58 protein-coding genes (2 of these 58 running past the window's edge) are annotated in these 57,671 nt (G+C 39.7%); 32 read left to right on the forward strand and 26 right to left on the reverse strand.

Annotated elements, in window-relative coordinates; all coding sequences use genetic code 11:
• The 30 genes from LK416_04900 to LK416_05045 form a co-directional block, all read left to right on the forward strand.
• A protein-coding gene (locus LK416_04900; protein UEA75522.1) for a DUF3048 domain-containing protein crosses the window boundary here: on the forward strand, positions 1 to 1,050 show its 3' portion. Its footprint begins 36 nt before the window's first position; the window shows 1,050 of its 1,086 coding nt (coding positions 37-1,086); the start codon falls outside the window, past its left edge; its stop codon occupies positions 1,048 to 1,050.
• Between the two features lie 109 nt (positions 1,051 to 1,159).
• Positions 1,160 to 1,600 carry a hypothetical protein gene (locus tag LK416_04905; GenBank protein UEA75523.1) on the forward strand — a complete coding sequence of 147 codons (441 nt, stop codon included), beginning with the start codon at positions 1,160 to 1,162 and terminating at the stop codon, positions 1,598 to 1,600.
• 36 nt (positions 1,601 to 1,636) lie between these two features.
• On the forward strand, positions 1,637 to 2,914 hold the full coding sequence (locus LK416_04910; protein UEA75524.1) for an aminoacetone oxidase family FAD-binding enzyme: 1,278 nt from the start codon (positions 1,637 to 1,639) through the stop codon (positions 2,912 to 2,914).
• Positions 2,898 to 4,535 carry an FAD-dependent oxidoreductase gene (locus LK416_04915; protein ID UEA75525.1) on the forward strand — a complete coding sequence of 546 codons (1,638 nt, stop codon included), beginning with the start codon at positions 2,898 to 2,900 and terminating at the stop codon, positions 4,533 to 4,535. The genes LK416_04910 and LK416_04915 overlap by 17 nt, the downstream gene beginning before the upstream one ends.
• Positions 4,536 to 4,550: 15 nt before the next feature.
• Positions 4,551 to 5,408 (forward strand): glutamate 5-kinase, encoded by an 858-nt coding sequence (gene proB, locus LK416_04920; protein ID UEA75526.1) that lies wholly within the window; start codon positions 4,551 to 4,553, stop codon positions 5,406 to 5,408.
• Between the two features lie 104 nt (positions 5,409 to 5,512).
• Positions 5,513 to 5,734 carry a DUF896 domain-containing protein gene (locus LK416_04925; protein UEA75527.1) on the forward strand — a complete coding sequence of 74 codons (222 nt, stop codon included), beginning with the start codon at positions 5,513 to 5,515 and terminating at the stop codon, positions 5,732 to 5,734.
• On the forward strand, positions 5,734 to 6,306 hold the full coding sequence (locus tag LK416_04930; protein ID UEA75867.1) for a 5-formyltetrahydrofolate cyclo-ligase: 573 nt from the start codon (positions 5,734 to 5,736) through the stop codon (positions 6,304 to 6,306). The genes LK416_04925 and LK416_04930 overlap by 1 nt, the downstream gene beginning before the upstream one ends.
• Positions 6,307 to 6,381: 75 nt before the next feature.
• A complete protein-coding gene (gene miaB, locus LK416_04935) occupies positions 6,382 to 7,833 on the forward strand; it encodes a tRNA (N6-isopentenyl adenosine(37)-C2)-methylthiotransferase MiaB (GenBank protein ID UEA75528.1) in 1,452 nt (483 codons plus the stop codon).
• A 48-nt stretch (positions 7,834 to 7,881) separates the two neighbouring features.
• The gene (mutS, locus tag LK416_04940) at positions 7,882 to 10,479 is read left to right on the forward strand and encodes a DNA mismatch repair protein MutS (protein UEA75868.1); all 2,598 of its coding nucleotides are present in this window, start codon (positions 7,882 to 7,884) and stop codon (positions 10,477 to 10,479) included.
• A 9-nt stretch (positions 10,480 to 10,488) separates the two neighbouring features.
• A complete protein-coding gene (gene mutL, locus LK416_04945) occupies positions 10,489 to 12,534 on the forward strand; it encodes a DNA mismatch repair endonuclease MutL (GenBank protein ID UEA75529.1) in 2,046 nt (681 codons plus the stop codon).
• 31 nt (positions 12,535 to 12,565) lie between these two features.
• On the forward strand, positions 12,566 to 13,507 hold the full coding sequence (miaA, locus tag LK416_04950) for a tRNA (adenosine(37)-N6)-dimethylallyltransferase MiaA (protein ID UEA75530.1): 942 nt from the start codon (positions 12,566 to 12,568) through the stop codon (positions 13,505 to 13,507).
• Positions 13,508 to 13,527: 20 nt separating this feature from the next.
• A complete protein-coding gene (locus LK416_04955) occupies positions 13,528 to 14,814 on the forward strand; it encodes a methionine gamma-lyase family protein (protein UEA75531.1) in 1,287 nt (428 codons plus the stop codon).
• Between the two features lie 83 nt (positions 14,815 to 14,897).
• Entirely contained in the window at positions 14,898 to 15,596 is a 699-nt protein-coding gene (radC, locus tag LK416_04960; GenBank protein ID UEA75532.1) for a DNA repair protein RadC, read from the forward strand.
• A complete protein-coding gene (gene mreC, locus LK416_04965) occupies positions 15,593 to 16,450 on the forward strand; it encodes a rod shape-determining protein MreC (GenBank protein UEA75533.1) in 858 nt (285 codons plus the stop codon). The genes radC and mreC overlap by 4 nt, the downstream gene beginning before the upstream one ends.
• Before the next feature lie 17 nt (positions 16,451 to 16,467).
• Positions 16,468 to 16,974 carry a rod shape-determining protein MreD gene (mreD, locus tag LK416_04970; protein UEA75534.1) on the forward strand — a complete coding sequence of 169 codons (507 nt, stop codon included), beginning with the start codon at positions 16,468 to 16,470 and terminating at the stop codon, positions 16,972 to 16,974.
• Positions 16,975 to 17,017: 43 nt separating this feature from the next.
• Positions 17,018 to 19,855, forward strand: a complete 2,838-nt coding sequence (locus LK416_04975; GenBank protein ID UEA75535.1) for a hypothetical protein — start codon at positions 17,018 to 17,020, stop codon at positions 19,853 to 19,855.
• 91 nt (positions 19,856 to 19,946) lie between these two features.
• Entirely contained in the window at positions 19,947 to 20,699 is a 753-nt protein-coding gene (locus tag LK416_04980; protein ID UEA75536.1) for a septum site-determining protein MinC, read from the forward strand.
• A gap of 55 nt (positions 20,700 to 20,754) precedes the next feature.
• Positions 20,755 to 21,546, forward strand: coding sequence for a septum site-determining protein MinD (gene minD, locus LK416_04985; protein ID UEA75537.1), 792 nt, complete (start codon positions 20,755 to 20,757; stop codon positions 21,544 to 21,546).
• Positions 21,547 to 21,565: 19 nt separating this feature from the next.
• A complete protein-coding gene (locus LK416_04990; GenBank protein UEA75538.1) occupies positions 21,566 to 21,889 on the forward strand; it encodes a cell division topological specificity factor MinE in 324 nt (107 codons plus the stop codon).
• Positions 21,837 to 22,973 carry an FtsW/RodA/SpoVE family cell cycle protein gene (locus tag LK416_04995; protein ID UEA75539.1) on the forward strand — a complete coding sequence of 379 codons (1,137 nt, stop codon included), beginning with the start codon at positions 21,837 to 21,839 and terminating at the stop codon, positions 22,971 to 22,973. Before LK416_04990 ends, LK416_04995 begins: the two co-directional genes overlap by 53 nt.
• A 10-nt stretch (positions 22,974 to 22,983) precedes the next feature.
• On the forward strand, positions 22,984 to 23,379 hold the full coding sequence (gene mgsA, locus LK416_05000; protein ID UEA75540.1) for a methylglyoxal synthase: 396 nt from the start codon (positions 22,984 to 22,986) through the stop codon (positions 23,377 to 23,379).
• A gap of 15 nt (positions 23,380 to 23,394) precedes the next feature.
• Complete coding sequence (locus LK416_05005; GenBank protein ID UEA75541.1) at positions 23,395 to 24,366, forward strand: serine hydrolase; 972 nt, start codon at positions 23,395 to 23,397, stop codon at positions 24,364 to 24,366.
• Positions 24,367 to 24,438: 72 nt separating this feature from the next.
• Positions 24,439 to 24,858 carry a twitching motility protein PilT gene (locus LK416_05010; protein UEA75542.1) on the forward strand — a complete coding sequence of 140 codons (420 nt, stop codon included), beginning with the start codon at positions 24,439 to 24,441 and terminating at the stop codon, positions 24,856 to 24,858.
• A 69-nt stretch (positions 24,859 to 24,927) separates the two neighbouring features.
• Positions 24,928 to 26,319, forward strand: a complete 1,392-nt coding sequence (locus LK416_05015; protein UEA75543.1) for a hypothetical protein — start codon at positions 24,928 to 24,930, stop codon at positions 26,317 to 26,319.
• 13 nt (positions 26,320 to 26,332) lie between these two features.
• Complete coding sequence (locus LK416_05020; protein ID UEA75544.1) at positions 26,333 to 27,028, forward strand: YggS family pyridoxal phosphate-dependent enzyme; 696 nt, start codon at positions 26,333 to 26,335, stop codon at positions 27,026 to 27,028.
• A gap of 12 nt (positions 27,029 to 27,040) precedes the next feature.
• On the forward strand, positions 27,041 to 27,637 hold the full coding sequence (locus tag LK416_05025) for a cell division protein SepF (GenBank protein ID UEA75545.1): 597 nt from the start codon (positions 27,041 to 27,043) through the stop codon (positions 27,635 to 27,637).
• Positions 27,638 to 27,699: 62 nt separating this feature from the next.
• Complete coding sequence (locus LK416_05030) at positions 27,700 to 28,443, forward strand: DivIVA domain-containing protein (GenBank protein ID UEA75546.1); 744 nt, start codon at positions 27,700 to 27,702, stop codon at positions 28,441 to 28,443.
• Between the two features lie 98 nt (positions 28,444 to 28,541).
• Complete coding sequence (lspA, locus tag LK416_05035) at positions 28,542 to 29,057, forward strand: signal peptidase II (GenBank protein ID UEA75547.1); 516 nt, start codon at positions 28,542 to 28,544, stop codon at positions 29,055 to 29,057.
• 4 nt (positions 29,058 to 29,061) lie between these two features.
• Entirely contained in the window at positions 29,062 to 29,979 is a 918-nt protein-coding gene (locus tag LK416_05040; GenBank protein UEA75548.1) for an RluA family pseudouridine synthase, read from the forward strand.
• A gap of 242 nt (positions 29,980 to 30,221) precedes the next feature.
• Positions 30,222 to 30,836 carry a cytidylate kinase-like family protein gene (locus LK416_05045; protein ID UEA75549.1) on the forward strand — a complete coding sequence of 205 codons (615 nt, stop codon included), beginning with the start codon at positions 30,222 to 30,224 and terminating at the stop codon, positions 30,834 to 30,836.
• 299 nt (positions 30,837 to 31,135) lie between these two features.
• Here the strand turns inward: LK416_05045 and LK416_05050 are convergent, their stop codons facing one another.
• Positions 31,136 to 32,191: a tyrosine-type recombinase/integrase gene (locus tag LK416_05050; protein ID UEA75550.1), complete on the reverse strand. Its 1,056-nt coding sequence runs from the start codon at positions 32,189 to 32,191 to the stop codon at positions 31,136 to 31,138.
• 319 nt (positions 32,192 to 32,510) lie between these two features.
• Here LK416_05050 and LK416_05055 point away from each other — a divergent pair, with 319 nt between their 5' ends.
• A complete protein-coding gene (locus LK416_05055) occupies positions 32,511 to 33,266 on the forward strand; it encodes a tRNA 2-thiocytidine(32) synthetase TtcA (protein ID UEA75551.1) in 756 nt (251 codons plus the stop codon).
• A gap of 176 nt (positions 33,267 to 33,442) precedes the next feature.
• Here the strand turns inward: LK416_05055 and LK416_05060 are convergent, their stop codons facing one another.
• A complete protein-coding gene (locus LK416_05060; GenBank protein UEA75552.1) occupies positions 33,443 to 33,769 on the reverse strand; it encodes a LysM peptidoglycan-binding domain-containing protein in 327 nt (108 codons plus the stop codon).
• A gap of 282 nt (positions 33,770 to 34,051) precedes the next feature.
• Between LK416_05060 and lexA the strand changes: the two genes are divergently transcribed.
• A complete protein-coding gene (lexA, locus tag LK416_05065; GenBank protein ID UEA75553.1) occupies positions 34,052 to 34,675 on the forward strand; it encodes a transcriptional repressor LexA in 624 nt (207 codons plus the stop codon).
• Between the two features lie 238 nt (positions 34,676 to 34,913).
• On the opposite strand, the gene LK416_05070 is transcribed toward lexA, so the two are convergent.
• The 24 genes from LK416_05070 to plsX form a co-directional block, all read right to left on the reverse strand.
• Entirely contained in the window at positions 34,914 to 35,153 is a 240-nt protein-coding gene (locus tag LK416_05070) for a HEPN domain-containing protein (protein UEA75554.1), read from the reverse strand.
• A gap of 1 nt (position 35,154) precedes the next feature.
• On the reverse strand, positions 35,155 to 35,535 hold the full coding sequence (locus LK416_05075) for a hypothetical protein (GenBank protein UEA75555.1): 381 nt from the start codon (positions 35,533 to 35,535) through the stop codon (positions 35,155 to 35,157).
• A gap of 308 nt (positions 35,536 to 35,843) precedes the next feature.
• A complete protein-coding gene (locus LK416_05080; GenBank protein UEA75556.1) occupies positions 35,844 to 36,602 on the reverse strand; it encodes a hypothetical protein in 759 nt (252 codons plus the stop codon).
• Positions 36,603 to 36,618: 16 nt separating this feature from the next.
• The gene (locus LK416_05085; GenBank protein UEA75557.1) at positions 36,619 to 37,806 is read right to left on the reverse strand and encodes an HD-GYP domain-containing protein; all 1,188 of its coding nucleotides are present in this window, start codon (positions 37,804 to 37,806) and stop codon (positions 36,619 to 36,621) included.
• A 19-nt stretch (positions 37,807 to 37,825) separates the two neighbouring features.
• On the reverse strand, positions 37,826 to 38,179 hold the full coding sequence (gene rsfS / locus LK416_05090) for a ribosome silencing factor (GenBank protein UEA75558.1): 354 nt from the start codon (positions 38,177 to 38,179) through the stop codon (positions 37,826 to 37,828).
• A gap of 71 nt (positions 38,180 to 38,250) precedes the next feature.
• Positions 38,251 to 38,850 (reverse strand): bis(5'-nucleosyl)-tetraphosphatase (symmetrical) YqeK, encoded by a 600-nt coding sequence (gene yqeK, locus LK416_05095; protein ID UEA75559.1) that lies wholly within the window; start codon positions 38,848 to 38,850, stop codon positions 38,251 to 38,253.
• 89 nt (positions 38,851 to 38,939) lie between these two features.
• Positions 38,940 to 39,575: a nicotinate-nucleotide adenylyltransferase gene (nadD, locus tag LK416_05100; GenBank protein ID UEA75560.1), complete on the reverse strand. Its 636-nt coding sequence runs from the start codon at positions 39,573 to 39,575 to the stop codon at positions 38,940 to 38,942.
• A 1-nt stretch (position 39,576) separates the two neighbouring features.
• Positions 39,577 to 39,867 carry a ribosome assembly RNA-binding protein YhbY gene (gene yhbY / locus LK416_05105; GenBank protein UEA75561.1) on the reverse strand — a complete coding sequence of 97 codons (291 nt, stop codon included), beginning with the start codon at positions 39,865 to 39,867 and terminating at the stop codon, positions 39,577 to 39,579.
• 66 nt (positions 39,868 to 39,933) lie between these two features.
• On the reverse strand, positions 39,934 to 41,223 hold the full coding sequence (gene obgE, locus LK416_05110) for a GTPase ObgE (protein ID UEA75562.1): 1,290 nt from the start codon (positions 41,221 to 41,223) through the stop codon (positions 39,934 to 39,936).
• Between the two features lie 94 nt (positions 41,224 to 41,317).
• Positions 41,318 to 41,605, reverse strand: a complete 288-nt coding sequence (gene rpmA, locus LK416_05115) for a 50S ribosomal protein L27 (GenBank protein UEA75563.1) — start codon at positions 41,603 to 41,605, stop codon at positions 41,318 to 41,320.
• 5 nt (positions 41,606 to 41,610) lie between these two features.
• Positions 41,611 to 41,937, reverse strand: coding sequence for a ribosomal-processing cysteine protease Prp (locus tag LK416_05120; GenBank protein UEA75564.1), 327 nt, complete (start codon positions 41,935 to 41,937; stop codon positions 41,611 to 41,613).
• Between the two features lie 6 nt (positions 41,938 to 41,943).
• Positions 41,944 to 42,252, reverse strand: coding sequence for a 50S ribosomal protein L21 (rplU, locus tag LK416_05125; protein ID UEA75565.1), 309 nt, complete (start codon positions 42,250 to 42,252; stop codon positions 41,944 to 41,946).
• A 104-nt stretch (positions 42,253 to 42,356) separates the two neighbouring features.
• Complete coding sequence (locus LK416_05130) at positions 42,357 to 43,523, reverse strand: ribonuclease E/G (protein UEA75566.1); 1,167 nt, start codon at positions 43,521 to 43,523, stop codon at positions 42,357 to 42,359.
• On the reverse strand, positions 43,523 to 44,212 hold the full coding sequence (locus LK416_05135) for a TIGR03936 family radical SAM-associated protein (GenBank protein UEA75567.1): 690 nt from the start codon (positions 44,210 to 44,212) through the stop codon (positions 43,523 to 43,525). Before LK416_05135 ends, LK416_05130 begins: the two co-directional genes overlap by 1 nt.
• Entirely contained in the window at positions 44,196 to 46,064 is a 1,869-nt protein-coding gene (locus tag LK416_05140) for a TIGR03960 family B12-binding radical SAM protein (protein ID UEA75568.1), read from the reverse strand. Before LK416_05140 ends, LK416_05135 begins: the two co-directional genes overlap by 17 nt.
• 20 nt (positions 46,065 to 46,084) lie before the next feature.
• Complete coding sequence (locus LK416_05145; protein ID UEA75569.1) at positions 46,085 to 47,449, reverse strand: PFL family protein; 1,365 nt, start codon at positions 47,447 to 47,449, stop codon at positions 46,085 to 46,087.
• Between the two features lie 36 nt (positions 47,450 to 47,485).
• Positions 47,486 to 47,758 (reverse strand): ACT domain-containing protein, encoded by a 273-nt coding sequence (locus LK416_05150; GenBank protein ID UEA75570.1) that lies wholly within the window; start codon positions 47,756 to 47,758, stop codon positions 47,486 to 47,488.
• 114 nt (positions 47,759 to 47,872) lie between these two features.
• On the reverse strand, positions 47,873 to 48,676 hold the full coding sequence (locus tag LK416_05155; GenBank protein UEA75571.1) for an MBL fold metallo-hydrolase: 804 nt from the start codon (positions 48,674 to 48,676) through the stop codon (positions 47,873 to 47,875).
• An 86-nt stretch (positions 48,677 to 48,762) separates the two neighbouring features.
• Positions 48,763 to 50,163 (reverse strand): ASKHA domain-containing protein, encoded by a 1,401-nt coding sequence (locus tag LK416_05160; GenBank protein UEA75572.1) that lies wholly within the window; start codon positions 50,161 to 50,163, stop codon positions 48,763 to 48,765.
• Positions 50,163 to 51,392, reverse strand: a complete 1,230-nt coding sequence (gene ilvA / locus LK416_05165; protein UEA75573.1) for a threonine ammonia-lyase — start codon at positions 51,390 to 51,392, stop codon at positions 50,163 to 50,165. Before ilvA ends, LK416_05160 begins: the two co-directional genes overlap by 1 nt.
• 108 nt (positions 51,393 to 51,500) lie before the next feature.
• Entirely contained in the window at positions 51,501 to 52,475 is a 975-nt protein-coding gene (gene ftsY, locus LK416_05170) for a signal recognition particle-docking protein FtsY (GenBank protein UEA75574.1), read from the reverse strand.
• 13 nt (positions 52,476 to 52,488) lie between these two features.
• Positions 52,489 to 56,046, reverse strand: a complete 3,558-nt coding sequence (gene smc, locus LK416_05175) for a chromosome segregation protein SMC (GenBank protein ID UEA75575.1) — start codon at positions 56,044 to 56,046, stop codon at positions 52,489 to 52,491.
• A 3-nt stretch (positions 56,047 to 56,049) separates the two neighbouring features.
• A complete protein-coding gene (gene rnc / locus LK416_05180; protein ID UEA75576.1) occupies positions 56,050 to 56,742 on the reverse strand; it encodes a ribonuclease III in 693 nt (230 codons plus the stop codon).
• Positions 56,743 to 56,744: 2 nt separating this feature from the next.
• Positions 56,745 to 57,671: the 3' portion of a phosphate acyltransferase PlsX gene (gene plsX, locus LK416_05185; protein UEA75577.1), read on the reverse strand. Its footprint extends 90 nt past the window's final position; 927 of the gene's 1,017 nt are visible here — the last part of the coding sequence; the start codon falls outside the window, past its right edge; it ends in the stop codon at positions 56,745 to 56,747.

The raw sequence follows: 57,671 nt of genomic DNA on the forward strand, positions 1-57,671 counted from the left end.
TTAGGAGTTTTATCACTTGGTGTTATGGGATGTGGAAAGAAAGAGACATCAACAGAAGGAACCACAGAAACCACAACGACAGAAGCAACAACAGAAGCAACTACAGAGGCAACAACAGAAGCTCAGCATGAGGGCGTGTACAACGACCTGACCGGAGAATGGGTTACAGACCGTACAGAAGAATATGGACGCCCGATCGCGGTTATGTTAAATAACATTTCTGACGCAATGCCGCAGTGTGATATAGGAAAGGCAGATATTGTTTATGAGATGAAGGTAGAAGGTGGAATCACACGTTTGCTTGGAATCTTCAATGATTATTCCAATCTTGAAAAACTGGGTTCAATCAGAAGCTGCCGTCCATATTATGTAACAGTTGCTATGGAATATGATGCTATCTACATGCATTATGGTCAGTCTCCACAGGGAGAAGATAAGCTTGCAAGCTCAGGGATCAATAATCTGAGTGGCTTAAGCTCAGAAGGTGGCGTAACATACTACAGAGCATCTGACCGGGTATCTCCACATAATGTATTCACAGATACCGAGAAGATCAAAGCCGGAATCGAACAGAAGGGCTATGAAACAAAACACAGCGACAGCTTTGAAAGTGTATTTTCATTCAATGATGAGATCACAACACCTGCCGGTGGGGAAACCGCTAACGAGATCAAGACACCAATCAGCAACTATACATCACCTTGGTTTGAATATCATGCTGATGATGGTCTCTATTACAGATTCCAGTATGGCGGAGAACAGACCGATGGAAATACAGGCGAACAGCTTAAGTATGAAAACGTCCTGATCCAGTTTGCTCATTATACAAGCATTGACGATCACGACAGACAGCAGCTTGATCTGGTCGGTGAAGGCACAGGCCTTTACGCATCAAATGGTGTGATCATTCCTGTAACATGGAAAAAATCTTCTGAAAATGCTATAACAAAGTACTACACAGAAGACGGCAATGAATTAAAACTGAATCCGGGAAAAACATGGGTAACTGTTTTTGAAAAAGATAAAGCAGACAGTGTAACCTGGAACTAAAATTTAATCAGACTTTTAAGATGTCTGTCATATCGGTTATGATATGGCAGGCATCTTTTTGTATATTTAGCCGTAAAATGCAGATAATCACTGATAAGAGGTGATTATTATGAAAAAAGTGCTTTTTTTGATCGGTGGAGCGGTGTTACTTTTTTTATTTTCATTTTACTGTTCATATTCGATCTATAAGAATTCTCGTGGATGCAATGATACAACGAAAGGACAGTCTAATATCGAAGAATATATCTGGACGATTGACAGAACAGATTCAGAAGAAACCACGGATGCGGTTGACAGGGTAGAGACGGTTGAAACCATATCAAAAAAAGAAAACTCCGAAACAGAAGAAGCTGCAGAAAAAGACTATCATTTTCTGGTCAGTGATCTGAATGGTTATGTTGCGGTTTTTACAGAAAAGGGAAGCTTATATGAATTTACCGACATTCGGATGGATCAATTGGAAAATAATATGAAAAAACGAATAGAAAATGGAATAAAATTTCAAAAAGCGAAAGAATTATTTACTTTCCTTGAATCATGTTCCAGTTAATGCTAGAATATGGGATGATTTAAAAGGAGAGAACAAATGATATATGATATGATCGTTATCGGTGCGGGAGCATCCGGCATGACAGCGGCTGCCTGTGCAGCAGATCCGAATATGATTTCAGATAAAAAGACTGATCCGGCATCGAAAAAACAACTTAAAATTCTGCTACTTGAAAAAAATAAAAAGATCGGGAAGAAGATTTATGCGACAGGAAACGGAAAGTGTAATATCGCAAATCAGGCATTTGATATAAACTGTTATTTCAGTAACAATGAGTTTTTCCCTTATAAGGTAATCGCTGCGGATGATTATAAAAAAGTAATTTCATTTTTTGAACAGGTGGGTGTATTGGTATCAGATGAAAATGGATATTATTACCCGATGTCCAGACAGGCTTCGACTGTTGTATGGGCATTTAATGATGTTCTGAAAAAGAATGAAATCGAGATCCATACCGGAGAACAGGTTGCAGAGATATCCATAAACAAGGATCATATCTATGAGATAAAAACAGATCATGCCGTGTATCATACAAAAAATGTTGTTCTTTCATGTGGCGGATCAGCAGCCCCGGCTCTTGGAGGAACAGATGCCGGTTTAGATCTGCTGGAACAGTTAGGCGTTCCTGTTTATCAGTTCCATCCGGCATTATGTAAGGTGAAATGCACAGAAGATATATCTGAATTATCAGGTGTTCGATGCAAAGCAGGCGTTTATGTTGAATGTGGAGAAAATTCGACTTCTGATCACGAGAAAGAATTTGGCGAGGTACAGTTTACTGATACCTGTATCTCCGGCATTGTCGTATTCAACCAGAGCCATATCATCGGTGAAGCCTTAGAAGCCGGCGAACATGTCAGGCTCCACATATCACCGATACCGACGATGAATAAAGAAGATGTATTAAAGTATCTGAGAACATTTGTAAAGAACAATCCTGAGCGGAATATTCAGGCCTGTCTGAACGGACTGGTGCATGAAAAGCTCGGAGCCTATATAATAAAAAAATGCGGCACAGAGAAAAAGAGTGTGCAGCAATTATCAGAAAAAGAACTGGTAGAGCTGGCAGGTATACTCTTTGATCTACGGTTTGAGATCACGGACACAGCAGAGATTACAGAGGCACAGGTAGCACGCGGAGGAGCAGACACAAGATTTGTAAATCCTGAAACAATGGGATTAAAGATGGTTCCCGGATGTTATGTTACAGGAGAACTATTAGATGTAGATGGAAAATGCGGCGGATACAATCTTATGTGGGCAGTTATCACAGGAATGAAAGCAGGAAAGAGTATATATGATTCGTATAAATAATATCAAATTGAAAATCGGCTATACGGCAGATGATATAGAGGCTGTAATTAAGAAAAATCTGAAGCTTTCGTATGTGCCTGCATATAAAATTGCCAAATTATCGATTGACAGCCGTAAAAAAGATCAGATCCATTATGTGGCAGCTGTAGATGTAATTTGTGACAATGAAGAAAAGATATTGCGAAAAGTTCACAATAACAATATTATGTTAACAAAAGAAACAATATACCTGATACCGGAGCCGGGAACTACGCCGATGCAGTATCGACCGGTTATTATCGGAAGCGGCCCGGCAGGTTTGTTTGCAGGACTTTTTCTCGCAAGAGAGGGCTATCGACCGATTATTCTGGAACGTGGTATGGCGGTTGATGAACGAACAGCCTGTGTAAATGGATACTGGAAAAAGGAACATCCGTTAAATCCAAACTGCAATGTTCAGTTTGGGGAAGGCGGAGCCGGAACATTTTCTGACGGTAAATTGAATACCGTAATTAAGGATAAATCAGGAAGAAGGACTGCGGTTCTTAAGACATTTGTCGAATTTGGTGCAGATCCGTCAATCCTATATGTGAATAAGCCTCATATCGGTACAGATGTGTTATTGACTGTAGTCAAGAATATCAGAAATGAGATTATAAGGCTGGGTGGAGAGGTGCGATTTGAGCAGCTTGTAACAGATATAGAAGTGATAGATTCTGAGACAACGCTCTTACAGATAAAGAAGCTTTTGAAACCGGAAGACACATATGAATTAAAAAGCAATGCGGTGATACTTGCAATCGGTCACAGTGCAAGAGATACCTTTGAAATGCTCTATAAGCGTGGAATTCCGATGGAACAGAAGCCGTTTGCAATGGGACTCCGGATCGAACATCCAAGAACCTTTATCAATGAAGCACAATATGGATATCATCCCGATTATGAAGATTTACTGCCGACAGCAGATTATAAGCTGGTGCATCAGGCAGCAAACGGACGGGCGGTCTACTCCTTCTGTATGTGTCCCGGTGGTTACGTTGTAAATGCATCCTCAGAATCCGGAAGGATATGTGTCAATGGTATGAGCTACAGTGACCGAAAAGCGGATAATTCAAACAGTGCGATCGTTGTGAATGTTACGCCGGAAGATTATCCGGGAGATCATCCGCTTGCCGGTATGTATTTTCAGAGAGAGCTTGAAGAAAAGGCGTATCAGGCAGGAAAAGGAGCAGTTCCGGTACAACGTTTCGGTGATTTTAGAATGAACAGAATGTCTGAAATAGCCGGCAAGATCAAGCCTTGCATAAAGGGGGCGTATACGTTTTCCAACCTGAATTGTTGTTTGCCAGAGTATATCAGAGATGCTATAATAGATGGTGTTTTGTCATTTGACCGGGTGATATCCGGTTTTGCAGATGATGATGCAATATTAAGCGGCGTGGAAGCAAGAACATCTTCGCCGATAAAGATACTACGCGATGCAGATCTGACATCTGCACATACTTGTATTTATCCCTGTGGAGAAGGTGCAGGTTACGCGGGAGGTATAACATCCGCAGCCGTTGACGGAATAAAAGTTTTTGAGGCGGTTATGTCGAAATTTATGATACCGGAAGCATCAACCGGAAATCAGAGAATGTGAGGTTTCAGATATAAAATGGAAGATCGTTTATACTTAAAAAATAAAAAAAGAATCGTGATCAAGATCGGCTCATCTTCATTGATCCATGAGGAGACGGGTGGGCTTGATTACATAAAACTTGAAAAACTGGTACGGATCATCAGTGATCTGAAAAATCAGGATAAGGATGTTGTATTGGTATCCTCCGGTGCGATCGGTGTTGGTTCGAAGTCGTTAGGGCTTCAGAAAAAACCAAAGACAACATCACTCAGACAGGCATGTGCAGCAGTTGGACAAGGACAGCTCATGATGGTATACCAGCGCCTGTTCTATGAATATCACCAGATTGCAGCACAGGTTCTTCTGACATTTGATGTAATCACATCTCAGGAAAGAAGACATAACGCTGTAAATACTTTTAATGAATTATTACAAATGGATGTTATTCCTGTAGTTAATGAGAATGATACAGTTGCAATTGAAGAAGTGGATATAAACTTTGGAGATAATGATACCCTTTCCGCTATCGTAGCCAACATGATCAATGCCGACCTTTTATTATTATTGACAGATATTGATGGCTTGTACACGGACGATCCGAGAAATAATCCGGATGCAACATTGATCCCTGTCGTAGAACGTATCGACGATAAGATCAAAGCAATGGCAAAGGGTGCAGGCTCCGGATATGGAACCGGTGGTATGACGACAAAAATCTCTGCAGCGAAGATTGCTGCAAATTCAGGAGCAGATATGCTTATTTTGTCAGGAGATGATATAGGGAATCTCGGTCGGGCATTAAATGGCGAATCTGTCGGAACCTTATTTAAAGCATATAAAGAGCCGAATTTTGATGTCGTAAGATACATTACACATAAGGAATATCTGCAGTAGCAATGGATATAGTGTGTACCACACGTATCATATATAAGATGGTATCTGATCAAACAGAAGCAGTATACGATTCAGAAATAACAGTAATGAACAGGTGAATAAGAATGGACGAAAAAAAGATTGCAAGAATCAATGAATTATATAAGAAATCCAAGACTCCGGCAGGACTTACGCCGGCTGAAAAGGAAGAACAGAAAAATCTTAGACAGGAATATATTTTTGCCATGAAGCAGAATCTGAGAAGTGTATTAAATAACATTGATATCAAAGAACCGGATGGTAGTATTACCAGACTGGAAGATATCGATCCAACAAAAAAAGTATGATGGAACAGACAAAAGCAGAACTAAGAAAACAATATAAACAAAAGCGGCGTGCCTTAACACCGGAGCAGGTGACCGCTGCTTCAGCACAGATCAGGAAGCGATTTATGAATTCAGATGGATATAAAGACTGCAATCATCTGCTGATCTATGTCAGTCAGGATAATGAAGTGGATACGATCGAGATTATAGAGCAGGCACTTACAGATGACAAAATCGTTGCTGTGCCAAAGGTATACGGAGATCATATGCATTTTCATCGGATTCATGGAATGAGCGATCTAAAGGTAGGTGCATATGGCATCTTAGAGCCTGTCGGCTGTGATATGCTTCATCCGACGGAAGGAATTCTGATCGTTCCGGGAATTGTATTTGATAAAAACGGACATCGGATCGGATATGGTGGAGGATATTATGACCGTTATATGAAGCTTCATCCGGAACTTACTGCGGTTGCATTTGCCTATGATTATCAGGTGTTGCCGGAGATTTCATGCGAATCATTTGACGAAAGGCCGGATCAGCTTCTGACTCCGTCAGAGATATACAGCTTTATGGAGAAGAATATTGGTTAATAAACTTATCAGAATAACGAAAACGAATTTATACAGAAATTCAACAAGAACATTAAACACATACCGGAGAACAATATGATTAATGAAATTGATAAAAAAATAGATACAATCGATATAACAGAACCTTGTCCTGCCGAAGAACCATTTCGGCAATATTATTTTATAAAAAAAGCAAGGGGGTATTACCGGGAGCTTGCGAAAAAAGCAGGAAGAAACCTGACCTGCTCGATCCAGACCTATGGATGTCAGATGAATGTAAGAGACTCCGAGAAGCTGACCGGTATTCTGGAAGAAATCGGATATACAAGCAGTGATTCTGAGGATGCAGACCTTGTTATATATAATACCTGCACAGTCCGTGAGAATGCGAATCGAAAAGTCTACGGACATCTTGGAATCATGAAACATGACAAAGAGACACATCCAGATAAGATGATCGGGCTTTGCGGATGTATGATGCAGGAACCGGATGTTGTAGCTACAATTCAAAAGAAATATCGATTTGTAGATATGGTATTTGGCACGCATAATGTATTCAAACTGGCTGAAATCTACTGCAACCGTATCGAAGCCGGCGGACAGGTAGTGGACATCTGGAAGGATACCAATCTTGTTGTGGAAGATCTTCCGGTTAAGAAGGAATTCCCATTTAAGTCCGGTGTCAATATTATGTTCGGATGCAATAATTTCTGTACATATTGTATCGTGCCATATGTCAGAGGCAGAGAACGCAGCAGACAACCGGAGGACATCATAAGAGAGGTTAAGCGGCTTTCAGAGGAGGGTGTAAAAGAGATCATGCTCCTTGGTCAGAATGTGAATTCTTATGGAAAGACGTTAGAGAAACCGATGACATTTGCCGAATTATTGCAGAAGGTGACAGAAGTTGATGGAATTGAACGTGTTCGTTTTATGACCTCCCATCCAAAGGATCTGTCCGATGAACTGATCGATGTGATCGCGGCAAATGAAAAGATCTGCCGTCACATCCATCTTCCGATGCAGTCCGGCTCATCCAGGATATTAAATCAGATGAATCGTCGCTATACAAAAGAATCTTATCTGGAATTAGTAGACAAGATCCGCAGACAGATTCCTGAAATATCACTTACAACCGATATTATTGTCGGTTTTCCCGGAGAAACAGAAGAAGATTTCTTAGAGACAATGGATGTAGTGAATCGGGTAAGGTTTGATACAGCATTTACATTTATATATTCCAAGCGCACCGGAACACCGGCGGCAACATTTGAGGATCATGCAACAAAGGAAGAGATCCAGAACCGTTTTGACCGTCTGATCAAGCGAGTATCAGAGATCAGCGGTGAGGAGATCTGCCGTTATAAAGGTCAGGTCATGCCTGTACTGATTGAAAGCGTCAGCGAACAGAATCCGGAACTCTTAACCGGTCGTCTGTCAAATAATATTCTGGTACATTTTAAAGGTGATCCGTCTATGATCGGCGAGATCCGGGATGTTTCGCTGGATGAATGTAAAGGCTTTTATTATATGGGAAATCTTGTATAAACCGAATTTATAGAATAGGGGTAAAAAACAGTGGCAGCTTTAACACCAATGATGCAGCAGTATATGGAAGTGAAGAATCAGTACAAGGACTGTATATTATTTTACAGACTTGGTGATTTCTATGAAATGTTTTTTGATGATGCCCTGACCGCATCCAAGGTTCTTGAGATCACTTTGACCGGAAGGGACTGCGGACAGCCGGAACGTGCACCGATGTGTGGCGTTCCATATCATGCCTGCGATGTCTACCTAAATAAGCTGATCGAGAATGGTTTTAAGGTAGCAATCTGTGAACAGGTTGAAGATCCAAAGCTTGCAAAAGGCATAGTAAAACGTGAGGTTATCCGGGTGGTAACACCGGGTACAAATATGTCAAATGCAATTCTTGATGAAACAAGAAATAATTATCTGATGAGTATTTTTGAAAACGATGGTGCATTCGGAATCTCACTGGTAGATATCACGACCGGTGAGTTTAAGACAGCGAGAGTTCCATCCTTATCAAAGCTTACGGATGAGATCAACAAATATTCTCCTGCCGAGATCATCGGCAATCATTCTTTCATGAATTGTGATCTGGATTTCGTTTATCTGAGGGAGAAAATGAAAATTTCCATTTCTGAAGCGCCGGAGCATTATTTCAATCAAATGCTATGTGAAGATGCAATTATGAGGCAGTTCGGCGTTAATAATATGGACGGGCTTGGACTGAAGGATTTCCCTGACTGTATCTTATCCTCCGGAGTCCTGCTTCAGTATCTGCATGAGACACAGAAGAATTTCCTTGCACATATCAATCATATCGTGCTGTATTCCATCGACGATTTCATGATTCTTGATTCCGCAACCAGAAGAAATCTGGAGCTTTGTGAGACACTTCGTGACAAGCAGAAACGAGGTTCTTTGTTATGGGTATTGGATAAAACCAAGACAGCAATGGGTGCGAGAATGCTTCGAAGCATGATCGAGCAGCCTTTGATATATAAAAAGGATATCGAAGCAAGACTTGATGCAATAGAACAGTTAAATAATGATATGATCAATCGTGATGAGATGCGGGAATATCTGAACCCGATCTATGATCTGGAACGACTGATGACAAGGATTTCCCTACGATCCGCAAATCCACGCGATATGATCGCATTTAAGACATCCCTTTCATATCTGCCGTATATCAGACAGCTTTTACAGATCTATCCGGATGGGCTTCTTGCAGATATTTATGAGAAAATGGATGAATTACAGGATATTTATGACCTGTTAGAGCGTTCGATCAACGACGATCCTCCGATACTGATCCGTGAAGGCGGTATTTTCAAGGATGGTTATCTGGAAGAAATTGATACTTTAAAATCGGCAAAGACAGATGGCAAGACATGGCTTGCAGAATTGGAGGAACGGGAAAAGCAGAAGACAGGAATAAAGAATCTTCGCATCAAGTTCAATAAAGTATTTGGCTATTATTTTGAGGTGACTAATTCCTATAAGGATCTGGTACCTGAATATTTTATAAGAAAACAGACACTTGCAAATTCAGAACGATATACAACAGAAGAACTGGACAATCTTGCAGGTTCGATTCTTGGTTCTGAAGATAAATTATATGCACTGGAATATGAAACCTATATTGCGCTCAGAGATAAGATTGCGGGTGAGATCCTGCGTGTGCAGAATACAGCAAGACAGATTGCTTTATTAGACTGTCTCTGTTCGCTGTCATATGTGGCATCTGCCAATCAGTTTGTTCGTCCGGAGATAAACGAAGATGGTGTAATTGATATCAAAGAAGGTCGCCATCCTGTCGTTGAGAAGATGATGAACAACGGTATGTTCATATCAAATGACACCTATCTGAATAATTTTGAGAGCAGGATATCGATCATAACCGGACCGAATATGGCTGGTAAATCCACCTATATGCGTCAGACGGCACTGATCGTTTTAATGGCGCAGATCGGAAGCTTTGTTCCTGCTGCTTCAGCAAATATCGGTATCTGTGATCGTATCTTCACCAGAGTAGGGGCATCCGATGATCTTGCAAGCGGGCAAAGCACTTTCATGGTAGAGATGAGTGAGGTTGCAAATATTCTTCGAAATGCAACGAAGAACAGTCTGCTGATCTTAGATGAGATCGGACGAGGAACCAGTACATATGACGGACTTAGTATTGCATGGGCAGTTGTGGAATATATCAGTAACAGTGAACTGCTTGGAGCAAAAACGTTATTTGCCACCCACTATCATGAGCTGACAGAATTAGAGGGTAAGTTATCCTCTGTAAATAACTACTGTATTGCAGTAAAAGAAGACGGTGATGATATCGTATTCTTACGAAAGATCGTAAAAGGCGGAGCGGATCGAAGCTATGGTATTCAGGTAGCTAAGCTTGCCGGAGTACCGGATATCGTGATCGATCGTGCAAATGAGATCTGCAACCAGCTTATCGATACGGATATAACGACGAAATTAAAAGATATCAAGATAACAAATGATTTTCATAAAAGTGCTTCCGATACCCAGATGTCATTTCTGGCAAATCCTGAAGAAAGTGCTATTTTAGAGGAGATCAAGAATGCGGATCTATCCAACATGACACCGATGAAAGCATTGTTATACCTGAATGAATTACAGGAGCGAATCCGTTAAGGAGAACCTATGATTAAATTACTGGATCAATATACAATTGATAAGATCGCAGCCGGTGAAGTGATCGAGCGTCCCGGCTCGGTTATAAAAGAATTAGTGGAGAATTCCATCGATGCGGGTGCAACCGCGATCACCATCGAGATCAAGGAAGGCGGAATGAGTTTTATCCGTATCACAGACAATGGATGCGGTATCTCAAAAGAAGAAGTCCCGGTTGCCTTCCTTCGCCATGCAACCAGCAAGCTTCAGACGGCGGATGATCTGTTAAAGATCGCATCCTTAGGCTTCCGTGGCGAGGCGTTATCTAGTATAGCCGCAGTTGCCCAGGTAGAGCTGATCACCAAGCAGGAAGATGCGCTTACCGGAACCAGATATCAGATCCATGGCGGAAAAGAGATCTCAAATGAGGAAATCGGCGCACCGCTTGGTACAACGATCGTTGTAAGAAATCTGTTCTATAATACACCTGCCAGAAAGAAATTCATGAAGACGCCTGCAACAGAGGGCTCGTATATTTACGATCTTGTCTGCCGTATGGCAATGTCACATCCGGATGTTTCATTTAAGTTCATTATGAATGGGACAGATAAGCTATTTACATCCGGCAACGGCAGACTAAAAGAGATCATCTATCATATATATGGTAGAGATATTACGAATAACCTCCTGGAGATCAATGCAGCAAATGATCAGGTAAAGATCACAGGATATCTTGCAAAACCGAGTATATCCAGAGGTAACCGTTCATTCGAGGATTATTATGTGAATCAAAGGTATATAAAGAGCAATATATTAACAAAGGCAATCGAAGATGCATATCGTACCTTTGTTATGGTTCATAAATTTCCATTTACAGTTATCAATTTTGAGATTGATCCATCTCTGATCGATGTGAATATCCATCCTGCAAAACGGGAATTGAAGTTCATAAATGAACCGGATATGTATGATTTTACTTATATCAGCGTTAGAAAGGCCCTGTTATTTAAAGAGCTGATCCCGACTGTTACACCGGGAAAGGATATGCGGCCGGAGACACTGGCAGAACGCAAAGTGGAGAAACGCCCGGAGCCATTCGAAGCTAACAGGAGAGCCGCAGAGCTTCCTCCGCAGCCGGCAAGGCCAGCGCAGCAGAAAAAGCCAAGCATGCCAATGCAACCGGCAAATTCAGGTATATCTGCTCAACCAACGCCGACACCATCTGTTACGATGGAAAACAGAAGTAGCTCGCCGGTTGAAATCCAATATTTGAAAGAAGATAACCAGTCTGGTAAAAATATCACAAATAATATGGTCGCTGAAAATATTGTTCCGTATTTGACACAACCGACAAAGACAGCATTAAATCCTGCTGAAGCGGGTGTACAGACTAACGAAACATCAGAACAGAAGAAACAGGAACCGATCACCCCGGAAGCTAAGGTCAAATACGAGCAGATGGATATGTTTGAAGATAAGTTTCTGACACCGGAAGCTAAGAAAAAGCACAGGATCATCGGACAGTTATTTAAGACATACTGGCTGATCGAGTATGAAGACAAGTTCTTTATCATGGATCAGCATGCCGCACATGAAAAGGTAAAATTTGAGGAATTAATGGCAAACTATAAGAATAAGACAGCCATTCCACAGTACCTGATGCCGCCTGCGATCGTATCCTTGAGCGGAACAGAATCAGAGTTCTTACGGGAAAATCTGGAATTTTTCCAGAATCTGGGATTTCAGATCGAGGGCTTCGGAGGAAAGGAATATAAACTGTCAGCCGTTCCGGCAAATCTGTTCGGATTAGACGGCAGGGAACTGTTTCTGGAATTTATCGGAGAGTTATCCGAAAACGGACAGAAACAGACGATCGACACCTTTATCAGCAAACTTTCCACAATGGCGTGTAAAGCTGCGATAAAAGGGAATACTTCCATTAGCTTTAAGGAGGCAGACACCCTGATCGACCAGTTGATGAAGCTTGAAAATCCATATACCTGTCCGCATGGCAGACCAACCCTGATCTCCATGACAGAGACAGAACTAGAAAAGAAATTCAAACGAATTGTTTAGTAATTAAACTTATATAGAAACGGAGCAGCAAATGAAGCCTCTTGTTATATTAACCGGACCGACAGCCGTAGGTAAAACAAATCTGTCGATCGGTCTTGCAAAAAGAATAAATGGTGAGATCATTTCTGCAGATTCCATGCAGGTCTATCGAAAGATGGATATCGGAACTGCCAAGATCATGCCGGAGGAAATGGATGGAGTTCCCCATCATCTGATCGATGTATTAGATCCGAAGGAGCCGTTTAATGTTGTATTATTTAAAAAACTTGCAACAAAGGCGATGGATGATATCTATGCCAGAGGACGGATACCTGTCATTGTCGGCGGAACCGGCTTTTATATTCAGGCAGTTTTATACGATATTCATTTCGATGAAAATGACGATGATAAAAGCTACCGTACTTATCTGGAACAGCTTGCGGAAAAACATGGAAATCTCTGCCTTCATCAGATGCTTGAAAAAGTGGATCCGGCGTCAGCCGCAACCATTCATTATAACAACCGCAAACGTGTGATCCGGGCATTGGAATTCTATAAAGAGACAGGAATCCCAATCTCCGAACATAACGAGAAAGAATCCAAACGGATTTCTCCATATAATTTTGAATATTTTGTGTTAAATGATGCAAGATCAAAATTATATGATAGAATAGACAGGCGAATTGACATCATGGTAGAACAGGGATTGATCGAAGAGGTAAAGGCATTAAAGGATCAGGGATATACAAAAGATCTAATATCCATGCAGGGACTTGGATATAAAGAGATCCTCGATTATCTGGATGGTGTAACATCTCTGGATGAAGCCCTCTATATCTTAAAACGTGATACCAGACATTTTGCCAAACGTCAGATCACATGGTTTAAGAGGGAAAAAGAAGTCACCTGGGTGGATAAGAGTGAATTCACATCAGAAGATACCATTATGGATTTCATGCTTGAACAGTTGCGGTCAAAGGGAATTATTTCATAAAATAAAATGGAGCAGATAAAATGAACACATTATTAAAAGATTATTATACATCCTTACACATTGATGAACGGGTATTTGATTACTGTCAGAAGATTGAAGACAGCTTAAAGGACCGTTTTGCAGCGATCGATGCCATTTGTGAAATCAACCAGATGAAGGTCATCAAAGCCATGCAGGATAATCGTCTGGCAGAAGCGCATTTTGCAGGTTCCTCCGGATATGGTTATACCGATGACGGACGAGATGCACTCGAACGGATCTATGCAGATGTATTCCATACGGAAGATGCGCTGGTCCGTTCTCAGATCACCTGTGGAACACATGCGATCTGTACGGCGTTATTTGGTAACTTAAGACCGGGAGATGAACTGCTTGCAATTTCAGGAAAACCATATGATACGATGGATGAGATCATCGGACTTCGCCCTTCACCGGGTTCTTTGGCAGAATATGGTGTTACATACGCCCAGGTAGATCTGACACCGGAAGGAGAGTTTGATTTTGACGGAATCCGAAATGCGATCAATGAACACACAAAGCTTGTAGAGATCCAGCGTTCCAAGGGTTATGCCGTACGTCCGACTTTATCCTGTGAGAAGATCGGAGAAGCAATCGCATTTGTAAAGAGTATCCGTCCGGACATCATCTGTATGGTAGATAACTGTTATGGCGAATTTGTGCAAGATAAAGAACCAACAGACTATGGCGCAGATCTGATCGCAGGTTCCCTGATCAAGAATCCGGGTGGCGGACTGGCTCCGATCGGTGGTTATATCTGTGGTAAGAAGGAATATGTGGAAAATGCCGCATATCGTCTTACAACTCCGGGACTTGGCAAAGAGGTTGGTGCATCTTTAAATAATACAAAGGCTTTTGCACAGGGCTTATTCATGGCTCCATCGGTTACGGCAAGTGCTTTAAAGGGTGCGATCTTTGCTGCAAATGTATATGAAAATCTTGGTTTTAAGACAGTTCCGAATAAGACAGAGGATCGTTTTGATATCATACAGGCAGTTGAACTTCAGACACCGGAACGTGTAGTTGCTTTCTGTGAAGGGATTCAGGCGGCTGCACCGGTTGACAGCTATGTAAAGCCTGTACCATGGGATATGCCGGGATATGATTCTCCTGTCATCATGGCGGCCGGTGCATTTGTATCCGGTTCTTCAATTGAACTTAGTGCGGATGCCCCTATGAGAGAACCGTATGCTGTATATTTTCAGGGAGGACTTACCTATCAGCATGCAAAATTTGGAATTGTAATGACATTGCAAAAAATGGTAGAAAATAACCTTATAGTGTGGTAGATTATTTTAGAACAAAAGCCGAAAAGAAAAAACGGTAAATACTCCTTACCGATTCGTGGAGAGACGGAGACGAAGGAGGAAAAATGAGATCAGAATTTACAATGAAAGATATGGCGGAATGTGAACGCCCATATGAGAAATGTCTGTTGGAAGGTGCAGCCGTCTTATCAGATGCGGAACTTCTGGCAGTCATACTTCGATGTGGAAGCAGACATGGGAATGCTTTGTTGACTGCGCAGAAAATATTAGCTGCACACCCGGTTCATAAAGGGATCATCGGATTGAATTATCTGTCGGTTGATGATCTTATGAATGTTGATGGTATCGGAAAAGTAAAAGCAATTCAGATGCAGTGTATCGCTGAGTTGTCCAGAAGAATGGCAAGATCAGAACACCGGTCAGGAGTTACCTTTGGTAATCCGAAAAGTATTGCAGACTATTATATGGAGCGCACCAAATATTTGTGCAAAGAACAGGTATATGTATTAATGTTTGATTCGAGCCATCATTTGTTAAAAGAGTGTCGACTGTCAGAGGGAACGGTCGATCATGCAGTTGTATCGCCGAGGGATATTTTTATTGATGCATTAAAATATCAGGCTGTATATATCGTACTATTGCATAATCATCCCTCAGGGAATCCGGAACCCAGCAACCCGGATATTCTTCTGACCAAGCGTGTGGAGGAAGCGGGAAAAACACTGGGGATACGTTTATCGGATCATATTATATTAGGGAATAATTGTTTTGTCAGCCTGGCAGAAAGAGGAATCATAGAATGAGACGACGTAATCGTAAAAGAATAGAAATTACACCAAAATATTTTTTGCTGGCACTTACAATCTTGTGTGTGGTGCTGATGGTTACTTCTTTATTTTTTGACGGAATGATGTCATCCGTCAGAAATGTAACTAATACTTTTATTGTACCGATGCAAAAGGGAGTTAATACAGTAGGTACATGGGTTGAATCCAAGGTAGAAGCCTTCCACAATTACGAGAGTGTAGTAACTGAAAATGAACAGCTTAAGGAGAAGATATCTTCCTACGAAACAAAGCTTGCACAGTATCAGCAGGATTCCTATGAGCTTGACCGGCTTCAGAAATTATATGAATTAGATGCTCTTTATACAGATTATGAAAAGACCGGAGCCCGCGTAATCTCAAAGGATACCGGCAACTGGTTTGATGTCTTTTATATCGATAAAGGTACAAAGGATGGCTTATCTGTTGGATGTAATGTCCTGTATGGTAACGGACTCTGTGGTATCATAACAGAAATCGGTGAATCCTATGCAAAAGTTCGTACGATTATTGATGATACATCAAATGTTAATGCCATGATCCTTCCAAGCAGATCCATCTGTAATGTGTCAGGAAGTCTGACGAATTACGCAGACGGATATATGATTGCTGAAAATATTGATAAAGATGCCGAAATATCGGAAGGAGATCAGGTTGTAACATCCTATGTCTCAAACAAATATCTTTCAGGTATTAATATTGGTTATGTGTCAAAGGTTGAGAGTGATTCCAACAATCTGACGAAGACTGCCTATATTATACCTGCTGCAGACTTCTCAAACATCGAAGAAGTACTCGTAATTTTACAGACTAAGAAAAATATCACGGATTAACAGAAAGAAGTGTAACATTGAAAAGAGTAATAATACTTGGAATATTAATAACAATATGTTTTGTTTTGCAGACTGCCCTTTTCCCGTTTCTTGAAATAGCAGGTATTGCACCGGATCTTATGCTGATCCTTACTGTTTCCTTCGGACTGATGCGGGGAAGAAAAGAAGGTATGCTGGTTGGGTTTTTCTGTGGTTTTTTATATGATGTATATTTTGGATATGCCATCGGACCATTTATGATCTTATATATGATTCTTGGCTATTGTAACGGTTTTTTCCACAGACTTTATCTGGTAGAAGATGTTCTTCTTCCAATAATTATAATCTTAGTTGATGATCTTATTTTTAATTTTGCAACCTATGTAATTTTCTTCCTTATGCGGAACAGACTGGAGTTCGCAACTTATTTAAAAGATATCATATTACCCGAAATGATCTACACAGCACTTATCACGTTGATCGTATTCAAGTTTTTTGCATTTGTAAATAAGGCATTGAAAAAAATGGAAAAAGCAAGTGAATGATCCGGCAATTGTCTGATTATATGATCGTGAAAGGAACGTAAGAATGTTTAAAGAATTTTTCAGTTTGATAAAAGAATCAATAATTGAACATGTCAAGCATCGTCTGTTTGTTGTAACGGTCTTGTTTCTGGTTCTATTTGGAATACTTATATATCGTTTGTTCGATCTGCAGATCGTAAATGGTGAAAAATATCAGGAGAGTTTTACTTATAAATCCGTAAAGACAGTAGCGGTAAAAGCGACCAGGGGAAATATATACGATTGTAACGGAAAGCTTCTGGCTTATAACGAAGCATCCTATACTTTATCTTATATAAGTGGAACGGACCTGACGGAAGCGGCTGCCGCAAAGGAAACGACTTCGAATGAATTGCGTAATGACATAGTATATAAAACTATTCTGATCCTTGAACAAAACGGAGATAAGATGTCAGTGAGTCTTCCTCTGAAGTTAACCTCGAAGGGCTTTGAATTTACTGTATCCGGAAATACGTTAAATACTTTTTTAATGAATGTATATGGTGCAAGCTCTGTCGACAGTCTGACAGAAGAGCAGGCGTCTTCAACTGCCGATGATATATTTAAATATATGCGTGGAAAAGATTTATTCAATATCTCCGAAACATATTCCGATGAGGCGGCATTAAAGATCCTCGCGGTACGATATGAGATATGGCTGAATCGTTACCAGCAGTATATGTCTGTTCAGCTTGCTGATGGTATCAGTGAAGAAAGCTATGCAGCAATCAAAGAAAATTCGGATGAACTTCTCGGCATGGAGGTAAGTGTTGAATCACATCGTGTATATAATGATTCTGTATATTTTGCTCAGATCATAGGTTACATCGGAAATATCTCCAATGAGGAACTGGAAAAATATAATGAAACTCTGGATGATTCAGAAAAATACAGTGCAAATGATATGGTCGGTAAAATGGGACTTGAAAGTGAGTTTGAATCTTATCTGCGCGGCAAAGATGGATATCAGAAGATGTATGTCGATAATATGGGTAAGGTAATAGAAGTGATCGATTCCAAAGATCCTGTCGCAGGTAATGATATCTATTTGACAATTGATTCCGATCTGCAAAAATATTGTTATAATGCGCTTGAAACAGAAATTGCATCCATTCTTCTTGCCCATATAAAGAATGTAACGACATCCACGGATAAGGATGATATTCCGATCACCGATGTATATTTTGCTTTATTTGATAATAATGTTATAAGCATTGATGACCTTGCGGCAAAAGATGCATCTGAGCTGGAACAGTCCGTTAATTCTTACTTCCAGTCCGCAAAACAAAATACACTTTCAAGACTGGATGATATATTAAACGTCAGTCATACTCCATTACATGATCTGACATTACAGTATCAGGATTATATGGAATTTATCTGTGAACAGTTAAGTGAGATGGGAATTTACAACCCGAGCAAGATTGACAAATCTGATGCTGCTTATGTTTCGTATATAAACAACAGTATTTCGCTGTGCGAATATCTGAAATATGCGATCAGCCAGGGCGCCATCGACATCTCCGGCATATCAACAAAGAGCGATTATTATGATACAGATGAGATTTACAACGTACTGACAGAATATATCTTAAAAGAATTTGAAAATAATACCAGTTTCGACAAACTTGTTTTTAAATATATGATAATATCAGGAGAACTTACAGGAAGTCAGGTAATTAACCTGTTATATGACCAGGGTATCCTTAATATGGCAACAGACGCAGATTATTCCGATTATAAAGCCGGTGTTATGGGAAGCTATGACTTCATATGTAAAAAAATTAAAAATCTTGAGATTACTCCGGCAATGCTGGCACTTGATCCTTGCTCCGGTTCAATTGTCGTTACGAATCCGAATAATGGGACAGTTAAAGCAATGACAAGTTATCCAAGCTATGATAATAATCGTCTTACCAATATGATTGATGCAGATTATTATTCGAAAATTACGACAGACAAAACAACACCAATGTACAGTAGGGCAACTATGCAGCAGACAGCGCCCGGTTCTACATTCAAAATGATCACCGCATTTGCCGGTATGAATGAGGGCGTTATCGGGGTCAACGATGTGATCCAGACCAAAGGATACTTTGATAAAACAGAGACACCTGCTAAATGTTGGATTTATCCGTCTGCACATGGAACAATCGGTATATCTAAGGCAATTGAGGAATCCTGTAACTATTTCTTCTATGAACTTGGATATCGGATGGCAACAAAAGATACAGGAACCTACAGCGATATCACCGGTGTGGAACGGCTTCAGAAATATGCAGGTATGTTTGGATTTGACAGCACATCAGGCATTGAACTGCCTGAAAGTAAACCTCAGATATCAGATGCGGATTCAATCCGTACTGCGATTGGACAGGGTACGAATAACTTCACTGCAACTCAGCTTGCCCGGTATGTTACAACCCTTGCAAACAGCGGCACATGTTATGACTTAAGCCTTGTTTCGGAAATAAAGGATATTGATGGCAATGTTGTATATAAAAATGAGCATAAGGTTCAAAACCAACTTGATTTTCCTGTAGAACAATGGAATGTTGTAAGACAGGGTATGCGACAGGTTGTTTCCGTTCATACAAGCAGCAGTGCACTGATCAATCAGATCAATGTCGCAGTAGCAGGCAAAACAGGTACTGCCCAGCAGAGCGAAGCCAGACCGAACCATGCGTTATTTGTATCATTTGCACCATATGAAAATCCTGAGGTAACGGTTACAAGTGTAATACCATTTGGATATTCTTCCGGTAATGCAGTCGAGCTTTCAGGTCTCGTATATGCATATTTGTATGATCCTGATGTTCTTGAGAATACAACTATTACCGGTAACAATGCACTTTCCGATTAAATTCCTGATTGAATATAACAATTTGGATATCAGATACACCAGATAAAAGAGCCTTGGTTTGCAGGCATTTTATTATGATGAGGGATTGAATATGAATACCGACGTTGTTATGAAGGCAAACAGCCATGGAATACGTATCATTCTGAATGAAGATAATTCAATGGAACAGATTCTTTCTGATATCAGAGAGAAATTATACAGTCAGGAAGTATTTTTGAAAAAAAGCGGAAGAGTACCGGTTACATTTGAAGGGAGACTGTTATCCTCCGGAGAAGAGGAACAGATCCTATATGAATTGAATCATCTTCCAAATACCGAAGTGGATTTCTGTCTGGAAGCTTCCAAACAGGATCTGTGTAGTCAGATCGATATTCCACCTCACAGAGCAAAGAGTCCACCTGAAAAAAAACAGGTCAAAAAAAATGTTCAAAAGAAATTGTCTGACAAACAGTTTTCAACAACAGAAAAAAAAGCATTACCACCGGATATATTTAAGAATGATACGATTCAGTTTTTTTGCGGAAATTTACGAAAAGGTCAGACGTTGGAGGTAAAAAAGAGTATAATCATACTCGGAAATATAGAGAAAAAAGCAACGATTATTTCGAATGGAAATGTCATTGTTCTCGGAAAACTTTCAGGAAACGTGATTGCCGGACAGGATCACCTAAAAAACAGATTTGTTCTGGCTCTTCAGATGGAGCCGGTTCATATAAAGATCGGTTCAGCTGTTTATAATAAAACAAAACAGAACCGAAAACAATTTCATACAGATGATGCGATGATGGCAAGCTGCGAAAATGGACAACTTCTTTTTCAGGCGCTGTCACAGACTTCACTTTAAGATAAAATTTCAAAGCATATTTTAAAACAGGAAAAGATATTGACGGAGGTGTTTTATGAGTGAAGTAATTGTTGTTACATCAGGAAAGGGAGGAGTTGGCAAGACAACTACATCAGCCAACATCGGAACCGGACTGGCAGGGTTGAAAAAGAGAGTCGTTATGATAGATACCGATATCGGTCTCAGAAATCTGGATATTGTCCTTGGACTGGAAAACCGGATTGTATATAACCTTGTTGATGTTGTAGAAGGAAACTGTCGGTATAAACAGGCTTTGATCAAGGATCGGAACAACCCGGATCTTTTTCTGATGCCATGCGCACAGACAAGAGACAAGACTGCAGTTTCACCGGAACAGATTATAAAGCTTGTCGACGAAATGCGGGCTGATTTTGATTATATTATTATCGACTGTCCGGCCGGAATCGAACAGGGATTTAAAAATGCTATTGCCGCAGCAGATCGTGCCATCGTAGTTACTACACCGGAGGTATCTGCAATTCGTGACGCGGATCGTGTTATAGGATTATTAGAAGCAAATGAAATAGACAAGATCGACCTTATCATAAATCGTATCCGTTATGATATGGTGAAAAAAGGTGATATGATGTCTGTAGATGATGTTGTCGATATCCTTGCAGTAAACTTGCTTGGGGTTATCCCGGATGATGAGCAGATTGTTATTTCAACGAATAAAGGAGAACCACTCGCGGGAAGTAATACCATATCAGGAAATGCTTATATCGATATTTGCAGACGGATACTTGGTGACAGCATTCCTCTTACAGATTTTAATGTTTTTAAACGAAAACCTTTTAAGCGTTTATTCAGAAAAAAACATGCATAAAGGGGTGAAGTTTAATATTATGAAAGAAAACAGAGCAGTATCGAATGTGATAAGCTATAATTCCGGGCATTATGCCAGAGAACGATTAAAAAATATATTAATGGCTGATCGAATAGGTTGTACTCCGGATGTCGTAACAAGAATTCGGGATGATATGCGAAAATGCGTTGCGGCCTATGTTAATATCGATTCAGCAAATATGACAGTACAGCTTTCGGATTCATTTATCATTGCACGAATCCCGGTTGTAGGAATACATATGAAAAAGGACAAAGAAAAAGATGAAACACATGAAACAGATGGACATGTCAACGGAAAAAAAATACAGTCTGATCAACTATAATTTTAAGCTTGTATTATTTGTGATCGCAGCTATGATTATGGGAACAATCACAATCTGCAGCGTTCGACCGGATTTTCAGACGAAACAGTTGATCGGTGTAGGCGCATGTGTAATTGGAATGATCATTGTATCATTGATCGATTACAATTTTATATGCAAATATTATATGATCCTTTATGCGGGAAATATACTTTTGCTTCTGCTAGTTCTGTTGGTCGGTTCCGGAGGAGGAGATCAGGGCGTTCGCCGTTGGTTCTATATATCAGACTCTTTCACAATACAGCCATCAGAATTTGCTAAAATTATTTTGATCATTTGTACAGCAGTTTTTCTGGAAAAAAACTACGAAGATTTGAACACGCCAAAGGTACTTGCAAAGCTTGCGGTATTTTTGGCTGTTCCTGTTGGTCTGATCGTGGCAGAACCCGATTTGTCTACCTCGATCTGTATTATGGTCACACTATTTATTGTTATATTTGTAGCAGGACTCAGTTTGAAACTCATAGGTATTATGATCCTGATTCTTGTTCCATGTTTTGGTGGATTTATCTGGTATATCCAACAGGATAATCTGCCTCAGTTTTTGAAAACTTATCAGATTAATCGTATTCTGGGACATATATACGGAAGTGAATATGGTGCATCCTCCGATCAACAGGATAATTCAGTTATGGCGATCGGTTCCGGTCAGTTATCCGGTAAGGGTATTAATAACTCAACCGTAGCAACCGTTAAGGATACGAACCTGATATCTGAGCAGCAGACAGACTTTATCTTCTCGGCAGTAGGTGAAGAATTAGGTTTTATTGGAAGTGTGATTATTATTGCAATTTTATGCCTGATAGTGTTACAATGTATTCGGGTTGCTAGGCACGCAAAGGACAAAAAGGGTATGTATATAGCAGCGGGAATCGGTTCACTGGTTGCTTTTCAGACATTCATTAATATCGGAGTTGCAACTGCGTTATTACCGAATACAGGCCTTCCGCTTCCGTTTATCAGTTACGGACTTAGTTCTCTTGTAAGTATGAGTGCCGGTATTGGATTGGTATTAAATATAAATCTGCAAAAGAAGAAATACTAGGAGGAGAGTTATGAATATAGGGTTAATAGCACACGATGCGAAAAAAAAACTGATGCAGAACTTCTGTATTGCTTACAGAGGAATTTTAAGTAAAAATGATTTATATGCGACAGGAACAACGGGACGATTGATTGAGGAGGTTACCAATCTGAACGTTCATAAATATATTGCGGGACATTTGGGTGGTGAACAGCAGTTAGGTTCACAGATTGAGAACAATGATATTGATATGGTTATTTTTCTCCGGGATCCTTTGCATCCAAAGGCACATGAACCGGATATCAACAATATCTTTTTATTATGTGATATGCATAATATTCCGCTTGCAACAAATCTTGCAACTGCAGAGCTCCTGATCAAAGCTTTAGACCGAGGAGATCTCGACTGGCGGGAATTTTATAAATAATTTGGAGATATAAAGATGAAAAAATTGACAAAATGGATGGCAGTCATGCTGATTCCCATTCTTGTTTTATCCGGATGCACAAAAAGAAGTTATGATACAAGCAATCAACTTGCACTTGGAATATCTGAGAATCTGCCTTTATACAGCTCTGACAGCTTTGGTGACCAGTATACAGTCATACCCGATGGAGAGGCTCTTGCTGATGAGAACTACAGCGCGGTTAAGTCGGCAGTTTTGATAAATGACTCAACAAAAGAGGCTTTAGTTGTACATAACGCACATGATCGTATTTACCCTGCAAGCATGACTAAATTAATGACAGGTCTTCTTGTTATGGAAAGTATCGAAGACGGAACTTTATCTTTAGATGACACGATTACATTATCACATACTGTTACATTTCAGGAAGATAATGTAGGTGTGAGCGATCTTACAAAAGGATGCTCTGTAACAGTAAAGAATCTGTTATATGGCCTTTTGATTCGTTCATACAACGACTGCGGTGTTCTGCTTGCAGAAAAGATTGCAGGAAGTGAGGATGCATTTGTTGAGAAAATGAATGAAAAAGCATTTGAATTAGGTGCTACAAATACGCATTTTGTGAACTGCCATGGATTACATTCAGACGATCATTATACGACTGCATATGATCTCTATCTGATCTTTTCAGAATTCATAAAACATGACATGGCATATCTGATTGATTCACTCGATTCATATGATTTTACATATACAGATGAAACAGGTGCAGAGAAAAGTGTCACATTACAGGCAACAAATGGTTATATATCCGGTGAGTTTAAATTCCCGGAGGGGTATTCGTTAGGTTCCTGGAAATCCGGTACGACCACAGCAGCCGGCAACTGTCTGATCCTTGAATTTGTAAAAGATGATACAGGTGATAAATATGTTGCTGTTATTGCCGGAGCAGAAGACAGGGATACGTTATATAATGATATGACTATGTTAATTAATACTGCAAAATAAACAGCTATCTGAGTGGACATTTTGTCCACTCAAAATATATAACTGTTTTAATATAATTCAGGAGGTTTTATTATGATTCAGATTATTACAGGTGATAAGGGTAAAGGAAAAACAAAGGTTCTGATTGACAAGGTTAACAATGAGGTAAAAGTTGTAACAGGTTCTGTTGTCTTTATTGATAATAATAACAAGCATTTATATGAGCTCAGTAATCGCGTCAGAATGATTAACTGTACAAACTACGAAGTGGATAATCTGGAAATGTTTGCAGGCTTTATTCTTGGTATTATTTCTCAGAATAAAGATATTGAAAAGATTTATATTGACAACTTTACATCTGTAACATATGTAAAGCCGGAGCAGATCAGCTATGCTCTTGATCTCATGAACAAGATCAGTGAAAAATATAACATCGGTATCGTTCTCTGTTTTGCAACAGACAGCTCCGAAGTTCCTGATACATATAAGGACAATATCATTGCCGCATTATAATAAAAATATACCTGCGAAGGGTACTGTGTCTCTGATTCAGGATCAGTACACAGACTAAAGGAGATATATATGACTTCCATAAAAAGAAAAGTCAGGAAACGACAGCCTGTCAAGATCAGTTTCGGGTTTATCATTTTTGCGATCATGTTTATATATATGCTGATCCGTATCATTATATCAATGAATGATCACGACCTGAGTGTATTTCAGGTAGAAGAAAGCAGCTATGATACTAACTTTACTGTTCCGGGGCTTGCTGTTCGAAAAGAGACATTGAACTACAGTTCAACCTCCGGCTATATCTGTTATTATATCCGGGATGGCGAAAAAGTAGCAAAAGGATCCAGTGTATATTCTGTTGATGAGACAGGTTCTATGTATGATGCACTTTATGAAGTACAGAACAGTAACAATACTTCGTTATCAGCAAACGATTATAATGATCTGAGTAAACAGATACAGATTTTCAAAACTGGATTTTCGACTTCTGATTTTTCAGAAGTATATGAATTTAAAAATACAATTGATAATAAGGTTCTTGAAATGTATGAGGATATGGCTTTAGAACAGTTATCCTCAGACAAATCATTTGATTCGACATTTACAGCGGTTAAATCATCGGCCAGTGGAATTGTATCCTATTATATGGATGGTTACGAAGACTTTGATATCAACAATTTATCGGCTGATGATTTTGATAAAACCAAGTATTCAAAAGAATTGTTAAAAAAAAGCGATATTGTTGAATCCGGAAAACCTGTATATAAGATTATTGATGATGAGGACTGGAAGATTGCTGTCATGCTTACAAAAGAAGAATACAGCAAAGTAAAAAAAGATGAACATGTTCGATTTCGAATCAATGACTCAAGTAAAAAGATTTCAGCCAAATACGAGACAATTGAAAAGGATGGAAATTATTTTATTATCATTGACATGAGCAGATATCTTGCTGAATATGTTTCAGAACGTTATCTGAATCTTACATTTATCTTCTCCGAAACAAAAGGACTTAAGATCCCAAATTCAGCGATTGTTGAAAAAGATGTTCTTATGATACCGGTCGGATATCTGTCCGGCGGAAGCGGAACGACGGAAAAGAAATATTTTAACCAGATCGTATTAACAGAGGATGGCTCAACTTCGGTTGTACAGATATCCCCTACTATATATTTTACAGATGATCATTTCTGCTATGTTGATCCGGCAGATATCAAAGAAGATGCGGTTCTCGCCGCAAATGAATCGGATATCACCTTTAATGTATCAACAGCGGGAATCTATAAGCTAAAAGGTGTTTACTGTATCACACAGGGAACAGCGCTGTTCAAACAGATCGATATAACCGTAAATGGAGATGATTATTCAATAATCGATCCTAATACAGCATATGGAATATCAGCATATGATCGTATTGTACTGGATGGTACATCTGTAAAGGAAAACCAGATCATATATTAGGAGTGATAGAAAAATGTTAAAAGAAAACTATGAGTTAGTAGATCAGAAGATTACAGAAGCCTGCAAACGGGCAGGCAGAGACAGAAAAGATGTTACACTGATCGCAGTCAGCAAAACAAAGCCTTTAAGTGATATTGAAGAACTGCTTGCAGAGACAGACGCTATAGATTTTGGCGAGAACAAAGTACAGGAACTGGTTGATAAGTATGAAACCGTTTCCCGCAAAGTAAACTGGCACATGATCGGTCATTTACAGACAAATAAAGTAAAATACATCGTTGATAAGGTCTGTCTGATTCATTCTGTTGATTCGGTAAATCTAGCTAAAACGATTGAAAAAGAAGCTGCAAAGCACGATGTTATAGTTAAGGTATTGATTGAGGTAAATGTCGCCGGAGAAGAGAGCAAATTCGGTGTTTCTGTTGAAGAAACAGAAGATCTTATTATGCAGATCAAGGATTTTCCTCATATACAGATAGAAGGTCTGATGACGATCGCGCCGTTTGTTGATGATCCTGAGGATAATCGGGTTCATTTCCGACGCCTGAGAGAATTATTACTTGACATCAATTCTAAAAACATTGATAATGTCCATATGAATGTCCTCTCGATGGGCATGACAAATGACTATGAAGTTGCCGTTGAGGAGGGTGCCACTATGGTCAGAGTGGGTACAGGAATTTTTGGTGCAAGAAACTATAATATTTAAAGGAGAACCATTATGGCAAAGAATGGAAAAAAAAGCTTTCTGGATTATTTTAAAATAAATGACTCCAGCGATGAATATGAAGATGATTTATTTGATGATGATGAATATGATGACGATGAAGATGATTTTGATGAAGAATATGAGCCAAAGCCAAAGGCTGTAAATGGAAGATCATCTGCATCTACATATACAGCAGCTGCTACACAGAGTGCCGGCGCTGCTGCTAAAAAATCAAAATTTGTAAAACCGGCAAAGAATACAGCTACAGCTTCCAATAATACAAAACTTGTTTCATTTAACAACAGAAGTCAGGGCGGTTCCCAGCAGGTATTTGTTATTAAACCGGATGAATTTGATGATGCACAGATGATCATCGACCATTTAAAAGGCGGACAGGCGATCGTGATCAATATGGAGGGAATGGAGCTGTCTACAGCACAGCGAATTATCGACTTTATTGCCGGTGCATGTTATTCCCTTGATGGATCGTTACAGGCAATTTCCGGTAATATCTTCATTGCAGCTCCGGCAGATATCTATGTATCCGGTGACCTCAGAGAAGAATTATTGAATGATGCATTTTTGTCTCCAGAATTAAGCAAGTATTAATAAATGACTAAATAATGATCTGCACTTGCAGATTCTGAAGGAATGTTAAGGGAGGATTACAAATGCTTACACCTGTTGATTTACAACAAAAGAAATTTCAGCATGGTATGGGGTATACCAAAAAAGATGTTGATTCATTTTTTGATATTGTTATTTTGAGTTATACAGAGTTGTATAAATCAAATGCTGAACTGACCAATCAGGTCAAGACACTTACAGATAGTCTGGTGCATTACAGGACTACAGAATCAAAGCTTCAGAAATCACTTATGCTTGCAGAGAAGAACGCAGAAGAAGCTACAAAGAATGCAAATGACAAGGCCAAGATTATTGAGAACGATGCAAAAATCAAGGCAAATAATATTGTTCATCAGGCAAGAGAAGAGTTGGAAAGAATTGAAGACAGTATTGAGGGCATTAAGCAACAATACAGAGATTACACGATGGCATTTAAAAATCTGATGGATTCACATCTTCAATTTCTTGCAACGAATCCGATCAACGAAGAATTAGGTGTTGATTTTGACGAAATTATGAAGGATGCCAAGTATTTTAATGGAAATGCTGCAGCATATGCTCCTGCAGGTTCTGATGGCGAGGGGGCAGGTTCAGGCAGTTTTTCTACTTTCAGTGGCGATCCGCAGGGACGTGAAGAATCTACACTTGGCGGAGGAGGAGGTTCCGGTATGGGAGATTCCACACTTGGCGGATCATCCGGAGGTAATCTTTCAAGTGATTCTTCAGTATATACAAAGAATCTTGGTGGCGGTTCTTTCGTAGATCCGTTCAAATATAAAAACCAGTAAATCTAAAATCAAATAACAAATAAAGATTCCCTGCCTGAATATTGTTTCAGACAGGGATTTTACTGATAAATGCAAAAAATCATAGAAAGGAAATCAGAATGAAAAAAAACAGTATATTTGCAATCGTAAGTGTATTCTTACTGATTGGTCTGGATCAGCTTGTAAAATTCCTGATCACAAGCCATATGGCGTTATCCGATACAATACCAGTCATAAAAAATGTATTTCACATCACCTATATCCAGAATCGTGGAGCAGCATGGGGTAGTTTACAGGGAAAACGTATCTTGCTATTAGCTGTTACACTGCTTGTACTGATATTCCTCGTATACTTTTATATTAAAATGTTAAAGATGGATAAATATAAAGATCTCAGGATTCTGTTTTTATTTGTATTTTCGGGCGCAGTTGGCAATATGATCGATCGCATCCGCCTTGGTTACGTTATAGATATGTTTGATTTCCGTCTGATTAATTTTCCTGTCTTTAATGTTGCCGATATCTATGTAACTTGTAGTATGATCATTCTGCTTATCCTTATCTTGTTTAAATATAAGGATAATGAACTGGAAGATTTGTTTGGAGGGTCTAAAAAGGGCTCTGATCAAGAATAAATATATGGAAACTTATAATATAGAAGCAGATGAAAACTGGACAGATAAGCGAGTTGACAAGGGATTAGCCGATTATTTTGACAATTATTCACGCTCTTTTCTGAAAAAGCTGTTAGATGATGGGAATATACTGGTGAATGATAAAAAAGCAAAACCAAGTCTGAAAATCGCGTCCGGTGACAGAATAGACATTACGATTCCGAGTATTGCATCCGTTGAGATTGAACCGGAGAATATTCCACTTGATATCGTATATGAAGATGAGGATATTATTATTGTAAATAAACCAAAGGGAATGGTTGTTCATCCGGCTCCCGGGCATTATTCCGGTACACTTGTGAATGGCTTAATGTATCATTTTAAAGATTCTCTGTCAGGGATCAACGGAGAACTTCGCCCCGGTATTGTCCATCGAATAGATATGGATACAACCGGGCTCCTTGTTGTCTGTAAAAATGATGCTGCTCATAATTTTCTGTCAGAACAGCTTGCTGTCCATTCAATCACAAGAAAATATTATGCAATCTGTTTTAATTATTTTACAGAAGATGAAGGTATCGTTGATCTGCCTATCGGAAGACATCCGACAGATCGAAAAAAAATGGCAGTCAACTATAAAAATGGTAGAAATGCAGTAACTCACTATAAAGTTCTGAAAAAACTAAAAAACAATTTCTGCCTGATTGAATGTCAGTTAGAGACAGGAAGAACGCATCAGATTCGTGTTCATATGTCATATATTAAGCATCCGTTGTTAGGAGATGCCATATATGGACCTAAAAATCAGCCATATCATCTGCAGGGACAGACACTTCATGCCGGTGTACTTGGTTTTATTCATCCATCCACAAAAGAATATGTAGAATTTTCAAGTGAACTTCCTGAGTATTTCCAAAAGTTGTTAAAACAGTTGGAGCTTTAAATGTCTGAGGATTGTAAAATTTCATTTCTAAAAAGATATTCGTTTGAATATTCTTCCATTAATTTATTAAATTCGTTTTATATTATTTTTAGATATAAAACGAATTTTTTGATTTACATTTTTTTGTGGAAATGTTATAATTTTTATTATAAAAAATAAACAATTTTATGGTTTTTATACAGAAAACCGTAGTTTGTTTTTTACAGCAAATAAAAATCATACTTGCAAAGGGGGCTTTTATTATGGCTTGCAATAAAATTATAACAATAGGACGACAGTTTGGAAGCGGCGGAAGAGAAGTTGGACAGAAACTTGCTGAAAAACTTGGTATTCCGTTTTATGATAAGGAACTTTTAAAGATCGCAGCAAGAGACAGTGGTATCTGCGAAGAATTATTTGAGAACTTTGACGAGAAACCAACAAACAGTTTTCTCTATACATTAGTTATGGATCCATATTCATTAGGATTCGGAACATCCGGTGAATTGCCATTAAATCATAAAGTTTTTCTGGCTGCATTTGACACTATCAAATCTATTGCTGAAAAAGATGGTACCTGTGTATTTGTAGGTCGTTGTGCAGATTATGCCTTAAGAGATTATTCTAACGTTGTAAATGCATTTATATATGCAGATATTGATGATCGTATAAAACGTATTGCAAAGAAATACGAACTTACAGATGCGAAAGCAAAGGATTTGATCCGCAAAGAAGACAAATCAAGAGCATCCTATTACAATTATTACACGTCCAAGCGTTGGGGTGAGATGAAAGGCTATGACATCTGCCTGAATTCCAGCCAGTTTGGAATTGATAATTGTGTAGATATGTTATACGATGCCGTTACAAAGTATTAGACCATGATATAATGAACGCAAAATTATTTGCTCGCAAGGATGCTGATTTTGCGAAATGCATAGAATGTGCGAAGCACATGATATAATGATGAAAAATCGCTTGCTTGCAAGGGACGATTTTTCGAATGCATTGAGTGAGTTATGCTCACGATATTACATAATGAAAAAATGCGCTGAGAGATATTTCCCGGCGCATTTTTCATATCAAATACTTAATATTATTCTTTTATTAATTTTCAAAGAATGTTCTTTATTCTAATAACATTTATACTTTATTGCATAGGGGAGTTACAACTGATTTAATCATCACGTTTTTCTCGTAATTGAACACGATTCCTGGCACTTCGCCGCCTGTCCTCATCCATATCTGCATAATGTTTTCTTGTTGTATTTACATCGCTGTGACCAAGAACATCCGCAACCAGATAAATATCACCGGTTTCTCGATACAATTCTGTGCCATAGGTGCTTCTTAATTTATGCGGAGTAATATGCTTCAAAGGGATAACGCCTTCTGAATATTTTTTTACCAGCATTTCAACAGACCGAACAGACATTCGTTTTTTTTGGCTGGAGAGGAAGAGAGCATTTTCATATCCTGATACCGGCTCTATATGTTTGCGTTCCTCAAGATAATCTGTTAATGCGTCTGTAACTTCATCACCAAAATAAACATAAGATTCATAACCGCCTTTTCTGGTAACTTTTACGCGGCTGTTATTAAAATCCACATCTTTAAGATCGATTCCAACACATTCAGATACACGGATACCTGTTCCAAGCATGAGAGTCAAAATTGCAAGATCACGAACCTTTGTCTTTGCATGATATGCCTGTTGGTGTTTGGTTAAATGATCACCATATTCAACAGCATCTAAGAAATCTGCGACCTCATTTGTATCCAGTCTGGTTATTGTTTTACCATGAATCTTTGGCATATCCACTTTTTCAGCCGGATTTGACTTTATACGGTCGTTTTTATACAAATATGCATAGAATACCCTTAATGCAGATAATTTGCGTTTAATAGCCCGTTCAGCGTTCGTATAGACCTTTCCATCCTTTTCATAATACTTAAGATATTCCAGATATTCTTCAATATCTTCAGCTTCGAGGGCTGATATATCCTCCAATGTGATATCAATCGGTTTTCGTCCTCGAAACTGTGGGCATTCGCTGCATAAAAAGTTATAAAATGTTTTTATATCTCTGGCATATCCAAGCCGTGTTCTGGATGAAGTTCGATTTTCAATCCCACGAAAAACAATCTTAACATATGAAGGAAGCTCTGCTAGAATATTTCGTAGAAGAATTGTATTTTTTATATTGATGTCATTTGTATATTCGTTTGCCATTTGAAATTACCTTTTTCCTTTCTACTAACAATATATTTACATATTATTTATTGATTCCGTGTATGTTTTTATATATAATATCTGTTAAATGTATATCAAAAATTGATGTAATTGCAGAATATCATTTAAATGTGGTGTATATTTAATTATGTTTTTTCGTAAAACCTTAGTTTTGCGAAAAGTTATATCTGCTAAATTAGTTATATCACACTCTGCCTCTGAGTGCAATTCTTTCATCAATATTTTCTTGAAACCAATTCCTTTTATAAGTATAATATACACGGTTATGAAACAAATCTTATCATTTTGAGGTAATTATATGAAATTACAAAAGTTATTAAGTTATACAAGACGCGCCATCGATTCATATGAAATGATCGATAATGGTGATAAAATTGCAGTTGGTATTTCCGGTGGTAAGGACAGCCTGACTTTACTCTATGCTCTGGCTGAATTACGACGATTCTATCCAAAAAAATTTGATCTGATCGCTATTACAGTTAATCTCGGCTTTGATAATTTTGATACTGCAAAGATCGAACAATTATGTAAAGAACTGGATGTTCCTTATTATATTGTAGATACAGAAATATATGATATTGTATTCAATGTCCGAAAAGAGAAAAATCCATGTTCTTTATGCGCTAAAATGCGAAAAGGCGCATTAAATCAGAAATTAAATGATCTTGGATGTAACAAGATTGCTTATGCGCATCATAAGGATGATTTTATTGAAACCTTCCTTATGTCATTATTATATGAAGGCAGAATCCATACATTCTCACCTAAAACATATCTGGATAAAAGTGAATTGATGGTTATTCGCCCTCTTATGTATATAAACGAAGGTGAAATTATCTCTTTTAAGAATGATATGCAGCTTCCTGTTATCAAGAGTCCTTGTCCTGCCGATGGATATACGAAACGTGAATATGCAAAACAAACTCTGGCGAAGTTGGAAAAGGAAACTCCCGGCTGCAAGCAGCGGATTTTTTCCGCTATCGAACGGGGAACTCCGGATGGCTGGCCTGTAAAGATCGACAATCCAAGACTTTACAATAAAGATGCCAAATAAGCACATTCTATTATGTAATTCGATAATTATGATTCTTTATACCACGAATTCTGTGTATTATAAATATATATAGTTATATTTTGAATAAAAAAGTATCTGTTTTTATCCTCTTATAAGGCAAATCTGTTTTAAACAGATAAACCATATAACATTTTATAACAGATACTTTTTATTATTTATTCGTAATCATTTACTTTATAATATGGAATCAGTAAATTAGTTCCATCTACGATGACATCTGTATTCAGATTATTCATCGCAAGCACTTCATCGATATAAGCCTGTGTGGAAGCATACTCTTCTGTCTTATATTCATTTGCGATATCCCACAGGGTATCTCCTTCTTCTATGGTGATACATTTATAATATTTCTTACTTGCGTTCGATGCGCTGGTTGCCGGTGAATCCTTATGGGATATAAGGATATATAATACTGTAACCAGGATAATACCTGCTATAATGAAAATCTTTTTTGTACTGATAAATCTTACTACGTTCTTCATGTTCTCTTCCTCCTTAGAATTAAAATCTATATGTAATGTAATATTCTGAACAAATGTTTGAATAAATTATATCGAACAGTTGTTCATTTGTCAATATATTTCCGAACATTTGTATGGATTATTCGAAAATATATTCGTCATATCCCGATGACTTCTTTATAATACCAGTATGGATGAGTAAAAAAGCGCACACAAGAAAGAGAACATTTGTTTGCAAAACGAACAATTATGTGCTACTATTATTCATATAAGTTTTTTTAATACATTTAGGAGGATTTACATATGGGAAAAGAAAAGCTCACGGATAAGCAAACTCAGATCCTTGAATATATACGTCATGAGATTCTTGCAAAGGGGTATCCGCCATCAATCAGAGAGATCTGTCAGGCTGTTGATCTGAAGTCTACTTCTTCTGTACATGCTCAGTTATCATCATTAGAGGCAAAGGGCTATATCAGAAGGGATCTGACAAAGTCCCGCTCAATTGAGATCATAGACGATGATTTTTCACTTACCAAACGGGAACTGGTAAACATCCCTATCGTTGGAACGGTTTCCTGTGGTCAGCCTATCCTTGCTGAACAGAACATCGAAGACTATTTCCCTGTTCCACCGGAATATATTCATAATACGAATAACCAGACCTTTATGCTTCGTGTAAAGGGTGACAGTATGATCAATGTAGGTATTTATGAAAAGGATCTTGTAATTGTTGAGCAGTGCTCTTCTGCCAGAAATGGCGAGATCGTCGTTGCATTGATCGAGGATTCTGCAACAGTTAAGACCTTTTATAAAGAAAACGGTTATATTCGTTTACAGCCGGAAAATGATTATATGGATCCGATCCTTGTCGAACATTGCGAGATCCTAGGTCGTGTGATCGGTCTGTTCCGTAATTTTATCTGATCTGATTTAGATAAGTGCTTTCCGGATAAAAACGATTAGTACAAAAATATATTTTGCACATCAAAAATGCACCTCAATATGACCGGCATAATAAATGCCTGATCATTTCAGAGGTGCATTTTATTGATTTACAAACAGCTTCTTTGCATAATTATATAAGGCATTCTGCCATACTACCGTCTGATGACCGCCTGTGGTTTCATAAAAGATATGTTCGATACCGCGTTTATGCATATAATCATCTAGCTGATGCCAATCCGTTATCCTTCGACATACGAATCAGTTTATTTAGCTGATGAGTTTCCGGCACTGTTACACCTTTACATTCCAAAAAGGCTTTTAATGTAAATTCCACACACTGTTGAAGTTTGTAAGCAGTATCATTAATAAATAGTTCATCCCAACTGAAACATTTTAATGCTTCTTTTGCTGATATAAAATGATGTCGTGCCATTCTGAAATATCGAATATCACACATACTATCCCCTCCTGTAAACTAATACACCGTGCTCCCACAAAATCTTTTTTAAACGTTCACCAATATCAAACAAAATATCGACGTCACTATTTATTTCAAAAAAATCATTCGGTACTTTTTTATAACCATCATTTCGTATAACTACCATGTCTATATCACTTTTTGAGTTACAACGAAATTCAACCGAACTACCAAATATAATTAACGCATCAAGTCCGTTATCCTCGGCACAGCTATTTACTAATTTCTGGATTTCTTTTTGCTTTAAAGGGTGAATCCGGTTACAATTCATAAAACTGACGCCATCTAGGATTTCAAAATCCCATAGATTAGGATTGTTCTCATTAATTAAATCTGCCGGATCTATATGATTATTCCGCATTTTATTCACCTCAAATCCACATCAGATATAATATTTAAACTATTCATATTATTTATAACAGAGATTCAGATATTTATAAAAGGTCTAGACATTTATATAAATTCTAATAATGGCTTTCAAAAATGAATTTTAGCTTTCGATAAAACTATTTAATCTTTAATATTCTTTCAATACATCCGAATAAATATTTCCTATTTATCAACATTCAAAATCTTTAATTAAAACCTTTTACAATTTATTAATTATAAATATTTTCTTGTATATTTTCTATTTTATCATAAATCATGAACATTTTCCCTTTTTAATAATTAAAAAGTACTTTCACCTGTATAATTACCATTAGAATCATAAATATACCCATAATTATCAGTATAACATCTTATTTTACCACTTCCATCATATATAGACCTATACCATCTTCCACTATTTAAAATATTACTTGCAGGACCTGGACCATTGTACTGTTTCACTGGAGTAACTTTCGTTACATCTTTTTTACCATTGGTAAACTTATAGCGTTTACCGTCGCTTAATGTTACATATCCGGTACACAGGGCATATTGCTTTTTAGATTTATTCCACTTCTTAACAGTCTTTTTATTTGAATCATATAAATAAGAAGCAGATTTTGAATTTTTATAAAAGAAATACTGCTGTCCTGATTTCTTATCTTTTTTCCATTTATTACTTTTTACAGAATATGCTGTTTTCTTACCTTTTTTAAAGTAATAATATTTACCATCACTTAGCTTACAGATACCATTATATTTTTTAAAACTACCGTTTTTCCACTGATAAAGAGTCTTATTCTCCCATTTATAAGACGCCGTCGTTTTATTCTTATTAAAATAATACTGCACACCTGACTTTTTATACCAGCCGGCTTTATGGTTTGTTTCCTTTGCAGTAACCTTTTGAGTTGTTTCATTAATTTTTATTTCCGAAATATCGCTGCCTTTTTTAACTGTAATTGCAGCAGCTTCAGCAGTATTCGTGTTCACAGAACAACATGTGATCATCACACATATAACAATTAATAAACTAACAATCCTTTTAAATCCTCTCATAAAGTCCCTCTCTCTCTTAATATACCTGTTTATCCGGCTGTCTCTCTGCGATCTCCTTGAATGCATCAAAGTTCTGCTTGAACAGCTCTACAACCTGCGGATCAAAATGTTTTCCGGATAGACTTACGATCTCATTATACGTCTCTTCTACGGACCATCCACGCTTGTAGTACCGTTCAGAGGTAAGCGCATCAAAAACGTCACATACCGCCATTAAACGGCTGATATAGGCAATCTCCTCACCCTTCATACCTAGATATCCTGTTCCGTCCCAGCGTTCATGATGCTCCTTTGCAATCGTTCTTGCAATCTGCATGATCTCACCCGGACAATGCTCCAGAAGTGCATCACCATAGAGAACATGGCTTTTCATGATCGCATATTCTTCATCTGTCAGTTTACCGGGCTTATCCAGGATCTCCTCACTGATCATAAGCTTTCCGATGTCATGCATCATGGCAGCCGTTGACAGTTTATCCACGTAATCATCATCAAAACCGGATGCCTTTCCGAGCACCCGCATGTAATCTGCTACACGCTTGATATGTTCTCCTGTATATTTGGATTTACTCTCGGATAATTCAGCAAATGCAAATATCAGCTCTTTCTGATTGCTCTTTACTTCTTCTGCGTTATCAATTACAGAATTCAGCATCGTAGAGTTTCTGGATACAATGAAATATGCAACAAGTGACAGGATCAGGATTGTGATCACACATGGAAATACCGACAAGACCATGCTGTCTGTATAGTCCATATAAATCGGCGCAACCATGAAATCACAGTATGTAAGATTGATAAAATCTGCAAGAATAACACCGACAGTAGACATCAGCGCGGTAAATACAACCAGCGTCTTATTATAATATAAAGATGTCAGCAGAATCGGGAAGATCCAGACAACTAATGCCATATGGGAAAATACAGAGCTCAATATCATACAGTTAAAAACTGCGATACATATAACTACATACTTGATCGCCTCATTCCTGTCATGCTTGAAAAAGTCAATAACAAGCGTCGGAATAAGCGAAAAAATACAGCAGAGAACCATACATATCGTAACCACCACAAGGTTACATTCTCTGCTGAAAAATGCGAATGCCCATAACGCAACTACCAGTGCAACAAAAAAACGCATACACTTCGCTGCTATATGATTGATCTTTATATAATTGTCTTTTAATAATCTGTTATCGTTCATACCTACCCCAAAAACATATCTATGAAAGTAAATTCTTTGTTACATCGGCTGCATCATTCCAGATACGTTCTATATCATAGAATCTGCGTGCCTCATCCGAAAAGATATGAACAATTATATCATAATAATCTAACAAAATCCATCCTCCCTGTGAATATCCTTCCACACTTTTTAAAGAATATCCGGCTTTGTGCATTTCTTCTTCCACACTGTCACACATCGCCTGTACCTGATTCTTGTTTGTTCCGTCTGCAATAACAAAATAATCAGCTACAGCAGAGATCTTTTTAATATCAAGGATCTTAATATCAAAGGCTTTTTTATCATCCAGGGCTTTATAAACAATTGCTGCCATTTCCTGTGCTGTATTCATATATGACGCTCCTCCTGCTCTGTATATTGGTTTTAATATTGTATCCCATTCGTTTATTTATTGTTGCCTGTTTAAATATCGACTTCTTTCAGCTTATCCGCTACCGCCTGGTGAGCAACATAATAATTATAGGTATCGATCGACATCGGATCGGTATCATCCGTTGTAGTATCAAGATACGATAAAGTATTTTTCAGGATATGAACGATACATTTGTCAATATCGGCAAATGCTTCCTTCCGGATCTCCTCGATCTCCTTTAATGGTTTCCGGTTCGGCTCTATATAATCTGCAACAAACAGGATCTTCTCAAGCATGTTCATTGCCGGTTTTCCTGTGGTATGACATGCAATCGCAGACAGGATATCAGGATCCTTTACGTCATATTTTTCCCTTGCATAAAATGCCCCAAGCTTGGCATGTAGGAGTTCAGGATTATTATATTCACATTCGCTGATTGGAAGATTATTCTTCGTACAACGCTCGATCTTTTCTTCTGGTGAAAGGCACTTTGCACAATCATGTAACAGTCCGGCAGTCAGTGCTTTTTCTACATTTACACCATGTACCATAGCCAGACAGCCAGATACATATTCTACTCCTAATGAATGTTCAAATCTTCGATCTGTCAGTTTCTTCTGAAGTTTCTCTCTCATTTCCTGTCTGTTCATTGTTCTGCCCCTTCTCCTGTAAACTATTCCTGCACTATATTATACTGTTTTACCAATCTGCGTCAATTATTTGTCTGTTGATCAAGGATTTAATCAAGGTTTTCATCCGTCTGATATAGACCATATTCCTTAATATAGCGGCATACAGCCATTGGTACAGCTCCTGATATATCCTGTCCGGTTTTAACAGCTTCCCGGATGCCGGACGATGACACATCAACCGGATGGATCTGCATCTGTCTGATATCCGCATCTGCATATATTTTCTTTAAATGCCGGATCTTAGCATCGACATCTTCCGCCTGGATCTGATCTCTCGTTGTAACGATCAATTTAGAGAGAGAAAGAATCCTGCCCGGCTCTCTCCAGCTGTCAAATGCAAGGATCGAATCCCCACCCATGATAAAATACCATTCCGTATCCGGATACTGTTCATGTAGCTGTGCCAGTGTATCAACGGTATAGGTAACTCCGCCACGCTGTAATTCCAGATCCGAACAACGAAGTCCGTCATGATCCTTTACTGCAAGTTCTACCATATGGAGTCTGTCTTCATTTGTAACCGATCTGTCCCACTTCTTGTATGCCGGGATATGATTCGGCATCAGCCAGATCTGATCCAGTGCAAACTGCTCCAGAGCCTGTTTTGCAAGCTCCAGATGGCCGTTATGAACCGGATTAAAGCTGCCGCCTAAAATTCCAATCTTCATATTCTGATCTTTCATATTATTTTGGAAGTTCAATCTTCTTATGCTCTTTGGATGGACGATAGAATACGATCTTACGGCCGATAACCTGAACGACTTCTGATTTGGTACGTTCTGCGATCATGGCAGCCATTTCTCTCGGATCATCCAGACAATTCTTTAATACTGAGATCTTAACCAGCTCTCTTGCCTCTAACGCTTCATTTACAGACTGTGTAAATTCCGGTGTCAGGGAACTCTTACCGATGTTTAAGATTGGATCGATATTCATTGCCAGTCCTTTTAAATATGCTCTCTGCTTACTTGTCATAGTATACTCCTAACTTATATCCTGTAACCGGCAGGATCGCCTGCCGGTTTGTTATCACATTTATCTTTATTTATAATAGTCAAATTCCAGTCCATACATACGAACAGTATCACCTTCGCCGATTCCAAGCGCTTCCAGCTGGCCTAAGATACCGTTTGTCTTTAAGAATTTCTGGAAGAACTCAAATCCTTTTTCTGATTCCAGATTCGTATATCCAAGCATACGTTCAATACGAGGTCCCTCGATCACATATACGTCATCTTCTTCATTGTAGCTGACCTCAAAAGGAAGATCCGGATTATCATGGAAATCGAGATCAACCTCCGGTTCGAATTCGACTACATCATCCGGTGCATTCTTTACAAGATCGTTGACATACCATAAAAGCTCGGAAATACCCTTGCCGGATACTGCTGAGATCGGGAATATCTTTACACCATCTTTTTCAAATTCTTCCTTTAACATCTCGATCACGGTCTCATAACCGATCTCGTCTAAGGCATCGATCTTATTTGCAGCTATAACCGTTGGACGGCTTTCGATATCTTTATTATATTTTTTCAATTCTTCATTAATGATCTTTACATCATTCACCGGATCTCTGCCATCGATCGAAGCTGCGTCGACAATGTGGATGATCACCTTTGTACGTTCGATATGACGCAGGAATTCCAGACCAAGTCCGACACCCTCTGCTGCACCTTCGATGATTCCCGGAATATCTGCAATAACAAATCCGTTATGCTCTCCGAGATCTACTACGCCAAGATTCGGTGTCAGTGTCGTAAAATGGTATTCTGCGATCTTTGGTCTTGCATTTGTAACTCTTGCAAGAAATGTTGATTTTCCTACGCTTGGGAAACCAACAAGACCGACATCTGCGATACACTTAAGTTCCAGATCAACGATCAATTCTTTTGCCGGCTGTCCCGGCTGTGCATACTTTGGAGCCTGCATGGTTGACGTAACATAATTACGGTTACCTCGTCCGCCTCGTCCACCCTTTAACAGTACGACCGGCTCTTTCTTATCTGCCATATCAAGGATCACTTTCCCTGTCTCAGAATCCTTAATGACAGTTCCAGGTGGAACTTTTAATACAACATCTGCACCATTTGCGCCATGACAGTTTCTCTTACCGCCCGGTTCGCCATCCTGTGCTCTGTACTTTGTTATATGTCTGAAATCAGTCAGGGTGTTCAAACCTTCATCTACTACAAAGATCACGTCTCCACCTTTGCCGCCATCTCCGCCATCCGGACCTCCGTCCGGCACGTATTTCTCCCGACGGAAGGATACATGTCCGTCTCCGCCTTTTCCTGCTCTGATAAATATTCTGGCTCTGTCTGCAAACATTGCTTTCCTCCTTTATACATACATCCGTATGTAAAGAAAAAGCCGGAATAAACTATATTTACTCCGGCTAATAACATGCATAAACTAAGTAATATTACTCATTTACTACAGGGTAAATAGAAACCTGCTTCTTATCTCTACCCTTTCTCTCAAATCTAACGATACCATCAGCTGTAGCGAATAATGTATCATCTCCGCCGATACCAACGTTAAGACCTGGATGAATCTTTGTTCCACGCTGTCTGTAAAGGATGTTTCCAGCCTTAACGAACTGACCGTCAGCGCGCTTAGCTCCTAATCTCTTAGACTCGGAATCTCTGCCGTTCTTAGTAGAACCAACACCTTTTTTATGAGCAAAAAACTGAAGTTCCATCTTCATCATTTCAATTACACCTCCTTAAAGGTTATACAAACAAAATCACTATAGGATTCACTGATATCCGTAATACCTGTCTCAAACACTCCTATGATCAGTAAGGCATCATGTCCCGGCTGTTCATCAAACAGAAACTTCATATCTCCGTTTTTCTGATCGCTGTCTACATGAAATGCTTCCTCACAAAAGCGTTCAACAGAATTCACAACTGTGATCGCAAGTGCCGATACAGCACTGCATACGATATCAGATCCTGAATCTGCATATCCTGCATGACCGGATACATAAAATCCCATTGTGTCTGAATTAGCGTTTTTATAAATGGTTACCTTTATCATAACAGATTATGCGTTGATTGACTTGATCTCAACCTGTGTATAAGCCTGTCTGTGACCATTCTTCTTATGATAGCCAGTCTTTCTCTTGTACTTGTAAACAACTACCTTCTTAGCCTTGCCATCACCAATTACAGATGCTGTAACGGTTGCGTTTGCAACTGCATCACCACATTTAACGTCTGAATCAGTACTTACTAAAATAACGTCGTCAAATGTTACTTCGCTGCCAGCTTCTGCTCCAAGCTTCTCAACTCTGATTACGTCTCCTTCAGCTACCTTGTACTGCTTACCGCCTGTTGCTATAATTGCGTACATAGGGTTTACCTCCTTAATCAAACTCGCCAGTTATGGTGTCGCATAAAAATATGCAAACTTATACCTCACTGTGCGGCACACTAGTACACTTTACCATTTTGGTTTTATTTTGTCAACTGTTCTTTCAACGATTTGCGAATTTTTTTTCGGGTCAGTTCCACCAGGGAAAGCTTAGTAACATCCACAAATGCTGCAGGAACAGAATCCTTTGCAAGCTCCTGTTCGAGAATATCTTTTATAACATCCATCGAGCCCGGCTGCTTCATATTTATAAAATCAACTACGATGATCCCCGACAGATTTCGCAGTCTTAACTGTCTGCACACCTCTACTGCCGCTTCAGAATTGATACGGAGCAGATGCTCCTCAAAGGAATGTTTATCGACCGATTTACCGGTATTTACATCGATCACGACCATTGCCTCCGTCTGTTCGATCACCAGGTAGGCACCCGACTTCATCCAGACCCGTTCTTTTTTCAAGTTTTCCAGATCTCTTGGTAGATTATATAAAGTCAACAGATTACAATTCTTATCATTATACATGGTAAGCTTCACATCCGTGATCTGTTTTTCCGACAGATACATTGCAAATTCATCAAACACCAGCTTCTGATCTGTTACGATCTCTTGAAGTCCGGCATTATGCTTTAATATAAAATAATCGAGATATTCTGCATCATTCTTATACAGACAGGAATAACAGGTTCTGGTCTTTGCTGTCTGTATGATCTGTTTTAATTGTTTGGATAGTTCGCTTAAATCAGACAATATTGTTTCATCCGGCAGTTCCTGACATACTGTCCGCAAGATACAGCCAAATCCATCCGGCAATACTCTCTTCGCCAGTTGGTGCAGATGATCTCTTGTCTCTTTCTTTCGGATCTTTCCGGATATACCGATCCTGCCTGATGTATTTACAAGCAGATTTTCTGTCTTTAACTCGATCTCTGATGTGGCGACCGGATTCTTTGTCTTGATCGCGTCCTTGCTCACCTGCACAAGGATCTCATCTCCGGCTTTTAACACAGAATTTTTTTTTGCATTTAAAAATATATGTTTATTATCACTGATGCTGTAATAGCATGGAAGCCCTGTGCCGATATCGACAAAAGCAGCGTCAATATTGGCCACGATATTTTCCACCTTGCCGACATAGATATTCGATAAAATGGACTGGCGGTCAAATAACATCAGATCAGACAGCTTCCCATCTGAATAAACAGCTTCCAGTATATGATCTTCATAATTTGTTATTACAAGCTTATTCATCAGAATTCTTCACCTGCCATATAAAGCGGCTGTAATGAGCCGTCTTTGTCATAATAGGTTTCCAGACGGTGAATATAAATCTGGAAGAAATCATAGGTCTCACCGCAAAGGTCATATAATGCCTTTATCACCAATTCCGGTTTCAGGTTATAGACGCTTCCGGTCTGTAACAGCATATAGATACCGTCACCTCTCCGTTCCAGCTTTAAAATACCCGGACGGATATTTTCTTCTTTTTCACTCTTTTTTGTTTTCTTTAATACAATGATCTCGTCCTGTTTATTCAGTTCATCCACAGAAGCAAGCAGCTTTTCGCTTAGATCATTCTGCTCCCGAAATGTGATCTCATAATCCGATGCAGCAACAATCGACATAGCATTCTTTGCATCCTCCGGGATCTGCACACATTTCGTAACATGTATCTCATCAACGGATACCGCATTTAAAGCTTCAATCATCTCAGTCGAAGTTGTCACAGAATTAAATTCCGCGTCAAAATATTCACCATCCGATGTAATTCCAAGTGCAAGCGGAGCTGCAAATGAAATGATCTGATGCGGGGAATAACCTTTGGAATAACTGATATCCAGCTTCGCCCGACGGATCTCCTTCTGGAAATATCGCATGACATCCAGATGACCGATAAATTTCAGATTCCCAAGCTTGGAGTATTTAATTCTTATTTTCAAAACAAACACCTCCTCCAAACTTTGCTGCGCCGCAGCCGGAACACTGCATCCGGCAGTTTGGTGTAACGACCTCTGCTTGTGCGCGCTCCCATTCCTTTTCCATAAACTTTCTTGTCACTCCGATATCTATGAAATCCCACGGAAGGATCTCATCTACACTTCTGTCACGATAGGTATAGAAGCCGATATCAATATGATTTTTTTCAAGCGCATTGTCCCAATTTGATTTATCAAAATATTCCGTCCACGCATCAAAGATCTGTCCTGACTGATAGACATCGTAGATCACCTGACAGAGCTTGCGGTCACCTCTGGCAAGCAGTCCTTCAAGAATCGTAATATCCGCCTCATGATATGCGAATTTCAGACTCTTGTGGTTCTTTGCTTCGCGGAATTTATCTTTTACAAAATACGCACGCTTCTGGAATTCCTCCGGTGTTATCATCGGCGCCCACTGGAATGGTGTAAATGGTTTTGGTACGAAATAAGATGCGGAAGCCGATACCATGACACGGCCATCCCGCTTCTCCTTTGGTATATTTGCAAAATACAGCTCACTGATCTCCTCTGATAGATCAGCAATACCTGTAATATCGTCATAAGTCTCTGTCGGAAGTCCCATCATAAAATACAGTTTGACCTTATTCCAGCCGCCAAGGAACGCCTGTAACGAACCGTTTAATATATTCTCTTTCGTCAGACCTTTATTTATAACATTTCTTAATCGTTGTGTTCCGGCTTCCGGTGCAAATGTCAGGGAATTCTTCTTGATATCCTGAATCTTTTGCATAACATCAAGGGAAAATGCATCGATTCTGAGAGATGGCAGGGAGATATTGACATGATTGTTGTCCATCTTCTCGATCAGACAGTCCGTAAGCTCAGGAAGTGACTGATAATCACTGGAACTAAGCGAACTGAAGGTAATCTCCTCCTGACCGGTATTGTCTAACATAGCCTCTGCATAATGCTTCAGTACGTTTACATCCTTCGGTCTGGTCGGACGATAGATCATACCCGCCTGACAGAACCGACATCCACGGATACAGCCACGCATGATCTCTAATACAACACGGTCCTGTGTAACCTTCATATAAGAAACAACCGGCTTCTCCGGATAGACAGCAGATGACATATCCGTAACTACCTGCTTAAGGATCGTCTTTGGAACCTCTTCGTATTTTGGTCCAAAGGATGCGATCGTTCCATCCTCATGATAAGTGACATCATAAAGAGCCGGCACATAAAGCCCCGGAATCTGTGACACCTTGATCAGGAATTCTTCTCTTGTCATATCGGAATGTTTATAGATCTTATATAATTCGATCAGATCACCATACACCGTCTCGCCCTCTCCGATATAAAAAATATCAAAGAAATCAGCGATCGGTTCCGGATTGTAAGAACAGGGACCTCCTCCGATCACGATCGGATCCCCTTTTTTCCGGTCCTTCGACCAGATCGGTATCTCAGCCAGATCAAGCACCTGTAAAATATTCGTATAACACATCTCATACTGAAGAGTGATTCCAAGAAAATCAAACTCTTTTAAAGGATCTTGAGATTCCAGGGCAAATAACGGAATGTGCTGTTCTTTCATAACTTTATGCAGATCCGGCCACGGAGAATAGACACGTTCACACCAGGTATCTTCTCTCCGGTTGAACATGTCATATAAAATCTGGATGCCGAGATGGGACATTCCGATCTCGTACACATCCGGGAAACACATGCAAAATCTGACATCGACTTGTTCCTTGTCCTTCATGACACTGTTATATTCCCCTCCGATATATCTGGCAGGTTTTTCGATACTCATTAAAATCTCATCTGATAATGCAAGCTTTCTCATTTTGTTCTCCGTTATTTATATTAGTTCTTGAAACTGTGGATAGGCGCAGGGATTCTGCCTCCACGGTTAATAAATTTTTCACATGAAAACCGGTTGACCGGCATGATCGGCGCATAGCCAAGCAGTCCACCAAATTCAGCCTGATCACCAACACCCTTACCGATAACAGGGATCAGACGTACAGCCGTTGTCTTCTGATTGATCATACCGAGTGCCATCTCATCTGCAATGATACCGGAAATGGTAGCTGCTGATGTATCACCGGGAATTGCGATCATATCAAGTCCAACTGAACATACACAGGTCATTGCCTCTAATTTCTCAAGGGAAAGTGCTCCTGCTGATACAGCATCTATCATACGCTGATCTTCGCTGACAGGGATAAATGCACCGCTTAAACCACCAACATAAGAAGAAGCCATAACACCGCCCTTCTTTACCTGATCATTTAATAAGGCAAGTGCTGCTGTAGTTCCCGGAGCACCGGCATATTCCAGACCGATCTCCTCAAGGATCTCACCGACACTGTCTCCGATTGCAGGTGTAGGTGCAAGTGACAGATCTACGATACCAAACGGAACACCGAGACGCTCGGATGCTTCCTTTGCAACAAGCTGTCCAACTCTTGTAACTTTAAATGCTGTCTTCTTGATCGTTTCACAAAGAACCTCAAAGTTCTCACCACGAACTTCTTCCAATGCACTCTTAACAACACCGGGACCGCTGACGCCGACATTGATAACGCAATCGCCCTCAGTAACACCGTGGAATGCACCAGCCATAAACGGGTTATCATCCGGTGCATTACAGAATACTACGAACTTACAGCATCCAAGGGAATCTTCCTCTTTTGTAAGCTCTGCTGTCTCTTTTACCATTTCACCGATCAGTTTTACAGCATCCATATCGATACCGGTCTTTGTAGAACCAACATTTACAGAACTGCATACCTTACCGGTACATGCAAGTGCTTCCGGAATGGAACGGATAAGAAGCTCATCGGATGGAGTCATGCCCTTACATACAAGAGCGGAATAACCACCGATAAAGTTTACGCCTACGGCATCTGCAGCCTTATCCAAGGTCTTTGCGATCGTTACATAATCATCTGTTGACTTACAAACAGAGCTTCCGATCAATGCGATCGGTGTGATCGAGATTCTTTTATTTACGATCGGAATACCATATTTTCTTCCGATATCATTTCCGATAAATACAAGATCCTTTGCCTTTGTTGTGATCTTGGTGTAGATCTTCTCACAGGTTTCTCCTACATCCGCACCAACGCAGTCTAACAGGCTGATACCCATTGTGATCGTTCTGACATCCAGATTCATCTTGCTGATCATGGCATTGGTTTCAATTACTTCATTTATACTAATCATAGTGTGACCTCTTTTCGCCTATTTCTATTCTAAATCTTAGATTCTGTGCATGGTTTCAAAGATCTTCTCATGCTGTACCTTAATCTGTACACCGATCTCATCACCGATCTCTTTCAGCTCATTTGCGATAATTTCTGTTGACTTTGAAGATTCCTGTATATCAACGACCATCATCATATTGAAGTACCCGCCTACAATTGTCTGTGCAATATCAAGGATATTGACACTGTTCTCTGCAAGGTATACACAGACCTTTGCTGTGATTCCGATGCTGTCTTTACCAACTACTGTAATAATTCTTTTTTTCATGATGTATGTATCCTCCTATATATCACCATTTATTTGGTTTTATAATTAATTCTTTTGATATGCAAAAGAATCTTCTTCAAATAGTATTTTTGACTGAAAAACAATTCATTATTATTAATTTCCGACTGTGAGCAAAGCACCGGGCCGGTCGCGCCTCGCTACCTCTAGACCGAATTCCCTGACATCCGATGCATATTCATTATCTGAAAGCTCAAGCTTTACCGTTTCATATGCCAGCTCTTCAAAATTATTTTCCTTACTCAGGTGACCAAGCAGGATTGCTTTGATATGGCTGTTTAACAACGCCTTTATCAACTGCCCGGAACGCTCGTTAGACAGATGTCCGCGGTTTCCCAGAATACGTTGCTTCAGATAATACGGATACGGTCCCGCCTGAAGCATCCGTATATCATGATTTGCTTCGATCACCATGATATCGGAATTCTTTAATTTATTTACAACATATTCATCATAATTCCCCATATCTGTTGCAATGGAAAATTTACTTTTTCCGTCACTGATACTGTAACATACCGGATCAGCAGCATCGTGCCAGATCGCTGATGCATCGATCGACAGATCGTTGATAAAGAATGGTTCATCCGGTTCGATCTCATGGAACAAGCTGTCATCAATCGTTCCAACGGATGACATTTTCTTAATCTCTGAGATCGTTCCCCCAGTTGTATAGATCGGTATGCCATGCTTCCTCGCCATAACGCCCAGTCCTTTCACATGATCGATATGCTCATGTGTCACAAGGATTCCATTCAGATCCGAAGGCTTTCGGTCGATCTCATTTAACGCTGATTCAATTTTCTTACCACTCACACCTGCATCTACAAGCAGATGTGTCTCTTCGCTGCCTACATAATAGCAGTTCCCGCTGCTACCGCTGGCGATACTCAGTAAATCCATATTCTACGCCTCAACTCTACATCTCCAAAATGTATGAAAAAGCTTTCAGGATATCAGCTTATTCTATCTTCCATACATATTCCGGTCTAATATGTCCGAAACGGCAGATGCTCGATATATATTGTATTAAAATCCGAACGATTACTCAGATCCACATAACGTATCTTCTCTTTAAACCTGTTTATTGTATCAATAAAACCCGGTTCAATCAAGGACAAATATGCACCCTCAAGTGAAGTATTACCAAGAACCTTCATTTTTCCCTGAAAGCTCTGCGGAAATAGTCCCAGTGTAACTGCATTTGTCAGATTCAGATGAAATCCAAAACCTCCCGCAATACAGACTTCAGCGATATCGGAAAATTCAATACCGATCTCTCTTACAAGCATCAGAATTCCTGAAAGGATCGCTGATTTTCCAAGCTGAAATGCCCGGATCGTCTCCATGTCGATCTTCATATTGTTACCCATCGAGATACCGGATTCAAAATATGGTTCCGCAAGCACTCCATCTGCATCCATCTGTCCCCGTTTTAACAGTAATGCCAGCATGTCAAATATATTCGATCCGAATATATTTGCTGTTCGAAAACATCCTTCAAACGCCGAACCACAGGCAGCAGAGGTCGCCACTCCGTATTCCTTATTACAGAGAATGATCTCCCCGTTTGTTCCAAGATCGATCAGCATACGATATGAGAAATCCCGATCAATCTCTGCGGCAACTGCGCCTGCTGCAATATCTGCGCCGGAAAATGCCGCAATATTCGGCAGACAGATAACATCCGAAGCCGCATTCTCAAAAGATGGAGAAGCGATAAAGTCATTCTGTTCTATCACCCGGATATCCGAATTCTTAAGTGTAAACGGGTATCCAAACAGATTCTCTGTCGTAAGCCCTTCTGCGATCGAAAGCATCGTTGCATTTCCTGCCAGAACATATCTGCGGATATGATCTACAGCTTTCGGCGTATTTATAAGCATATGGTCAACACCCTTTTGAATATCCGAAAACAAAAGTGACCGCAGATGCTCCAGACCTTCCTTTGTATCTGCCGCCTGAATCCTCGCTACGACATCAGCACCTGTCGCAATTTGTGAGTTAAGCGTACTGAATGAGCATTTAACCGCTTTCTCGTTCAGATCCACAAGCTCCATACCGATCGTAGTCGTACCGATGTCAATGGCAATGCCATATGCGGAAGTAACAGACTTCTTTCTCTGTTCGGTTGGCAGATTCATCTTATGCCCTGTGATACCGGTAAGCTGTTCTTCCTCCAGCCGTATCGAGATATCCCTATCTACAATGTACTGGCAGCTTTTTACAAAACTGCCAGTATCCTGATTCCATACCAGACACCGGTTACAGCGTCCTTTCATGCCGCAGTTTCCTGCAAAGACATGTCCTGCCGCAGTCAATACCTGATACAAATTATCTCCTTTATTACATTTGATCTGTTCTGTTCCGTTTACAGTTACATTTATCATTAATTATAAATTCCTGTTGTCATTTTTTCCTTTGGTCTGTAACCATGTTCTGCAAGCGTATTAATGATCAGCTGCTTATGTTCCGGACCAAATGCTTCCAGTGTGATCACAAGTTCAACTGCCGAATTACGGTTGATCGATACGAACTGGTTATGCTCCAGTTTGATGATATTTCCCTGTAAATCTGCAATGATCTTGGAAATATTCATCAACGCGCCCGGCTTATCCGGAAGCAAGGTTGAAACTGTGAAGATACGGCTTCTGGCAATCAATCCGTGCTGTACTAAGGATGCAAATGTGATCATATCCATATTACCGCCACTTAAGATGCTGACAACCTTCTGTCCTTTCACATTCAGATGCTTTAAGGCCGCAACGGTAAGCAGGCCGGAGTTCTCAACCAACATCTTATGATTTTCAAGCATATCAAGGAAGCAGACGATCAGCTCATTATCCTCTACGGTGATGATGCCATCCAGATTCTTCTGAATGTATGGGAAGATCTTTGATCCCGGAGTCTTAACTGCCGTACCATCTGCGATCGTGTCTACCATTGGAAGTGTCGTTACTTTCTTATTTTTCAAAGAAACCTGCATACAATTTGCACCTGCGGGTTCTACACCGATCACTTTGATATTCGGATTCATCATCTTGGCAAGTGTAGATACACCGGTAGCCAGTCCGCCACCACCGATCGGAACAAGAATATAATCTACAAACGGAAGCTCCTTGATGATCTCCATTGCAACAGAGCCCTGTCCGGTCGCAACATCCAGATCATCGAATGGATGAATAAAGGTATAACCCTTATCTTCTGCAAGCTCTAATGCATATGCGCAGGATTCATCGTATACATCTCCATATAAGATAACCTCTGCTCCATATGATTTGGTTCGGTTTACTTTGATTAGAGGAGTTGACGATGGCATAACGATTGTTGCTTTTACCCCATATGCTTTTGCTGCATATGCAACACCCTGTGCATGATTTCCGGCTGATGCAGTGATCAGACCCTTCTGCCTTTCTTCGTCTGTCAGCGTACTGATCTTGTAATATGCTCCACGGATTTTATATGCTCCGGTAAGCTGCATATTTTCCGGTTTAAAAAATACTTTATTTCCTGTCAGGTTGCTGTAATATTCGCTCTCTACCAGCTTTGTTGGTAAAACAACTTTTTTAATTATATTATATGCCTCTTCAAATTTCTCTAATGTAAGTTCTTCTGCCATTGTCAGTCTCCTTTTTCTGTATTTCATATTCAGACAGTTATCATCCACCATTGTCATATCTTTTTTATTTCCAAACAGCTACTATAATAAACTGCACTATTTTCATAATTATAGATCAGCTCCATCCATAAGAATGTCAAGCTCGCTTCGGTCTTCGTCAAAGCCTGAGAACAGTGCTTCCACATATGCGGACGGATCAAAACGCTGTAAGTCGTCAATCTTCTCACCGATTCCGATAAATTTAACCGGAACATTCAATTCTGCCTGAATTGCAATCGCGATACCACCCTTGGCTGTACCGTCTAACTTTGTGATCACGATACCATCAATCTCCGTTACATTGCTGAACTGTCTTGCCTGCTCTAATGCATTCTGTCCGGTCGTTCCATCTAACACGATCAGGGATTCTACATTTGCATCCGGATAATCTCTGGAAATGATGCGGCGCATCTTAGCCAGCTCATCCATCAGGTTCTTTTTATTATGAAGTCTTCCGGCTGTATCGATCAATAAGATATCGGTATTTCTTGCCTTTGCAGCAGATACCGCATCGTATACAACTGCCGCAGGATCTGCACCCTCATTATGAGAGATCATCTCTACACCTGCACGATCCGCCCAGGTCTTTAACTGATCGATTGCGGCTGCACGGAATGTATCAGCGGCTGCGATCAGAACCTTTTTACCGCTCTTCTTATACTGGGCCGCCAGCTTACCGATCGTAGTTGTCTTACCGACACCATTTACACCGATCACAAGTATAACTGATTTTTTCTTTTCAAAATCATATGCACTTTCATCCACCATCATCTGATCTCTTATGATATTGATGATCAGTTCCTTGCATGCCGCAGGTTCTTTGATCCTGGCCTCCTTGACACGTTCTTTCAGGTTCTCGATCACCTTTTCCGTTGTCTCATATCCCATATCAGCCATGATGAATGTCTCTTCCAGTTCTTCATAAAAATCATCATCAATATGGGATGCTCCGAACACGGAAGAAAAACTGTCTACGATACTATTTCTTGTCTTACTGAGTCCTTCTTTTAATCGTTTGAAAAATCCCTTCTTTTCCTCAGCCATAGCTTGTACCTCCTTATTTGTCCAGATCGTTCTCGATCAGATTTACGGATACCAGAGTGGATACACCCTTTTCCTGCATCGTAATACCATACAGGATATCGGCTGCTTCCATGGTTCCCTTTCTATGTGAAATGACAATAAACTGTGTGTCCTTTGTCAGTCGGTTCAGATACTGTGCAAATCGTCTTACATTTGAATCATCCAGTGCTGCTTCGATCTCGTCCAGCAGACAGAATGGTGATGGTTTCAGACTCTGGATCGCAAATAACAGTGCAATCGCAGTCAGTGACTTTTCACCACCGGAAAGCTGCATCATGTTCTGTAATTTTTTTCCCGGCGGCTGTGCAATGATACGGATACCGGTCTCTAACAGATTGGTATCGTCGACCAGTTCCAGTGCGCCTCGTCCACCACCGAACAGCTCTTTAAAGACCTTGTCGAACATAACCTGGATCTCTTTGAACTTCGTATTGAACTGTTCCTGCATGGATACATTCAATTTCTCGATCACATCTAACAGATTCTTCTCTGCAAGAACGATATCATCATGCTGTCCCTTTAAGAACTCATATCGTTCTGATACTTCTTTATAGTCCTCGATCGCATTGACATTGACATCACCAAGTGATTTGATCTTTGCTTTTACTGCAGTAATCTCTTTCTTTAAAGATGAAAGATCGTTTAATTCCTCATCCCGGAACTCTGCCGCCATATTTAATGTCAATTCATATTCTGCCCACATATAATTCGACAGTTCATCCGACTTCTCTGTATTCTTCTCAATCGCTGAATCAAGCTTGAATACTGCCTTTTCCAGACCTGCGATCTTCTCGGATAATTCTTCCCGGATTGCAAAGAATTCTTTATGACTGGCTGTCATATCATCCCGTTCTTTATGATATGCTGCCAGTTGTTCTTCCTGATCAGATACTTCATCGGAATCTTCCTCGATCGTCTTGCGGATCGCCTCTGCCTGTTCTTCTAACTTCGTGATATCTGTGCCTGTCGCCTGTACCTGTGTTATATAGGATGCCAGTTCTTCCTGTAATTTCTCATCATCCTGCCGGATACGTCTTATATTCTCCTGAATAAAGTCATCCTTCTGTTTTACCGAGTTATATTCGATCAACAATTCAGATACCTTTGTATTTGCTGCTGCAAGCTTACTCTGTGCTTCGATAGACTTGCTTTCCAGTTCCTTGATCATTTCTTCACACTGAACCTTGGCAGCTTCATGCTTCTTATTATTATCAGCAATCTGATCTTTATTTGTATTGATCTCCGCTATCTGACTGTTCAACTCATTGATTTCTTTCTGGATCGATGCAAATGCTTTCTCGGATTCTGCAAGCTTGGATGCTACCTGCTCCATATTTAAAGACAATGTATTCTTCTCAAGATATGCCTGCTGAAGTCTTGTATTTAAGGTCTCAATCTGCGCACGAAGTGCATCTCTTGATGTCTTTAATTCTTCATCCAGTCCGGCTGCATCCTTTGCGATCAGATTTAACTCATCGATCTTTTCCCTGATCTCATCCAATTCTCTCTTTCGTCCAAGAAGATTACTGGAATTACGGAACGCACCACCTGTCATTGATCCGCCCGGATTGATCAGTTCACCTTCGATCGTAACCAGTCTCAGAGACTGATTATATTTTCTCGCAACTGCAAGTGCATGATCGATATTATCTACAACCACGATCCTGCCAAGCAGGTTCTTAACAAGACGGTCAAACTTCGCATCAGCCTTTACCAGAGAAGATGCGATACCGATCACACCCTGTTCTGACAGAACTTCATTTCGAACCTGACCACGGTCTGTGATCGTATTCAACGGAAGGAATGTTGCACGACCATATTTGTTCTGTTTTAAGAACTGAATGATCTTCTTTGCCGTGCTGTCATCCTCTGTAACAATATTCTGAATACTTCCGCCAAGTGCTGTCTCGACAGCAACCTCAAACTTCTTATCGACATCGATTATATCAGCAACAACTCCGATAATGCCCGGATTGTTCTTTTTCTGCTCCATAACACGACGGATGCTGTTGCCATAGCCATCATAGCGTTCTGTAATATTCCGGAGTGCTTCCATCTTGGATCTGGTCGCTGATAATTCTTCGTTTGTATTATGTATCCGCTCACGATTGACCTTATTTCTGCTCTGATTTTCTTCCAGATCCTTTTCTGCAGTTTCGAGTTCCTTGATAATGCCGGATACATTCTGATCCAATACAGATAGCTTTACCTGTAACTCATCATGTTCCTTCCGGTCGTTATTATCATCACTTTTAAATTGCAGATATCTCTGATTTAACTGGGTCTTACGGAAGTTGATGTTCTCAAGCATCGCATCATATCTTCCGACCTTCGCTTGAAGATTTCCACTCTCATGGATATATTCGATGATGTCGGATTTACATTCTTCGATCTTATCCTGACATTCATGGATATAGGCATCCAAGCGGCTGCTTTCTCCTTTTGCAGTATCCAGAGAACCGGAAATGGTTGAAACCTGATCTCCAAGGGCATCCTTTTGTCCTTGATAATTCTCCATCTCTTTCCGGTCAGTTTCCCGCTGACGGTTGATCCTGTCGATCTGTTCCTGTATATTCTTATCATTCTGTCGGGAGTTCAAGATCTGCTGGTTGATAACATTGATCTCACCTTCCAAACGTTCATTCTTTAACCGGAGCTCATGCACCTGATTCTTGGATGCATCGATTGCCTGATTGATCTCCTCTAATGCCTGCTCAATACGCTCATATTCTTCCTTTGTATGCTCCAGTTCTTCTTTATTCTGCGTGAGATCATTATTTAAGATTTCCCGATTCTCTGTATCTTTATCAAGAATCTCTTTTAAATGCTCCATTTCAAGGAAAAAGGCATTGATATCCAGTTTCTTCAGTTCGTCCTTAAACAGCAGATATTTTCTCGCTGTTTCTGACTGCTTCTGTAATGGACCGACCTGCTTTTCCAACTCATATAAAATATCATTGACACGACTTAGATTGTCACGCTCTGCTTCTAATGATTTCTCGGCTGCCGCTTTGTTCTTTTTAAATTTTACGATTCCTGCCGCTTCATCGAACAGTTCCCGTCGTTCCTCCGGTTTACCATTTAAGATCTTCTCAATCTGACCCTGTCCGATAATGGAATATCCCTCTTTACCGATACCGGTATCAAAGAACAGCGAATTTACATCCTTTAAACGACTGACTGTTCCATTAATAAGATATTCACTCTCTCCCGAACGATACACACGTCTGGCAACCGTTACTTCATTATAATCAATCGGCAGATGATGATCACTGTTATCTAACGTGATCGCTACATAAGCAGAACCCTGTGGCTTACGAAGCTGTGTACCGGAGAAGATTACATCCTCCATCTTAGAGCCTCGGAGACTCTTTGCGCTCTGTTCACCAAGTACCCAGCGGACAGCATCCGCCACGTTACTCTTTCCCGAACCATTCGGTCCAACGATACAGGTTATTCCATGATTGAATTTGAATACGATTTTATTTGCAAATGATTTGAAGCCGTTTACTTCAATACTTTTTAAATACATATATTAACCCTGCTTTTTCTTTATTTGTAACAGTGCATTATATGCTGCCGTCTGCTCCGAAGCCTTTCTGGATGCTCCTTCACCTGTCGCAACATGCTCCCCGTTAATGCACACCTCGGATACATAAGATTTATTATGATCCGGTCCCTTCTCCTCTAACAAGGCATAAGTAAGGGTTTTTTCTTCTTTCTGCGCAAGCTCCTGCAAGGTTGACTTGGCATCATAAAACAGTGAATGAGTCTCTACATCATCAAGTAGAAACCGGTGGACAAATTTCTTTGCTTCATCTAATCCGCCATCCAGATAGATTGCACCGAGAACCGCCTCAAACAGATCACACATGATCGAGTTCCGATTTCTCCCTCCGGTCAGATCTTCTCCCTTGCTGAGCAGGACATAATGTCCAAACTTTAGCTCCTTGGATATCTGGGATAAGGTAAATTCACATACCAGACTTGCTCGGAGCTTTGTTAATTTTCCTTCCGGATATTCCGGATAATTCTGATAAAGATATTCACTGACAACGAATTCCAGGATCGCATCTCCAAGGAATTCCGATCGTTCATAGGATTCTACCTTATTGATCTTGCGTTCATTTGCATATGACTTATGTGTTAATGCCGTTACAAGCAGATCCAGATCACGAAAGGTATACCCAATGATATCTTCTATATTATGAAATCGTTCTGTATTCATAATTACTTCGCCACTTCTTTTCCAATATTCTCGGCAATTTTTTCATTTACACCATTTTCCTTGAAATCGATACACTGGAAAATAGCGCTCTTAACCTCTTCGTTATGAGAATTACCATGGATCTTTACAACAAGGCCCTTTAAGCCAAGCAAAGGTGCGCCACCTTTGTTCTTTGCATTAAAACGCTCTTTTAAGCCATTTAATGAACTCTTGATCAGAAGGCCTCCGATCTTGGTCTTAAGTGATGACATGATCGTATTCTTAATCTCACCTAGGAGCATCTTTGCAAGACCTTCATATAATTTTAAGATAACATTTCCGACAAAGGCTTCACAGACAATGACATCCGCTGCACCATTTGGAATCTCTCTTGCCTCGATACTGCCGACAAAATTAATGTCCTTGCATTCTTTTAATAATGGATATGTCTCTTTTACTAGAGCATTTCCCTTTTCTTCTTCATCACCGATATTTACGATCGCAACTCTTGGATTCTTTACATGCTCAATATTCTCCATATAGATAGATCCCATCTTTGCAAACTGTAACAGATGCTCCGGTCTCGCGTCGACATTCGCTCCACAATCGATCAGAAGAGAATACCCCTTTGATGTAGGAAGTAATGGAGCAAGCGGTGAACGTTTTACACCTTTGGAACGTCCGACTACTAACTGACCTCCTGCAAGGATCGCACCTGAGCTTCCGGCTGAAATGATCGCATCAGCTTCTCCGTTTTTTACCATATTCAGACCAACCACCAGTGAAGAATCCTTCTTGCTTCTGACAGCCTGTACCGGGGCTTCATGACAGGTGATCTCCTCTGTTGCATTTACAACCTCGATCTTTGACTGATCGTAAGTATATTTTGCAAGTTCCTTTTTTATTACATCTTCTTTACCGGTCAGTATTACCTGTGCCTTTGCGCCTTC

The organism is Lachnospiraceae bacterium GAM79, assembly GCA_020735665.1.
Taxonomy (GTDB): Bacteria; Bacillota; Clostridia; order Lachnospirales; family Lachnospiraceae; genus Coprococcus.

Excerpts from the sequence above, each read along its gene's own strand:
- LK416_04905 (UEA75523.1), top strand. The coding sequence starts at position 1,160 with ATGAAAAAAGTGCTTTTTTTGATCGGTGGAGCGGTGTTACTTTTTTTA.
- LK416_04910 (UEA75524.1), top strand. The coding sequence starts at position 1,637 with ATGATATATGATATGATCGTTATCGGTGCGGGAGCATCCGGCATGACA.
- LK416_04915 (UEA75525.1), top strand. The coding sequence starts at position 2,898 with ATGATTCGTATAAATAATATCAAATTGAAAATCGGCTATACGGCAGAT.
- proB (UEA75526.1), top strand. The coding sequence starts at position 4,551 with ATGGAAGATCGTTTATACTTAAAAAATAAAAAAAGAATCGTGATCAAG.
- LK416_04925 (UEA75527.1), top strand. The coding sequence starts at position 5,513 with ATGGACGAAAAAAAGATTGCAAGAATCAATGAATTATATAAGAAATCC.
- LK416_04930 (UEA75867.1), top strand. The coding sequence starts at position 5,734 with ATGGAACAGACAAAAGCAGAACTAAGAAAACAATATAAACAAAAGCGG.
- miaB (UEA75528.1), top strand. The coding sequence starts at position 6,382 with ATGATTAATGAAATTGATAAAAAAATAGATACAATCGATATAACAGAA.
- mutS (UEA75868.1), top strand. The coding sequence starts at position 7,882 with ATGATGCAGCAGTATATGGAAGTGAAGAATCAGTACAAGGACTGTATA.
- mutL (UEA75529.1), top strand. The coding sequence starts at position 10,489 with ATGATTAAATTACTGGATCAATATACAATTGATAAGATCGCAGCCGGT.
- miaA (UEA75530.1), top strand. The coding sequence starts at position 12,566 with ATGAAGCCTCTTGTTATATTAACCGGACCGACAGCCGTAGGTAAAACA.
- LK416_04955 (UEA75531.1), top strand. The coding sequence starts at position 13,528 with ATGAACACATTATTAAAAGATTATTATACATCCTTACACATTGATGAA.
- radC (UEA75532.1), top strand. The coding sequence starts at position 14,898 with ATGAGATCAGAATTTACAATGAAAGATATGGCGGAATGTGAACGCCCA.
- mreC (UEA75533.1), top strand. The coding sequence starts at position 15,593 with ATGAGACGACGTAATCGTAAAAGAATAGAAATTACACCAAAATATTTT.
- LK416_04975 (UEA75535.1), top strand. The coding sequence starts at position 17,018 with ATGTTTAAAGAATTTTTCAGTTTGATAAAAGAATCAATAATTGAACAT.
- LK416_04980 (UEA75536.1), top strand. The coding sequence starts at position 19,947 with ATGAATACCGACGTTGTTATGAAGGCAAACAGCCATGGAATACGTATC.
- minD (UEA75537.1), top strand. The coding sequence starts at position 20,755 with ATGAGTGAAGTAATTGTTGTTACATCAGGAAAGGGAGGAGTTGGCAAG.
- LK416_04990 (UEA75538.1), top strand. The coding sequence starts at position 21,566 with ATGAAAGAAAACAGAGCAGTATCGAATGTGATAAGCTATAATTCCGGG.
- LK416_04995 (UEA75539.1), top strand. The coding sequence starts at position 21,837 with ATGAAACAGATGGACATGTCAACGGAAAAAAAATACAGTCTGATCAAC.
- mgsA (UEA75540.1), top strand. The coding sequence starts at position 22,984 with ATGAATATAGGGTTAATAGCACACGATGCGAAAAAAAAACTGATGCAG.
- LK416_05005 (UEA75541.1), top strand. The coding sequence starts at position 23,395 with ATGAAAAAATTGACAAAATGGATGGCAGTCATGCTGATTCCCATTCTT.
- LK416_05010 (UEA75542.1), top strand. The coding sequence starts at position 24,439 with ATGATTCAGATTATTACAGGTGATAAGGGTAAAGGAAAAACAAAGGTT.
- LK416_05015 (UEA75543.1), top strand. The coding sequence starts at position 24,928 with ATGACTTCCATAAAAAGAAAAGTCAGGAAACGACAGCCTGTCAAGATC.
- LK416_05020 (UEA75544.1), top strand. The coding sequence starts at position 26,333 with ATGTTAAAAGAAAACTATGAGTTAGTAGATCAGAAGATTACAGAAGCC.
- LK416_05025 (UEA75545.1), top strand. The coding sequence starts at position 27,041 with ATGGCAAAGAATGGAAAAAAAAGCTTTCTGGATTATTTTAAAATAAAT.
- LK416_05030 (UEA75546.1), top strand. The coding sequence starts at position 27,700 with ATGCTTACACCTGTTGATTTACAACAAAAGAAATTTCAGCATGGTATG.
- lspA (UEA75547.1), top strand. The coding sequence starts at position 28,542 with ATGAAAAAAAACAGTATATTTGCAATCGTAAGTGTATTCTTACTGATT.
- LK416_05040 (UEA75548.1), top strand. The coding sequence starts at position 29,062 with ATGGAAACTTATAATATAGAAGCAGATGAAAACTGGACAGATAAGCGA.
- LK416_05045 (UEA75549.1), top strand. The coding sequence starts at position 30,222 with ATGGCTTGCAATAAAATTATAACAATAGGACGACAGTTTGGAAGCGGC.
- LK416_05050 (UEA75550.1), bottom strand. The coding sequence starts at position 32,191 with ATGGCAAACGAATATACAAATGACATCAATATAAAAAATACAATTCTT.
- LK416_05055 (UEA75551.1), top strand. The coding sequence starts at position 32,511 with ATGAAATTACAAAAGTTATTAAGTTATACAAGACGCGCCATCGATTCA.
- LK416_05060 (UEA75552.1), bottom strand. The coding sequence starts at position 33,769 with ATGAAGAACGTAGTAAGATTTATCAGTACAAAAAAGATTTTCATTATA.
- lexA (UEA75553.1), top strand. The coding sequence starts at position 34,052 with ATGGGAAAAGAAAAGCTCACGGATAAGCAAACTCAGATCCTTGAATAT.
- LK416_05070 (UEA75554.1), bottom strand. The coding sequence starts at position 35,153 with ATGTGTGATATTCGATATTTCAGAATGGCACGACATCATTTTATATCA.
- LK416_05075 (UEA75555.1), bottom strand. The coding sequence starts at position 35,535 with ATGCGGAATAATCATATAGATCCGGCAGATTTAATTAATGAGAACAAT.
- LK416_05080 (UEA75556.1), bottom strand. The coding sequence starts at position 36,602 with ATGAGAGGATTTAAAAGGATTGTTAGTTTATTAATTGTTATATGTGTG.
- LK416_05085 (UEA75557.1), bottom strand. The coding sequence starts at position 37,806 with ATGAACGATAACAGATTATTAAAAGACAATTATATAAAGATCAATCAT.
- rsfS (UEA75558.1), bottom strand. The coding sequence starts at position 38,179 with ATGAATACAGCACAGGAAATGGCAGCAATTGTTTATAAAGCCCTGGAT.
- yqeK (UEA75559.1), bottom strand. The coding sequence starts at position 38,850 with ATGAACAGACAGGAAATGAGAGAGAAACTTCAGAAGAAACTGACAGAT.
- nadD (UEA75560.1), bottom strand. The coding sequence starts at position 39,575 with ATGAAAGATCAGAATATGAAGATTGGAATTTTAGGCGGCAGCTTTAAT.
- yhbY (UEA75561.1), bottom strand. The coding sequence starts at position 39,867 with ATGACAAGTAAGCAGAGAGCATATTTAAAAGGACTGGCAATGAATATC.
- obgE (UEA75562.1), bottom strand. The coding sequence starts at position 41,223 with ATGTTTGCAGACAGAGCCAGAATATTTATCAGAGCAGGAAAAGGCGGA.
- rpmA (UEA75563.1), bottom strand. The coding sequence starts at position 41,605 with ATGATGAAGATGGAACTTCAGTTTTTTGCTCATAAAAAAGGTGTTGGT.
- LK416_05120 (UEA75564.1), bottom strand. The coding sequence starts at position 41,937 with ATGATAAAGGTAACCATTTATAAAAACGCTAATTCAGACACAATGGGA.
- rplU (UEA75565.1), bottom strand. The coding sequence starts at position 42,252 with ATGTACGCAATTATAGCAACAGGCGGTAAGCAGTACAAGGTAGCTGAA.
- LK416_05130 (UEA75566.1), bottom strand. The coding sequence starts at position 43,523 with ATGAATAAGCTTGTAATAACAAATTATGAAGATCATATACTGGAAGCT.
- LK416_05140 (UEA75568.1), bottom strand. The coding sequence starts at position 46,064 with ATGAGAAAGCTTGCATTATCAGATGAGATTTTAATGAGTATCGAAAAA.
- LK416_05145 (UEA75569.1), bottom strand. The coding sequence starts at position 47,449 with ATGATTAGTATAAATGAAGTAATTGAAACCAATGCCATGATCAGCAAG.
- LK416_05150 (UEA75570.1), bottom strand. The coding sequence starts at position 47,758 with ATGAAAAAAAGAATTATTACAGTAGTTGGTAAAGACAGCATCGGAATC.
- LK416_05155 (UEA75571.1), bottom strand. The coding sequence starts at position 48,676 with ATGGATTTACTGAGTATCGCCAGCGGTAGCAGCGGGAACTGCTATTAT.
- LK416_05160 (UEA75572.1), bottom strand. The coding sequence starts at position 50,163 with ATGATAAATGTAACTGTAAACGGAACAGAACAGATCAAATGTAATAAA.
- ilvA (UEA75573.1), bottom strand. The coding sequence starts at position 51,392 with ATGGCAGAAGAACTTACATTAGAGAAATTTGAAGAGGCATATAATATA.
- ftsY (UEA75574.1), bottom strand. The coding sequence starts at position 52,475 with ATGGCTGAGGAAAAGAAGGGATTTTTCAAACGATTAAAAGAAGGACTC.
- smc (UEA75575.1), bottom strand. The coding sequence starts at position 56,046 with ATGTATTTAAAAAGTATTGAAGTAAACGGCTTCAAATCATTTGCAAAT.
- rnc (UEA75576.1), bottom strand. The coding sequence starts at position 56,742 with ATGAATACAGAACGATTTCATAATATAGAAGATATCATTGGGTATACC.